Origin of the sequence: Balneicella halophila, assembly GCF_003096835.1 — a bacterium.
Taxonomy (GTDB): domain Bacteria; phylum Bacteroidota; class Bacteroidia; order Bacteroidales; family Balneicellaceae; genus Balneicella; species Balneicella halophila.
Genome location: NZ_QENZ01000003.1, coordinates 57,672 through 115,342 on the forward strand (window position 1 = coordinate 57,672; position 57,671 = coordinate 115,342).

Annotated in this window: 57 protein-coding genes and 2 tRNA genes (2 of these 59 cut by a window edge); 35 read left to right on the forward strand and 24 right to left on the reverse strand. The window is 35.5% G+C overall.

Going from position 1 to position 57,671, the window contains the following annotated elements; genetic code table 11:
• On the reverse strand, positions 1 to 1,893 hold the 5' portion of the coding sequence (locus C7377_RS00265; RefSeq protein WP_116495346.1) for a SusC/RagA family TonB-linked outer membrane protein. 1,104 nt of this gene lie to the left of the window's left edge; only the first 1,893 of its 2,997 coding nucleotides appear in the window; its start codon is at positions 1,891 to 1,893; the stop codon falls past the left edge of the window.
• Between the two features lie 203 nt (positions 1,894 to 2,096).
• Here C7377_RS00265 and C7377_RS00270 point away from each other — a divergent pair, with 203 nt between their 5' ends.
• Genes C7377_RS00270 through C7377_RS00285 form a run of 4 tightly spaced genes read left to right on the forward strand, consistent with a single transcriptional unit; the run spans position 2,097 to position 8,441 of the window.
• On the forward strand, positions 2,097 to 3,107 hold the full coding sequence (locus tag C7377_RS00270) for a LacI family DNA-binding transcriptional regulator (RefSeq protein ID WP_116495347.1): 1,011 nt from the start codon (positions 2,097 to 2,099) through the stop codon (positions 3,105 to 3,107).
• A 16-nt stretch (positions 3,108 to 3,123) separates the two neighbouring features.
• Positions 3,124 to 4,671: an MFS transporter gene (locus C7377_RS00275; protein WP_116495348.1), complete on the forward strand. Its 1,548-nt coding sequence runs from the start codon at positions 3,124 to 3,126 to the stop codon at positions 4,669 to 4,671.
• Positions 4,672 to 4,693: 22 nt separating this feature from the next.
• A complete protein-coding gene (locus tag C7377_RS00280) occupies positions 4,694 to 7,024 on the forward strand; it encodes an alpha-amylase family glycosyl hydrolase (RefSeq protein WP_165806815.1) in 2,331 nt (776 codons plus the stop codon).
• A gap of 19 nt (positions 7,025 to 7,043) precedes the next feature.
• Entirely contained in the window at positions 7,044 to 8,441 is a 1,398-nt protein-coding gene (locus C7377_RS00285) for an alpha-amylase family glycosyl hydrolase (protein ID WP_116495350.1), read from the forward strand.
• Between the two features lie 47 nt (positions 8,442 to 8,488).
• On the opposite strand, the gene C7377_RS00290 is transcribed toward C7377_RS00285, so the two are convergent.
• The 4 genes from C7377_RS00290 to aspS are packed head-to-tail and all read right to left on the reverse strand — an operon-like array spanning position 8,489 to position 12,506.
• Positions 8,489 to 9,202: a tRNA threonylcarbamoyladenosine dehydratase gene (locus C7377_RS00290; protein ID WP_116495351.1), complete on the reverse strand. Its 714-nt coding sequence runs from the start codon at positions 9,200 to 9,202 to the stop codon at positions 8,489 to 8,491.
• Entirely contained in the window at positions 9,203 to 9,832 is a 630-nt protein-coding gene (locus C7377_RS00295; protein ID WP_116495352.1) for a TatD family hydrolase, read from the reverse strand.
• 27 nt (positions 9,833 to 9,859) lie between these two features.
• The gene (gene era / locus C7377_RS00300) at positions 9,860 to 10,741 is read right to left on the reverse strand and encodes a GTPase Era (RefSeq protein ID WP_116495353.1); all 882 of its coding nucleotides are present in this window, start codon (positions 10,739 to 10,741) and stop codon (positions 9,860 to 9,862) included.
• A 13-nt stretch (positions 10,742 to 10,754) separates the two neighbouring features.
• On the reverse strand, positions 10,755 to 12,506 hold the full coding sequence (gene aspS / locus C7377_RS00305) for an aspartate--tRNA ligase (protein ID WP_116495354.1): 1,752 nt from the start codon (positions 12,504 to 12,506) through the stop codon (positions 10,755 to 10,757).
• Between the two features lie 777 nt (positions 12,507 to 13,283).
• On the opposite strand from aspS, the gene C7377_RS00310 reads away from it, so the two are divergent.
• Entirely contained in the window at positions 13,284 to 14,507 is a 1,224-nt protein-coding gene (locus tag C7377_RS00310; RefSeq protein ID WP_116495355.1) for an AAA family ATPase, read from the forward strand.
• Entirely contained in the window at positions 14,477 to 15,226 is a 750-nt protein-coding gene (locus C7377_RS00315; protein WP_165806816.1) for a DUF4435 domain-containing protein, read from the forward strand. The genes C7377_RS00310 and C7377_RS00315 overlap by 31 nt, the downstream gene beginning before the upstream one ends.
• 312 nt (positions 15,227 to 15,538) lie before the next feature.
• Here the strand turns inward: C7377_RS00315 and rlmD are convergent, their stop codons facing one another.
• Positions 15,539 to 16,948: a 23S rRNA (uracil(1939)-C(5))-methyltransferase RlmD gene (gene rlmD, locus C7377_RS00320; protein WP_116495357.1), complete on the reverse strand. Its 1,410-nt coding sequence runs from the start codon at positions 16,946 to 16,948 to the stop codon at positions 15,539 to 15,541.
• Between the two features lie 136 nt (positions 16,949 to 17,084).
• Here rlmD and C7377_RS00325 point away from each other — a divergent pair, with 136 nt between their 5' ends.
• The 5 genes from C7377_RS00325 (at position 17,085) to C7377_RS00345 (ending at position 21,660) form a co-directional block, all read left to right on the forward strand.
• Positions 17,085 to 17,432 carry a hypothetical protein gene (locus C7377_RS00325; protein WP_116495358.1) on the forward strand — a complete coding sequence of 116 codons (348 nt, stop codon included), beginning with the start codon at positions 17,085 to 17,087 and terminating at the stop codon, positions 17,430 to 17,432.
• Positions 17,433 to 17,550: 118 nt separating this feature from the next.
• The gene (locus tag C7377_RS00330; RefSeq protein ID WP_116495359.1) at positions 17,551 to 19,935 is read left to right on the forward strand and encodes a TonB-dependent receptor; all 2,385 of its coding nucleotides are present in this window, start codon (positions 17,551 to 17,553) and stop codon (positions 19,933 to 19,935) included.
• 61 nt (positions 19,936 to 19,996) lie between these two features.
• The gene (locus C7377_RS00335; protein WP_116495360.1) at positions 19,997 to 20,461 is read left to right on the forward strand and encodes a DUF4625 domain-containing protein; all 465 of its coding nucleotides are present in this window, start codon (positions 19,997 to 19,999) and stop codon (positions 20,459 to 20,461) included.
• Positions 20,462 to 20,479: 18 nt separating this feature from the next.
• Positions 20,480 to 21,004: a DUF4625 domain-containing protein gene (locus C7377_RS00340; RefSeq protein ID WP_116495361.1), complete on the forward strand. Its 525-nt coding sequence runs from the start codon at positions 20,480 to 20,482 to the stop codon at positions 21,002 to 21,004.
• Positions 21,005 to 21,321: 317 nt separating this feature from the next.
• The gene (locus C7377_RS00345) at positions 21,322 to 21,660 is read left to right on the forward strand and encodes a nucleotide pyrophosphohydrolase (protein ID WP_207778370.1); all 339 of its coding nucleotides are present in this window, start codon (positions 21,322 to 21,324) and stop codon (positions 21,658 to 21,660) included.
• An 83-nt stretch (positions 21,661 to 21,743) separates the two neighbouring features.
• On the opposite strand, the gene C7377_RS09745 is transcribed toward C7377_RS00345, so the two are convergent.
• On the reverse strand, positions 21,744 to 23,213 hold the full coding sequence (locus C7377_RS09745) for an OmpA family protein (RefSeq protein WP_116495362.1): 1,470 nt from the start codon (positions 23,211 to 23,213) through the stop codon (positions 21,744 to 21,746).
• Positions 23,214 to 23,464: 251 nt separating this feature from the next.
• A complete protein-coding gene (locus C7377_RS09750; RefSeq protein ID WP_116495363.1) occupies positions 23,465 to 24,970 on the reverse strand; it encodes an OmpA family protein in 1,506 nt (501 codons plus the stop codon).
• A 225-nt stretch (positions 24,971 to 25,195) separates the two neighbouring features.
• On the opposite strand from C7377_RS09750, the gene C7377_RS00360 reads away from it, so the two are divergent.
• The 11 genes from C7377_RS00360 to C7377_RS00410 all read left to right on the forward strand — a co-directional run bounded on the left by C7377_RS00360 (position 25,196) and on the right by C7377_RS00410 (position 32,771).
• Positions 25,196 to 25,573: a hypothetical protein gene (locus C7377_RS00360; protein ID WP_116495364.1), complete on the forward strand. Its 378-nt coding sequence runs from the start codon at positions 25,196 to 25,198 to the stop codon at positions 25,571 to 25,573.
• Positions 25,574 to 25,579: 6 nt separating this feature from the next.
• On the forward strand, positions 25,580 to 26,158 hold the full coding sequence (locus C7377_RS00365; protein ID WP_116495365.1) for a LemA family protein: 579 nt from the start codon (positions 25,580 to 25,582) through the stop codon (positions 26,156 to 26,158).
• A gap of 7 nt (positions 26,159 to 26,165) precedes the next feature.
• Complete coding sequence (locus C7377_RS00370) at positions 26,166 to 26,609, forward strand: TPM domain-containing protein (RefSeq protein ID WP_116495366.1); 444 nt, start codon at positions 26,166 to 26,168, stop codon at positions 26,607 to 26,609.
• 1 nt (position 26,610) lies between these two features.
• On the forward strand, positions 26,611 to 27,432 hold the full coding sequence (locus C7377_RS09650) for a TPM domain-containing protein (protein ID WP_116495367.1): 822 nt from the start codon (positions 26,611 to 26,613) through the stop codon (positions 27,430 to 27,432).
• A 19-nt stretch (positions 27,433 to 27,451) separates the two neighbouring features.
• On the forward strand, positions 27,452 to 28,462 hold the full coding sequence (mltG, locus tag C7377_RS09445; protein WP_243408295.1) for an endolytic transglycosylase MltG: 1,011 nt from the start codon (positions 27,452 to 27,454) through the stop codon (positions 28,460 to 28,462).
• Position 28,463: 1 nt separating this feature from the next.
• Positions 28,464 to 29,366 (forward strand): 1,4-dihydroxy-2-naphthoate octaprenyltransferase, encoded by a 903-nt coding sequence (gene menA / locus C7377_RS00385; RefSeq protein WP_116495369.1) that lies wholly within the window; start codon positions 28,464 to 28,466, stop codon positions 29,364 to 29,366.
• Between the two features lie 36 nt (positions 29,367 to 29,402).
• Positions 29,403 to 30,443 (forward strand): o-succinylbenzoate synthase, encoded by a 1,041-nt coding sequence (locus tag C7377_RS00390; RefSeq protein ID WP_116495370.1) that lies wholly within the window; start codon positions 29,403 to 29,405, stop codon positions 30,441 to 30,443.
• Positions 30,434 to 31,438 (forward strand): AMP-binding protein, encoded by a 1,005-nt coding sequence (locus C7377_RS00395; RefSeq protein ID WP_116495371.1) that lies wholly within the window; start codon positions 30,434 to 30,436, stop codon positions 31,436 to 31,438. The genes C7377_RS00390 and C7377_RS00395 overlap by 10 nt, the downstream gene beginning before the upstream one ends.
• A 131-nt stretch (positions 31,439 to 31,569) precedes the next feature.
• Complete coding sequence (locus C7377_RS00400; RefSeq protein WP_116495372.1) at positions 31,570 to 32,211, forward strand: peroxiredoxin; 642 nt, start codon at positions 31,570 to 31,572, stop codon at positions 32,209 to 32,211.
• 13 nt (positions 32,212 to 32,224) lie between these two features.
• Entirely contained in the window at positions 32,225 to 32,533 is a 309-nt protein-coding gene (locus tag C7377_RS00405) for a thioredoxin family protein (RefSeq protein ID WP_165806817.1), read from the forward strand.
• Positions 32,514 to 32,771 carry a DUF6952 family protein gene (locus C7377_RS00410; protein WP_116495374.1) on the forward strand — a complete coding sequence of 86 codons (258 nt, stop codon included), beginning with the start codon at positions 32,514 to 32,516 and terminating at the stop codon, positions 32,769 to 32,771. The genes C7377_RS00405 and C7377_RS00410 overlap by 20 nt, the downstream gene beginning before the upstream one ends.
• Before the next feature lie 51 nt (positions 32,772 to 32,822).
• Here C7377_RS00410 and C7377_RS00415 read toward each other — a convergent pair whose 3' ends face one another.
• A complete protein-coding gene (locus C7377_RS00415) occupies positions 32,823 to 33,449 on the reverse strand; it encodes a DNA-3-methyladenine glycosylase (RefSeq protein ID WP_116495375.1) in 627 nt (208 codons plus the stop codon).
• Between the two features lie 9 nt (positions 33,450 to 33,458).
• Positions 33,459 to 34,760 (reverse strand): DUF819 family protein, encoded by a 1,302-nt coding sequence (locus tag C7377_RS00420; protein WP_116495376.1) that lies wholly within the window; start codon positions 34,758 to 34,760, stop codon positions 33,459 to 33,461.
• Positions 34,761 to 34,879: 119 nt separating this feature from the next.
• Between C7377_RS00420 and clpP the strand changes: the two genes are divergently transcribed.
• The 3 genes from clpP to pyk all read left to right on the forward strand — a co-directional run bounded on the left by clpP (position 34,880) and on the right by pyk (position 38,749).
• Positions 34,880 to 35,563, forward strand: a complete 684-nt coding sequence (gene clpP, locus C7377_RS00425) for an ATP-dependent Clp endopeptidase proteolytic subunit ClpP (RefSeq protein ID WP_116495377.1) — start codon at positions 34,880 to 34,882, stop codon at positions 35,561 to 35,563.
• 5 nt (positions 35,564 to 35,568) lie between these two features.
• A complete protein-coding gene (gene clpX, locus C7377_RS00430; protein WP_116495378.1) occupies positions 35,569 to 36,777 on the forward strand; it encodes an ATP-dependent Clp protease ATP-binding subunit ClpX in 1,209 nt (402 codons plus the stop codon).
• A 217-nt stretch (positions 36,778 to 36,994) separates the two neighbouring features.
• Entirely contained in the window at positions 36,995 to 38,749 is a 1,755-nt protein-coding gene (gene pyk / locus C7377_RS00435; RefSeq protein ID WP_116495379.1) for a pyruvate kinase, read from the forward strand.
• An 81-nt stretch (positions 38,750 to 38,830) separates the two neighbouring features.
• Here the strand turns inward: pyk and gap are convergent, their stop codons facing one another.
• The 10 genes from gap to C7377_RS00480 form a co-directional block, all read right to left on the reverse strand.
• Positions 38,831 to 39,838, reverse strand: coding sequence for a type I glyceraldehyde-3-phosphate dehydrogenase (gap, locus tag C7377_RS00440; RefSeq protein WP_116495380.1), 1,008 nt, complete (start codon positions 39,836 to 39,838; stop codon positions 38,831 to 38,833).
• Positions 39,839 to 40,005: 167 nt separating this feature from the next.
• Complete coding sequence (locus C7377_RS09340) at positions 40,006 to 40,146, reverse strand: hypothetical protein (protein ID WP_165806818.1); 141 nt, start codon at positions 40,144 to 40,146, stop codon at positions 40,006 to 40,008.
• A gap of 10 nt (positions 40,147 to 40,156) precedes the next feature.
• Positions 40,157 to 41,236, reverse strand: a complete 1,080-nt coding sequence (locus C7377_RS00445) for an Ldh family oxidoreductase (protein ID WP_116495381.1) — start codon at positions 41,234 to 41,236, stop codon at positions 40,157 to 40,159.
• Positions 41,237 to 41,265: 29 nt separating this feature from the next.
• The gene (locus C7377_RS00450) at positions 41,266 to 41,637 is read right to left on the reverse strand and encodes a 6-phosphogluconate dehydrogenase (protein WP_116495382.1); all 372 of its coding nucleotides are present in this window, start codon (positions 41,635 to 41,637) and stop codon (positions 41,266 to 41,268) included.
• Between the two features lie 3 nt (positions 41,638 to 41,640).
• Complete coding sequence (locus C7377_RS00455) at positions 41,641 to 42,765, reverse strand: glycosyltransferase (RefSeq protein WP_116495383.1); 1,125 nt, start codon at positions 42,763 to 42,765, stop codon at positions 41,641 to 41,643.
• A gap of 6 nt (positions 42,766 to 42,771) precedes the next feature.
• Entirely contained in the window at positions 42,772 to 43,707 is a 936-nt protein-coding gene (miaA, locus tag C7377_RS00460; RefSeq protein WP_243408280.1) for a tRNA (adenosine(37)-N6)-dimethylallyltransferase MiaA, read from the reverse strand.
• Complete coding sequence (locus C7377_RS00465) at positions 43,688 to 44,245, reverse strand: IS1096 element passenger TnpR family protein (protein ID WP_116495385.1); 558 nt, start codon at positions 44,243 to 44,245, stop codon at positions 43,688 to 43,690. Before C7377_RS00465 ends, miaA begins: the two co-directional genes overlap by 20 nt.
• Before the next feature lie 9 nt (positions 44,246 to 44,254).
• On the reverse strand, positions 44,255 to 45,283 hold the full coding sequence (locus C7377_RS00470; protein ID WP_116495386.1) for an acyl-CoA reductase: 1,029 nt from the start codon (positions 45,281 to 45,283) through the stop codon (positions 44,255 to 44,257).
• A gap of 51 nt (positions 45,284 to 45,334) precedes the next feature.
• Positions 45,335 to 45,727 carry a CCC motif membrane protein gene (locus C7377_RS00475; RefSeq protein ID WP_116495387.1) on the reverse strand — a complete coding sequence of 131 codons (393 nt, stop codon included), beginning with the start codon at positions 45,725 to 45,727 and terminating at the stop codon, positions 45,335 to 45,337.
• A 22-nt stretch (positions 45,728 to 45,749) separates the two neighbouring features.
• Positions 45,750 to 46,052 (reverse strand): DUF2752 domain-containing protein, encoded by a 303-nt coding sequence (locus C7377_RS00480; protein ID WP_116495388.1) that lies wholly within the window; start codon positions 46,050 to 46,052, stop codon positions 45,750 to 45,752.
• Between the two features lie 104 nt (positions 46,053 to 46,156).
• Here C7377_RS00480 and C7377_RS00485 point away from each other — a divergent pair, with 104 nt between their 5' ends.
• Genes C7377_RS00485 through C7377_RS00500 form a run of 4 tightly spaced genes read left to right on the forward strand, consistent with a single transcriptional unit; the run spans position 46,157 to position 48,918 of the window.
• Entirely contained in the window at positions 46,157 to 47,281 is a 1,125-nt protein-coding gene (locus tag C7377_RS00485; protein ID WP_116495389.1) for a glycerate kinase, read from the forward strand.
• A gap of 60 nt (positions 47,282 to 47,341) precedes the next feature.
• A complete protein-coding gene (locus C7377_RS00490) occupies positions 47,342 to 47,647 on the forward strand; it encodes an ArsR/SmtB family transcription factor (protein WP_116495390.1) in 306 nt (101 codons plus the stop codon).
• A gap of 52 nt (positions 47,648 to 47,699) precedes the next feature.
• Positions 47,700 to 47,936 carry a thioredoxin family protein gene (locus C7377_RS00495; protein ID WP_116496183.1) on the forward strand — a complete coding sequence of 79 codons (237 nt, stop codon included), beginning with the start codon at positions 47,700 to 47,702 and terminating at the stop codon, positions 47,934 to 47,936.
• A gap of 7 nt (positions 47,937 to 47,943) precedes the next feature.
• On the forward strand, positions 47,944 to 48,918 hold the full coding sequence (locus tag C7377_RS00500; protein ID WP_116495391.1) for a permease: 975 nt from the start codon (positions 47,944 to 47,946) through the stop codon (positions 48,916 to 48,918).
• Between the two features lie 29 nt (positions 48,919 to 48,947).
• On the opposite strand, the gene C7377_RS00505 is transcribed toward C7377_RS00500, so the two are convergent.
• Positions 48,948 to 49,871 carry a phosphatase PAP2 family protein gene (locus C7377_RS00505; protein ID WP_116495392.1) on the reverse strand — a complete coding sequence of 308 codons (924 nt, stop codon included), beginning with the start codon at positions 49,869 to 49,871 and terminating at the stop codon, positions 48,948 to 48,950.
• Positions 49,872 to 50,288: 417 nt separating this feature from the next.
• Here C7377_RS00505 and C7377_RS00510 point away from each other — a divergent pair, with 417 nt between their 5' ends.
• From C7377_RS00510 to C7377_RS00530, 5 genes are all read left to right on the forward strand, one after another.
• The gene (locus C7377_RS00510; protein WP_116495393.1) at positions 50,289 to 51,641 is read left to right on the forward strand and encodes a DEAD/DEAH box helicase; all 1,353 of its coding nucleotides are present in this window, start codon (positions 50,289 to 50,291) and stop codon (positions 51,639 to 51,641) included.
• Positions 51,642 to 51,653: 12 nt separating this feature from the next.
• Positions 51,654 to 52,649 (forward strand): 23S rRNA (adenine(1618)-N(6))-methyltransferase RlmF, encoded by a 996-nt coding sequence (gene rlmF / locus C7377_RS00515; protein WP_243408281.1) that lies wholly within the window; start codon positions 51,654 to 51,656, stop codon positions 52,647 to 52,649.
• Between the two features lie 68 nt (positions 52,650 to 52,717).
• A complete protein-coding gene (locus C7377_RS00520) occupies positions 52,718 to 53,335 on the forward strand; it encodes a class I SAM-dependent methyltransferase (protein WP_116495395.1) in 618 nt (205 codons plus the stop codon).
• Between the two features lie 173 nt (positions 53,336 to 53,508).
• A complete protein-coding gene (locus tag C7377_RS00525) occupies positions 53,509 to 54,540 on the forward strand; it encodes an NADH:flavin oxidoreductase (RefSeq protein ID WP_207778371.1) in 1,032 nt (343 codons plus the stop codon).
• A gap of 35 nt (positions 54,541 to 54,575) precedes the next feature.
• On the forward strand, positions 54,576 to 55,157 hold the full coding sequence (locus tag C7377_RS00530) for a peptidylprolyl isomerase (protein ID WP_116495397.1): 582 nt from the start codon (positions 54,576 to 54,578) through the stop codon (positions 55,155 to 55,157).
• Positions 55,158 to 55,162: 5 nt separating this feature from the next.
• Here the strand turns inward: C7377_RS00530 and ggt are convergent, their stop codons facing one another.
• Positions 55,163 to 56,866 (reverse strand): gamma-glutamyltransferase, encoded by a 1,704-nt coding sequence (gene ggt / locus C7377_RS00535; protein WP_116495398.1) that lies wholly within the window; start codon positions 56,864 to 56,866, stop codon positions 55,163 to 55,165.
• 238 nt (positions 56,867 to 57,104) lie between these two features.
• Here ggt and hpf point away from each other — a divergent pair, with 238 nt between their 5' ends.
• Complete coding sequence (gene hpf / locus C7377_RS00540) at positions 57,105 to 57,410, forward strand: ribosome hibernation-promoting factor, HPF/YfiA family (protein ID WP_116495399.1); 306 nt, start codon at positions 57,105 to 57,107, stop codon at positions 57,408 to 57,410.
• 129 nt (positions 57,411 to 57,539) lie between these two features.
• Here hpf and C7377_RS00545 read toward each other — a convergent pair.
• Together C7377_RS00545 and C7377_RS00550 are read right to left on the reverse strand one after the other, a co-directional pair.
• Positions 57,540 to 57,624, reverse strand: a tRNA-Leu gene (locus C7377_RS00545).
• Between the two features lie 17 nt (positions 57,625 to 57,641).
• Positions 57,642 to 57,671 (reverse strand) — tRNA-Gly (locus tag C7377_RS00550); it runs 43 nt beyond the window's last position.

The following is a 57,671-nucleotide window of genomic DNA, read 5'->3' on the forward strand; positions in this document are numbered from 1 at the left end:
TAATTTTAAATTGGATAATGCTTTCTCTTCTTTACTTGATAGAAATCCTTCATCTATAATATTCCAAGCAAAAGCAGCCGATGGAAATAGTCCCCAGCGGTTATCTTCTGAGAAACGAGAAGAGCCATCACGACGGAGCGTGAAGGTTAAAAGATACTTGTCTTTCAAGCTATAATTTAAACGTCCGAAGTAAGATAACAGCACATTCTCTGTTGTAAAATCATCAAAAATGCTCCTTTTGTTACTTTCACCAATAGGTATTACAATACTTTCATCTAAGCTGTTCTCTGTTCTCCAGAACTTTTGATAAGAGTAACCTACCATGGCATCAATTCGACTATCAATATCCTCAATATCTTTTACGTAATTAAGGTAGAAATCTAATAACGTATTACGTTTACGTTGTTCGTAGTTTCTGTCTTGTCCTCCTGCAAAATATTGCCATGAAGCGTATTCAGGAACATATTTTTGTCCTTCACTTTCACTATAGTCGTATCCTAAATTAAGATTAGCGCGTAAGTCTGGTAAAAAGTGGAATTTATAGTCAAATTCGGCATTACCTAAACTTCTCTTTACAGTCGACTCATCATTTGTCAGCTCTAATAATGCTATTGGGTTGGCACTCGGTAAGGTTTGCGGATTACCATTCTGCTGTACCCAAGTGGTATAGCCACCATACTTACTGCCATTCATAATAGGTTTTGTAGGGTCAAAACCAACTGCTGCACCAATAGAACCGGTATCTGCAAATCGATTTTCAGCATAAACCCCTTTTACATTTAATTTCACTTTTAAATGATTGTCAAAGAAATTAGGTCTCAAGCTCACAGCTGCTGTTGTTCTTTCAAACTGAGAGGTTCTTAGTATTCCGTTATCATCTAAATAGCCTAAAGAAACACGAAATGGTAGTCGTTGCTTAATACTCCCTGAAAGACTTACGTTATGTTCATGCCCAACTGATGGGTTGAATATTTCTTTCTGCCAATCTGTTCCTTGGTAGTTTATATAATCTTTCATGTATTGGGAGTCAGTAGACTTTGGCTCGTATAAGAAAGTGTAGTCTCCATGCTTTGTCTGCATAACCTGCTTAAATTCCTCTGGACTTAGTACATCTACGTATTCTGAAGGTAAGTGAAATGAGACAGAACCGTTATAATTAACTTTTAAATCTCCTTTACCTGATTTTGTAGTGATAATAATAACACCGTTAGATGCACGTGAACCGTAAATAGCAGCGGCTGATGCATCTTTCAAAACAGTAAAACTCTCAATATCATTAGGGTTGATAGAAGAAAGAGCATTCCCCATACCATTGATACCATCATTATCCACAGGCACACCATCGATAACAATTAGTGGGTCATTAGAAGCTGAGAGTGAAGATCCTCCACGAATACGAATTCTACCGCCATCACCAGGAGCACCGCCACTTGCAGTAATTTGAACACCTGGCGTTTTTCCAGATAGCATCTGCTCTGGAGAAGCTGTCACTATTTTAGTATCTTCATCAATCTTTACACTAGTAACTGAACCTGTTGCGTCTTTCTTAGTCGTTGTACCATACCCGATAACGACAACTTCGTCTAAAACTTCAGTATCAGCAGACAAAACAATTCTTGAAAAATCAGCTTGTCCAACGATAAGCTCTCTAGTAGCAAATCCTACATAGGAAACCTCAATAATATCTCCATCGTTAACTTGAAGCGTAAAGTTACCATCGATGTCCGTTGTAGTTCCATTAGCTGTGCCTTTTACAAGGACAGATGCACCGGGCAAAGTCCCCATGTCATCGTAAACTTTCCCGGTAATTGTTTTTTGTGCAAACACCGTTGCAGGAATTGCAACAATGCACCACAAAAACAAAAATACCTTAATCAATAGATTTTGTTTCATATATTTTATCTTTTAAACTTTGAAAATTCAACCATCTTATTTTGAGATAGCACATTACTCAAAAATACATTAAATTTCAATACCCTCAACGAAAACGTATGCAAAATATTAAATTTCTTCTGCGAACGATTGCATAATTATTCAATAATATTTTTACCTTTGCTAACAGACTCTTCCATATTTTACTCTAAATTTACTGCATCATGAAAAGAGCTGTTACTATAAAAGATATAGCAAAAAAGCTGAATATAGCACCTTCGACTGTCTCTAGAGCATTAAAAGATCACAAGAACATCAGTGATGCTACAAAGAGAAAAGTTAAAGAGCTGGCAGAGCAATTGAATTACCAGCCTAATTTCATGGCAACTAGCCTAAAAAATAACACATCTAACGTTATTGGTGTAGTGATTCCTGAGTTCATCCATTATTTCTTCTCCACTGTCCTCAGTGGTATTGAAGATATTGCCTACGATCAAGGATATAGAGTTATTTTTACTCAATCGTCAGAGAATTATGACAGAGAAGTCAAAAATATTCATACTCTTTTGGCCAATCGGGTTGATGGAATCTTGATGTCTATATCAAAAAATACTGATAATTTTGAACATATAAAATGCATAAAAGCCAATGGTGTGCCATTAGTTTTATTTGACAGAATCACTAAAGAGGTAGAGGCTGATTATATCGTCATCAATGACTTTTTTGCTGCTAAAAATGCGGTTAGTCACTTGATAAAAACTGGTTGTAAGGAAATTGCATTTTTTGGAACATTAAACAATCTCCTTATCACTCAAAACCGTAAAAACGGCTATAAAGATGCGCTACGGGAAGCTAGAATCCCTATAAAGAAGGAACTCATGTTCAATGCTGACAGCTACGAAGAGGCCTATAGCACTGTTTTCCAAATACTCAACAGCCAGACACCAATAGATGCAATTTTCACCGTAAATGATAGCTCAGCAATTGGAGCACTCACTGCATTAAAGGAATTTGGCAAACGAGTTCCAGAAGATGTGTCTATTATAGGATTTACAGACAGTATGATATCTAGAGTTTGTGAACCACCACTCACAACAATATCTCAAAATGGTTATAAAATTGGACAAGAAGCTACAAAGATATTATTGGAAAGAATAAAAAATAACGATGACTATATAGAATACAGTACTACAGTTTTGAAAACTGAATTATTATTAAGAGGTACTACAAAATAATTAATGGGTTAGAAATATGGAAACAAAGCAACTAAGGGAAAAACCTCATTTAAGTTTTTGGCAAATTTGGAATATGAGTTTCGGATTTCTTGGAATCCAAATGGGTTTTGCATTACAAAATGCCAATGTAAGCAGGATCTTCCAAACACTGGGTGCTAGGATTGAAGACATCCCTATACTTTGGGTAGCAGCACCGCTTACAGGATTGATAATACAACCTATTATTGGGTATCTAAGTGATAAAACTTGGCATCCTCGCTGGGGAAGACGTCGCCCCTATTTCTTAGTTGGTGCTATTCTTGCCTCGGCAGCTTTGTTTGTTATGCCAAACTCTCCAGTATTATGGTTTGCCGCAGGAATGCTTTGGATTATGGATGCTTCTATCAATGTATCGATGGAACCTTTTCGCGCATTTGTGGGCGACAAATTGCCAGACGAGCAGAGAACTAAGGGTTTTGCTATGCAAAGTTTCTTTATTGGAATTGGCGCCTATATTGCATCATATTTACCGCAATTTCTTACTTGGCTTGGAGTTGCTAATACAGCGCCTGAGGGTGTCGTTCCTGATTCTGTAAAATATTCATTCTATATAGGAGGAGCCGTTTTCCTCATTACTGTATTGTGGACTGTTTTAACTTCAAAGGAATATTCCCCTGAGGAGTTAGAGCAATTTATAGATGAACATAAAGAAGAGTTTCAAAAAGAAGAACATTCTAAAGAATGGTATTTAAAGAATGGCACAAAACACCTCACAACTGGAATTGTAGTTCTAGCAATAGGACTTATATCAAGCTATTTTATTTATTCCTATAACTTGAAAAAAGATTTATTCGTCCTTACATTAGGATTAATTTCCAGTGGTGCTGTTGTTATGATTATCTCAGGTTGGTTACAAAAACAATTAAAATACAAAAGTAGTTTTGTAACTATTGTTAATGATTTCCAAACCATGCCAAAAATTATGATTCAGCTTGCTTGGGTTCAGTTTTTCTCTTGGTTTGCACTTTTCTCTATGTGGATTTATATGACACCCGCCGTTACAGAACATATCTATGGAACTACAGACACTACCTCCGAAGCATATAATATTGGGGCGAATCAAGTAGGTGAAATGTTTGCCAACTATAACATCATCGCTGCAGCGGTTGCATTCCTATTGCCTGTGGTGGCAAGATGGACCAGCCGTAAATTCACACACTTCTTAGCACTTACTATTGGTGGTTTTGGTTTGATGTCTGTTTACTTTATAAATGAACCTTCCACTTTCATGATGGAATGGTTACCTATGATTGGTGTCGGCGTAGCTTGGGCAAGTATATTATCTATTCCATATGCAATGCTATCAGGTGCATTGCCGTCATCTAAAATGGGATATTATATGGGAGTATTTAACTTCTTTATCGTAATTCCTCAATTGGTAGCAGCATCGATTTTAGGATTTTTAGTTTCCCAATTCTTTAACAACGAACCCGTTTATGCATTACTCGTAGGCGGTTGTTCCATGATTCTGGGAGGTATTTTATCCTTATTTGTAAATGATAGCCTTTCAAAACAATCTAATTGATAAGATAAAAAATCTTCAAAACATGAATAAGATAGCCTATAGTTTTATACTAATTATTAGTTTTTTAAGTTGTAACAACGCAGAGAAAATCATCTATCCTTTAGAACCTGCAACAACAACCTTGCTTTCTCCTATCGTTTTAGATCTGGACAGCACTGTGCTATATCTTGAAGACTATGTCTATGATGCAACTAAAATTGACAGCATTAGCGGTTTCGACAATATTAGTTGGAACAAAGACGAAAAGAAATGCATTATCTATAGCTCTGACACCATCCCAATGCTATCAACACTAAAGCTACACATCGATGGACAGAAATATGATTTAGCTATAAAAAAATCACTAAAACAGAAAGTTTATTTAAAATACAATGCTAAAAGTCCCGATGACAAAGTACTTTTAAAGGGAGAAATGACATCTTGGGCAACTTTAGAACCTGCTAATATCGAGGGAAAAACAAACATTTTTTCATTCACCATACCTCCGGGTAATTATCAATATATTTATTTGGTCAATGATAAAGAAAAATTAGCTCCACAAGTAACAAAAGTGGATAATAATAACGGCGGTTACAACTCATTGCTAACAGTTGAAGGTTCAAAAACTAAACCTACATTGTCCACTTATTCTTTTACTGACGAGAAAGTCACTTTAAAGGTAGAAAATGTAGAAAATATTATAGTTTTTTGGGAAAATATAGAAGTTCCGAACAGCATGGTAAAAAGACACAACGACAAGGTTGAAATTGTAATCCCAGAAAGAGCATCAGAAAACCAACGCTCTTACATAAGAGTGTGGGGTTCAAATGATAACAGTTTTTCTAATGATATACTTATTCCGCTACAGGATGGAAAAGTGCTATCTGATGCAAAAGATATAAGTCGTAAAGACAAACATGCACAAACGCTTTACAGTTTAATGATTGACCGTTTTAATAATGGGAAAAAGGAGAATGACCATCCGCTAAACCGTAAAGATGTATTGCCTCAGGTTGATTATCAAGGAGGTGATATTGCAGGAATCACAAAGAAAATAAATGATGGATATTTTACCAATCTCGGAATAAATACGATTTGGATATCACCCATAACGCAAAACCCTGAGGATCCGTACGGACAATGGACGAATCCGATGACTAAATTCTCAGGTTATCATGGCTACTGGCCGATTTCTTCCTCTGAGGTAGATTATCGTTTTGGAACGTCTGAAGAATTAAAAACATTGCTGAAAACAGCACATGACAACAATATAAATATCCTATTAGACTATGTGGCTAATCACGTGCATGAAGAGCATCCATTTTATAAAGAGCATCCTAATTGGGTGACTCCGCTCTATCTGCCTGATGGCACAAAAAACACTGAACAATGGGATAACCATAGGCTCACAACTTGGTTTGATGATTTTATGCCAACATTAGACCTCCAAAACGACACAGTAATGGAGATGATGACCGACTCCGCATTATATTGGGTGGAAAATTATGATTTTGATGGTTTCAGGCATGATGCCACCAAACATATTCCTATCAAATTTTGGAGAACTTTGACCAAAAAGATACGACACAGTAATAATCCTACTGTTTATCAGATTGGAGAAACTTATGGCAGCCGTGAGCTCATTGCGAGTTATGTTAGCTCTGGCTTGTTAGATGCTCAGTTTGACTTCAATTTGTATGATAATGCAGTAGCTTGCTTCGCAAAACCAAGCGAAAACAGTTTTGAAAAATTAAAGAATGCTTTAAATGAAAGCTTTAACTATTTTGGACATCATCATTTAATGGGTAACATTTCAGGTAATCATGACCGTAGTCGTTTTATATCTTACGCATCTGGTGATGTCAAGTTTGATGAAGACGCAAAACTTGCAGGATGGACTCGCGATATCACTCTTACAGATACTACAGCTTATGCTAAATTAGTGCAACTTAATGCATTCAATTTAACAATACCTGGTGTTCCAGTCATTTATCAAGGTGATGAATACGGTGTTCCTGGCGGAAATGACCCTGATAATCGTCGCATGATGCAGTTCACTAATCTTGAAAAAAATGAAATCAAAACACGTGAGCAAATTGCAAGCATTGCTAAATTAAGACGCGAAAATCTTCCTCTTATTTATGGTGATTTTACATTCTTAAAAACAAAAAAAAATATTTTAGCGTATCTCCGCAACTATTTTGATGAAGGAACAATAGTTATTTTCAATAAATCAACTGAAGAAAAATCGATGACGCTAAAATTACCTCAAAATGTACATGTAGAGAAGAGTTTATTCAAAACACCTTTCACAATTAAGAATAATACTGTTTCTTTGACTCTACCTGCAAATAGTACTGAAATAATATATTAAAATATAAAATCAATACATTATGAAAAAATTAAAATTAGTATGGCTTTTAGCACTCTCTGCTTTATTCTTATTTTCAGCATGTAAGAAAAAGCAAGAAGCTGTAATTCAAACTGATACTGGTGCTGATGAAAACTACATAGCAACACGTTCAACCAATCATGTTGATTGGGCAAAGGATGCGGTAATCTATGAAGTAAATGTAAGGCAATACACCAAAGAAGGTACTTTTAAGGCTTTCGAAGAGCATTTACCTCGCTTAAAAGAATTAGGTGTTGATATTTTATGGTTAATGCCTATAAGTCCTATTTCTGAAAAAAACAGAAAAGGCGAAATGGGAAGCTATTATTCTGTACAAGATTATAAAAAAGTAAATCCGGAATTTGGAACAGAAGAAGATTTTAAGGCTATTATTGAAAAAGCTCATGAGTTAGGCATGCACGTTATTTTGGACTGGGTTGCCAATCACACGGGCTGGGATAATCCATGGATTACGGAAAATCCTGAATGGTACACGAAAGATGAAAATGGAAAAATCATTCCTCCCAATCCAGACTGGACAGATGTTGCAGACTTAAATTACTATAACGTAGAAATGCGAGCTGCCATGATTGATGCACTCGAATATTGGGTTAAAGAGTTTAATGTAGATGGTTATCGTTGTGATGTAGCGGGAGAAGTCCCTGTGGATTTCTGGAATGACGCACGTAAAGCTTTAGATGAAATAAAACCTGTATTTATGCTTGCCGAAGCTTGGGAGCCACAATTATCTGAAGATGCTTTTGATATGGTATATGGATGGGAAAGCCATCATATTATGAACGAAGTTGCTAAAGGAAATAAGACGGCTGTAGCATTGCATGACATTATCGTAAAAGATGCTAATCGTTATCATGAGGATACTTACATTATGCAATTCATCACCAATCATGATGAGAATTCATGGAATGGGACTGAATTTGAACGCATGGGTGATGCCGTTAAAACATTTGCGACATTAACTTTCACTATGCCAGGTATGCCACTCATTTACAGTGGACAAGAAGCCGGCTTAGATAAAAGATTAGCCTTTTTTAAAAAAGATGAGATTTCATGGGAAGATATGAAACTTACTGATTTTTATAAAAAACTTACTGCATTGAAGCATGATAATGAAGCTCTTTGGAATGGTAATTCTGGAGGGAAATATATGGCTATTTCAGATTCACCCAAAGATGTATTAGCTTTTTCAAGAGAAAAAAACAACAACAAAGTTGTTTGCCTCTTTAACTTTTCTGACGAAGAGCAAACTTACAATGGTAATGATTTTAAACTAAATGGAATTTATACTGAGTATTTTTCTGATGAGAAGTTGAACTTCAAAGAGAATAGTAGTATCTTATTGAAACCTTGGGAATATAAAGTTTTTATCAAGAAATAAAAATCTAAGATTTAGGTTTGAAAAGGAGGACGAAAAGTCTTCCTTTTTTATTTCAGCAAATCTCTGATTACTGTTTCTGCCATGTGCAGACCAAACAAAGACGGCATATAACTTATCGTTCCATAAAACGATTTTTTGTAGCCAGAACCATCAGTCATTTCTAAGCTCTCAGCATTTGGCAACTCATTAGAAAAAACAACCTTTACTCCTTTTCGAATTCCAAAAAACTTCAACCTTTTTCTGATAGTTCTTGCCATCATACAGTTATAGCTTTTGCTGATATCTGTGACTTGTACTGAGCTCGCTAACATTTTTCCGCCTGCTCCCATACTACTGATTATGGGAATCTCTCTCGCTTTTGCTTCAGCAATAATATGCAATTTTGGCGTAATGCTGTCAATACAATCTACCACATAGTCAAATCCTTCAGAAAGTAATGATTCAACACGGTCTGGCTCAATAAATTCTTCGATTTCTGTCAATATCAACTTCGGATTGATATTTTTCAACTTTTGAGCTACGATGCTCACTTTGGATTTTCCAACAGTATTATGCAATGCTGGCAATTGCCGATTTATATTGCTAGTGTCTATAACATCTCCATCTACAATAATCATCTTACCAACTCCTGCGCGGACAATAAACTCAGTTGCAGCTGCACCAACTCCACCTAAACCAACAACCAAAACATTTGCACTTTGTAATTTTCTAATCCCTTCCTCCTTAACCAGAAGCTCTGTACGGACTAACCAATCTGTCATCTAAAAAATATCTTTGTAATTACTTTGAATCTGTTTTTGCAAATCTGCTAATTCGCAACCTAAAATTGTCTTTGCTTGTTCATAAATCTTTTGAATGGAGCATTCCATATCGTCTGTTTCGAGGAACAACTTTGAATGGTCTAATTGTAGAAATTCTTTTTCAAAACTTTCACGAAAAAGTGCCTTTCCTACAGACATATAGATGTTTTTTTCTTGCAGTTGTTTTCCAAGTGTTGCATTTTTTCCAAAGTCGTGCAGAACCATAGAAACATTTGTGTGTTTTTGGTACCTCAACAATTCATCATAGGCTATTACGCAATGAATTATTAGAGGTTTTTGTAAGTTCTCTGCTAATTGGATGTGATTTTCAAAAATTTCTTTTTGAACTTTTAGAGGGGTTTCACTATTTTTATCAAAACCACACTCCCCGATAGCTAAACATTGTTCAGAACTCGCTTTCTCTTTAACTTTTTCCATCTGTTTAGTCCATTCATCCTGAATATACCACGGATGAATACCCACAGAAAATGGCTCGTTTAGAACTTCATCTTCTGGAAATAAACTTCGTAGCTGAAAAATATTTGGGGTGTTAGACTTATTGTGCGTATGTATGTCAATAAAACGATGCATTGTATAAATTAGCTTAGTGATATCGTTCTATTGCTTGTATCCAAAGTTCTTGAGATGCCTGTCATTTTTACGCCAATCTTTAAGCACTTTTACAAACAGCTCTAAAAATACTTTTTTACCAAAAAACGCTTCAATATCCTTACGTGCATTAGTGCCAACGCGCTTTATAGCTGAACCTCCTTTTCCTATAATAATCGGCTTTTGAGATTCACGCTCTACGTGAATTACTGCTCTTATGTTGATGATTTTTTCAGTATCATGAAATTCTTCGACCAAAACTTCAACAGCATAAGGAATCTCTTTATCGAACTCCTCTAAAATCTTTTCGCGAATGATTTCTGTTACGAAAAAGCGTGCTGGTAAGTCTGTCAATTCATCTTTTGGGAAATAAGGAGGTCCTTCAGGCAGTAATTCTACGATTCTATCCATCAATCCTTCAACGTTAAACTTATGCAATGCTGAGGTAAAGAAAATTTCTGCTTGAGGAATCATCTTTTTCCACTGCTCTTGCAATTCCACAACTTTATCTTGTGAGCTTAAATCTATCTTATTGATAATCAACAAGACTGGAGCACTTTGTTTAGCTATCTTGTCTATAAAGTCCCTGTTTTTCCCTACTTTCTCAACAACATCTGTAACTAAAACGACCACATCAGCATCTTGCAAAGCAGACTCTGAAAAATTGCGCATAGATTCTTGCAATTTATAATTCGGTTGGATTACCCCTGGAGTATCAGAAAAAATAATTTGATAATCGTCTGTATTCACAATACCTTTTATACGATGACGTGTTGTCTGCGACTTCGAAGTTATAATAGAAATACGTTCTCCCACAAGTAAGTTCATGAGTGTTGATTTCCCAACATTCGGATTACCCAATATATTTACAAAACCTGCTTTGTGTGCCATTTTTAGGGTATTTTTATTTTTTCTCTACTTGCTTCAAATACAAATCATCCAATTGCTCTTTTGCTACTGGCGATGGTGAATCAATCATTACATCACGTCCCATATTATTTTTAGGGAAGGCAATTACATCGCGGATAGACTCCAAGCCAAGGAACATAGAAACCAAGCGGTCAAATCCGTAAGCAATACCGCCATGAGGAGGAGCACCATATTGAAAAGCATCCATTAAGAAGCCAAACTGCTCCTGAGCTTCTTCATCAGTAAAGCCTAATAATTGGAACATTTTCTTCTGTAACTCTTGGTCGTGAATACGCACAGAACCGCCACCAACTTCTACACCATTTATTACCAAGTCATAAGCATTCGCACGAACTTTTTCAGGCTCTGTCTCAATCATCGCTAAATCTTCTTCTTTCGGCGATGTAAATGGATGGTGCATAGCATGATAACGTTCTGTTTCTTCATCCCATTCTAAAAGAGGAAAATCTACCACCCAAAGTGGCTGAAACGCCGTTTTATCTCTCAATCCCAGTCTATTACCCATTTCTAAACGCAGTGTAGAAAGTTGAGTTTGTGTCTTCTCTCTTTTACCGGAAAGGAGTAATAATAAGTCTCCTTTCGCTGCACCACAAGCCTCAGCCCACTTTTGCAACTCCTCGGCATTGTAGAACTTATCTACTGAAGATTTAAAACTGCCATCTTCATTATATTTTACATAAACCAATCCTTGTGCTCCCACTTGCGGACGCTTCACAAAGTCTGTTAATTGGTCTAACTGCTTACGACTGTAATTTGCACAGCCTTTTGCACAGATAGCACCTACGTACGCTGCACTATCGAATATCTTAAATGCTCCTATTTGTACCAAAGAAGTAATATCATTCAATTCCATTCCAAAACGAATGTCTGGCTTATCACTCCCATAGCGTTCCATCGCCTCTGCATAAGGCATACGTGGAAAGTCAGGCAATTCCACATCTTGTATTACTTTAAATAGATGCTTGGTCATTCCCTCAAAAGTATTCAACACATCTTCTTGCTCAACGAATGCCATTTCGCAGTCTATCTGTGTAAACTCAGGTTGGCGGTCAGCACGTAAATCCTCATCACGGAAACACTTTACGATTTGAAAATAACGGTCGAATCCTGAAACCATCAGCAATTGTTTGAACACCTGTGGCGACTGTGGCAAGGCATAAAACTCACCTGGATTCATACGAGAAGGCACGATAAAGTCACGAGCTCCTTCCGGTGTCGATTTTATCAACATCGGAGTCTCTACGTCGATAAATCCTTGCTCGTCCAAATACTTGCGCACTTCAATATTTACCTTATGTCGCAATATCATATTTCGTTGCAAAGGCTTACGACGCAAGTCCAAATAACGATATTTCATACGCAATTCATCACCCCCGTCTGTTTCATCTTCAATCGTAAATGGTGGTGTTTTCGCAATATTCAAAATCTTAAATTGAGAAACTGCAATTTCAATATCACCGGTTGCAAGCTTGTCATTTTTGCTCGTTCTCTCCTCAACTTTACCAACCACCTGTACCACAAACTCACGGCCCAATTTACGCGCTCTACTACACAAAGTAGCGTCTGTCTCCATATTAAAAGCCAATTGCGTGAGACCATAGCGGTCACGAAGGTCGACAAATGTCATTCCTCCCATATTTCTTACACGTTGCACCCAGCCCGAGAGGGTCACTTCTTTACCGACATCCGAGATACGTAATTCTCCACAAGTATGTGTTCTGTACATAATTTTTTTGTTCTATGATATTATTCCTATGTTACTTTTCTCTGCTCATTGCAAGCGAATTTACAAAAATACAGTTTTTATGTTTTGTTTCCACTAACTCACTCGAATTCTTTTCTTTTGTAGCGATACGTCATCTCAATTTTTACAACGAAGTCCCGCTTTCCGTTCCTATCTTTTTTCCTCACGCACCAATTACCGCTACCCTTAAAAAAGGATAACCACTACAATCGGGGCTAATTATTTCTAGTTTATCTGTATTTATTTTGTCACTCTGAACTCCGTGAAGAGTCTCACGTGATTATTATCAAGTAGAAATAGAACAACAACGTGAGTTTCTTCATTGCATTCAGAAAGACAAAAAATTGTTAACGTACTAAAAGTTAGAGAAGCATCTCTTTGTCAGTCCGTATTCCCTCATAGAGAGGAGAAGAAAAATTTACTGCATTTTTTTCTTTCTATTCATTTTGGCTTGAGCCAAAACGAACCAAAAACTCAAGACTGTGAAAACATACGCTAAAACGAAGCAACGTAACCTAAAAACAGAAAAACTCGCTACACTCAAACAGTTTCTGTTTTTTTACGGCTACAACACTTCGTTTCTTAACGCGATGCTCTCAATGTCTCTCATGTAACGTTATAATAGCTATTAATTAAGGTGTCATTATCGTGCTATTTTGGCAGGATGAACAGGAATACTCAAAAAAGAAGAAGTTTTATTAACTATGATTTATATAAACGAGTTCCCACAAGAACAAAAAGTAAAATCATCAAAAAACTATGAATAAAGATATAATTTTAGAATTAATTGATAAGAAAATAAATCATCTAAGCTACATTGAAGAAAAGATAAAAGATTTCAATAATATAGATGAAAAAATATCCGAATATTTGAAAGAATTAGTCTTTTCTAAAAATTATCTGAAAGATGTATGTAATGAATTAAACAACAATATCATTCCTAATGATTTTTACAGCAAAATACACACTAGTGTTGAGATGATAAATACAAAAGAATTGTTCACTGCATTAAACATGCCTCATTTTCAAATAAACACAGATAGCTTGAAGAGTTATTGCCAAAACTATCCTTTAAATTCATTTAGTTCATTCGTCACCTATAAATTTTATAAAGATTTAGGATTTTTGACAGATAATATTGTTGTTGTTGGTGCAAATGGCTCAGGAAAATCAACTTTAGCAGACAACTTAAAAACTATAATTGACGGAAAATATGGTGTAGTTATTCCTGCCCAAAAATTATTAATTATTCCAACCTTTGAGAATATCCCAAATTATAATAGCTCAAGTAGAGAATATGATGAATATCAGAAAAATTACACCGATGGGAAAACGACCTATAACGCATCGCAAACAAATGATATTCCATATACAGATACACAAAAATACGGATCCGAATATAAATATGTATTAAAAACATTAATGGCTGAAAGATCTCATATTAGAAATATTTTTTGCACAAACTACTCTAATGATGTAAATGTAAATAAAACAGACTTACACAGTAAATTAGATACAGCTATTGAAATTTGGAATTCATTAATTGAGCATAGAGTAATGTATATTAATGAAAGTAATGAATTGAATATCAAAGATCCTTCAAAACAAGAAGAGTATCCTGCATATCGAATGAGTGATGGAGAAAAAAATATCCTTTATTTAATAGGAAGAGTTTTATTAGCAAAAGAGGACTCAGTAATTATAATTGATGAACCCGAAATGTACCTTCATAAATCAATTGTAAATAAACTTTGGGATAAACTAGAATTATTAAGACAAGACTGTATATTTATATATTTAACGCACGATTTAGATTTTGCATCATCAAGAAAAGCTAATAAATACTGGATTAGAGATTTTAAATATCCTATGATTTGGGATATAAACGCTATCCCTGAAAATGAAATTCCTGAAAATCTTCTAATGAAGCTTTTAGAAAGTAGAAAAAAATATTGTTCTGTGAGGGTAAAAATAACAGCTTAGATGTACAAATATTTGAAATATTATTCCCCAATTTTACAATAAATCCTCTATCAAGTTGTAAAGATGTAATCAATTATGTTCGTTCATTCAATAAAATTCCTAATAAGAACATAGAAGCTATTGGATTTATTGATAGAGATTTTAGGACTCCAGAGCAACTTGATAAACTAAAAACAGAAAACATATATTCTTATCAAGTTGCCGAAATTGAGAACCTATTTTTAATAAAAGATTTTATCAAAGAATATGCTTCGTATAAAAATGAAAACATTAATTTATATGATGTAGAAAATAAGGTATTAAAACTCCTTGAAAAAAATAAGATACAACAAAGCTCTTATTTTGTATCCTCACTTATAAATTATAAGTTTTCTGAGTCACACGTAAAAAAAGGTAATAATTTAGACAGCATAAAGGCTAATTTAAATAAGTTCACCAGCGACTTAAACATAGATAACATCTATAATGAGCGAATAAAATTACTCGAACAAATCATTCTTGATAAAGAATATGAAAAAGCTATAATGCATTACAACAATAAAGGATTGCTATGTGTTATTGAAGATTTAATTTCACTAAAACCCAATACATACAGAACTAAAGCTTTAGAATTTTTAAAGAATAATAATAATGCTCAGGATATATTGAGAGCAGCTTTACCTAATATTTTAAATCCTGTAACCAACACTGTGCATAAACAGAAGCGGTTTAACCACTAAAACGAAAAGTTCGTGAGTAGAAATCTGTAACTACTCATGCTCGCCATTGACGCTAATCTCATACGGTATGAAAAATACTCGAAAAGAGAGACTCTTCCTGCCGTCAGAGTGACAAAAAACAAGGATAAATAAATACAGACAACGCACGCAAAATAGCCCCGATTGTAGTGGTTATCCTTTTTGTAGGTTGGGAATTGGTGCGAAAGCGAAAAAAGATAGGAACGGAAAGCGGGACTTTGATTGATAAAATGGGTAAACCTACCGCTACAAAAGAAAAAATACATTTAACTTTATACAAAATATCAAAACCAACTACTTCAACTCCATTAATACTACATTTTCTATATGGTGCGTATGCGGAAACATATCTACCGCTTGGGATTTTACGACTTTATAGTTTTCCTGCATCATGTATAAATCACGTGCTTGTGTGGCTGAATTACAACTCACATACACAATGCGTTTCGGCAAAATACGCAACAACGTATCAACCACATCAGGGTGCATGCCTGCACGTGGCGGGTCGGTAATTACCACATCGGGCTGTCCGTGCTCTGCAATAAATTCATCGGTAAAAATATCTTTCATATCTCCGGCATAAAACAGCGTATTGTCAATGCCGTTTTGCTCGGAATTTAACTTTGCATCTTCGATAGCTTCTGGAACATACTCCACACCAACCACTTGCTGTGCTTGTCTCGCCACGAAATTGGCAATCGTTCCTGTTCCCGTGTATAGGTCATAGACATTTTCCTTGCTTGTAAGTCCTGCAAAATCACGTGTTACTTTATACAATTCGTAGGCTTGCTCGGAGTTCGTTTGGTAAAATGATTTGGGTCCAATACGAAATCGTAAGCCTTCCATTTCTTCTTCTATATACGCCCTCCCTTTGTAGCAAATAACTTCTTGGTCAGTTATCGTATCATTCTTCTTTTCATTTATCACATAATTCAATGAAGTAATTTCAGGGAATTTCTCTGCCAGAAAGTTCATCAATCCTTCACGAGATTCTTTATCTTCATAAAAAAACACTACAATAACCATTATTTCCCCCGTTGAAGCAGTTCGAATTGTCAAGGTTCGCAAAAATCCTTCATGCTTTCTCAAATGAAAGAAGCTCAATCCATTTTCAAAGGCATAGTCTCGTATGGAATTTCTTATAGCATTCGATGGGTCGGGTTGCAGATAGCATTTCTCAACATCTACTACTTTATCAAAAAAACGAGGAACATGAAACCCAAGTGCAGGGCGTTCCTTAAATTCAATATCGCTCGCTACCTCCTCTTTTGTCAACCAACGATCGGCGGAAAACGTAAACTCCAATTTATTTCTGTAATATTCTTGTTTTGCTGAACCTTTTATGGGCAAAACTTGCTCAATTTCCACCTTGCCAATACGTTGCAAATTATCCAAAACCTCTTGCTCCTTTGCCTCCAGCTGTTTTTCGTACGGAAGATGTTGCCATTTGCAACCGCCACACACACCAAAATGCTCGCAAAAAGGTTCTACTCTATCTTCAGAATATTTATGAAACGCCAACGGAAAAGCTTCATAATAATTTTTCCGCTTCTTAGAAACCTGTACATCTACAACATCTCCGGGTACTACGTTGGGCACAAACACAACTTTTTCATTATAGTAGCCCATAGCCTTACCTTCAGCCGCGTACTTGACAATCTCTAACTCTTCAATCTTAGGATTTCTGCTTTTCTTTCTCCCCATATACTCTATTTTGACTGCAAAGATAGTATCAATATATTTAACCAAGAGCGTCTTTATTTTTTCGTTAAAAAATCAAAACAAGATATTTTTATAAATTTATACTATTACTTTTGTTGTTGGTAAAAAGTGAAGAAGATTGATAAAAAGAAAGTATCATAGTACGATAGCAAGTTTACTGTTGGGTTGTATGCTCATCATGAGTGTACCTTTCCATAATTTTCTGCATCAACACATTCACGCTCACAAAGGTTCAATCACTGACGTATCCAAGCAGAAACAACTAGTAAATGTTGATAATTCAATAGACTTTCACAATTGTATTGCCTGTACTATTCATCAAGTTGCGCATTCATTTTTTGTAAAAGGACAAGATTTTTATCTTTTTACATTGTCCGCCGTTTCATCATTCATTGAGAAAGATGTAGTAACGGTTTGTCATTTTTTGCTACAATCACCAGGCAGAGCACCTCCTATTATTTCATAATTGCAATTCCACAATTTTAATTAAACTGATACGACTGTAGCAGAGTATTATGTACTTAATGTGTCGATTGGTTTCTATATTATTATTTTTTATCTAATCATTTAATAATTACTCAAATATGAGAACAATTTTAATTTGTTTCTCCTTATTATGTTGTTTGAATTTTACGTATGCAAAGAAAACACATAGTATCTCGGGAACAGTAAAAAGTCGCTATAAGGAAGCTATACCAGGCGTTTCAATATATATAACTAAATTACAAAAAGGGACAGCTACTGATAAATATGGGAAATTCAATTTAGATAATATTCCAAATGGCGAACATCTACTAGAGATTTCATTTATTGGCTATAAAACGCTGATTAAGAAGATTACTATTAATCATACTGACTTAGATGTATCGATACTTATGGATGAAGAAATTGAGAAGCTTGATGAGGTGGTCGTATCTGGCGATGCTGAAAGGAGCACCAAGTTAAAATCAGCCATTACTGTTGAAGTTGTCAATTCTGAATTTATAGATAAAAACAGAGGTGGCAGTTTAATGCAATCATTAAACAAAATAGGCGGAATCAGCAGTATTGAAATAGGATCAGGACAATCAAAGCCCGTAATCCGTGGCTTAGGTTTTAATCGGGTTTTAGTAGCTGAAAAAGGTTTGAAGCATGAAGGACAACAATGGGGAGCTGACCATGGTTTAGAAATAGACCAGTTTGATGTGCAAAATATCGAAGTATTAAAAGGTCCTAGTTCTTTGGGCTTTGGCTCTGATGCTATGGGAGGGGTTATTCACATAAAACGTAATTATTTCCCGGCAAAAAACAGCCTACACGGTGAAGCAAGCACCTCTTATATGACGAACAACCATTCACTTTCAGGCTCTGTTCAATTTGAAAAACGCACGAACCATTTTCTTGTGGGAGCTCGGGCAACAGGTATTAAATATGGAGACTATCGTGTCCCAACGGATCACGTAAATGTCTATGATTTTGTAGTTCCTCTTCATAAGAATCACTTGCGAAATACAGCAGGACAGGAATACAATTTCCATTTTCATACCGGCTATTTAGGAGAAAATTTCCACAGTGTATTTTACATAAGCAATTACAATGCTAAATCAGGATTTTTTGCCAATGCACATGGTTTGGAACCTCGAAAGGTAGATAATGAGGCTTATGATGCATCAAATTCTGATATCGACAAACCTTTACAAGAAGTCAATCATTTAAAGGTAACCAATGAAACCACCCTAAAATTAGGTGAGCATGAGTTACAACTTCTTTTAGGATATCAAAAAAATATTCGTAAGGAAAAGGGAGACTACGTAAATCATGGTTATATGCCTCCACAATATCCGAAAGAACTAGATATTCCATCAGATTTAGAGCGAAAATTTGACAAAGATTTTTATGCCATAAAATTATCAGATAAGTTTAAAGCAAAACATCATCAATTGGAATTCGGCTTGGATGCCAATCTGCAAAAAAACAATATCGGAGGATGGGGATTTATCATTCCTAATTTCACTCAATATAATATAGGTGCTTTTGCATTAGACAGTTATACTTTAAATAAAAATCTAAAACTGAAAGCAGGTCTTCGTTATGATTATGGACATATAGACATTGAAGAATATACGGATTGGTTTACTTCTCCAACAGAAGGAAATAACAGGGGAAATCTTACCCGAGTAGAATCTTTGAAAAAAGGTTATCATAATGTATCAGGCTCAGTAGGCTTAGTTTACACTAAAGATGCATGGACACTAAAAACGAATGTAGGAAACAGCTTTAGAATGCCAATCGCTAAAGAATTAGCAGCTAATGGTGTAAACTATCACTACTTCAGATACGAGCGAGGTAATCGTGATTTGTCGCCTGAGCGTTCTTTCCAATGGGATGTTACTGCAGAATGGGAAAATAATATTTGGTTGATTGAGTTTAGCCCTTTTGCCAATTATTTTCCTAATTACATTTATCTAAACCCGACCTCTGAATTTGATAATTTATATGGTGCAGGAAATCAAATTTTTAATTACACTCAGAGCAAAGTATTTCGCTACGGAGGAGAATTACATTTACATAAAACGTTGTTTGATCATTTAGATCTCACTTCCATTTCGGAATATGTAAAGTCTCGCCAGTTGAGTGGAGAAAAAAAAGACTACGGCTTACCGTTTTCTCCTCCTTTCAGCACCAACTTATCAGCCAAATATAATTTCAATTCTTTCAATTGTTTTAAAAAAAGTTATTTCAGTGTTGATTTTAGATATACTGCAAAACAAACAGACATTGTTCCACCGGAAAAAGTAACGGATAGTTACCAACTCATAAACTTAGGCATGGGAACAAACTTAAGATTTGGCAGATACAAAGCACAAGTAAACCTGCAAGTAAAAAATCTATTTGATACCAAATATTATAATCATACAAACTTTTACCGCTTGATTGATTTGCCCGAACAAGGTCGAAACTTTTTAGCGTCGGTAAAATTTACATTTTAGGACATTAAGGCAATAATTATCAAACAAAACAATTAAATAACATTTTAAAAAATTCAACATTATGAAAAATTTATTGAAATTCTTATTCGTGTTTTTAGCATTAAGTCTTGCTATCACTTCATGTGATGACGATGACGACGATAATAGAAACCCTGAAATTACAAACCTTGAACTTGGCAGTGGACATGATGGAGATAGTCGCAATAACGCAACGGCATATCCCGGTAGAGATATTCATGTAGCAGCTGATGTTTTTGCAAAGAACAAAATAGAAAAAGTTGTAATCACTATCCATGAGGAAGAACACCACCATGCCGGAACTAAAGCGGAAGGAACAGAAGAATGGGAAACAACTGTAGAATACAAAGATTATGAAGGACAGCTCAATGCAAAATTTCACAAACATATAGACATTCCTAAAAATGCAGAGCCGGGAGATTATCACTTCCATTTCAAAGTTGTTGATAAACAAGGCTTAACAACAGAAGTTAATAGAGAATTAAAAGTATTAGCCAAAAAGAAATAAAAATTAATTTTACAAAAAATGAAGAATATATTTTATATACTATTGCTCATCTCGTCAGCTTTATTAGCAATAAGCTGTAGTGATGATGACAATGACACAATAGATAAATCAGCCCCAACTATCGATATTAGCGGTAGCGACTTTCAAAACTGTACTGTAGTTACCAAAGGTATTCCTTTTACCTTTACGGCAAAGATTTCCGATAATGAGGCTTTGGGCAGTTATAATTTTAACATTCACCACAATTTCGACTTGCATACACACTCTACTGAAGCAGAAGTTGTAGAATGCGAAACCGGTGAAAAGAAAGAAGCAACAAATCCTTTTAAATTGGTAAAAGCATTTACTATTCCTGATAGTCCAAAAACATTCACAATAAAGGAAACATTTACAATCCCAGAAGAGTATGAAGCCGGCAATTACCACTTTATGATTACTGTGGTTGACAAAGCAGGTTGGTCTAAAGTAAAAGGATTAAGCTTCAAGGTCGTGGACAAGGAAGAAGAAAAAAAGAGGAACAAAGTTCGGAAAAGGTTGAAATAGCTAAGATTCACATTATGATGCATGAAGGACATCTACACGGAGCTAATTTCCATGCCAATCCTCAGGTAGAAGGTAGTCCATTAAAGAAAAGGCAAGACATGATATTGGTATAAGATGACGATGCTTGGAAACAGGAAGTTTCTGAACTCAAAGGAGAAGTTGGAGAAAATAAACCTTTTGTTTTAGCTAAAGGGATAAACCTTGAAAAGGAATTGACTAATGAGAATATTGGATGTAAAAAATGAAATGTGTTTGGTTTTAAAAAGGACCGTTACAGTTTTCTGTAGCGGTTTCTTTTTTTTGTATTTTAGTAAAAAATGACTGATATGAGCATACAAAAATTACAACAGCAAGTAGATGAATGGATAAAGCAACATGGAGTACGCTACTTTAGCGAGTTAACAAATATGGCTATTCTTAGCGAAGAAGTTGGCGAAGTAGCACGGATTATGGCTCGGAGATACGGTGAACAATCGGAAAAAGAAAGTGATAAAAACAAAGACTTGGGAGAAGAATTAGCAGATGTTTTATTTGTCGTTCTTTGCCTTGCTAACCAAACAAATACTGATTTGGAAACTGCTTTTTCAAGGAAAATGGAAATCCGCACTAAACGAGACCATGACAGGCATCAAAGGAATGAAAAGTTGCAGGAGTAAAAAATTAAGCTCAATCAAGTATAAAAAAAGAAAAGCTGCCTTTGCAGACAGCTTTCCAAATTGATATAATATTTATTATTTGATTATTCTACAACAATCTCAGTACGTCTATTTTGCGCTCTACCTTCTGCTGTATCATTAGTAGCAATCGGTTGTGTTTCACCATAACCTATACTACGAATTTTTGAAGCATCAATTCCTTTTTTAACCAAGTAATCTCTTACAGAAGCTGCGCGTCTTTCAGATAATTTTTGATTATAAGCATCGTTACCTTTACTGTCAGTATGACCTTTTACTATAATCTTGAAATCTTGATCTGAATGAGGCTTAATTAATTCAACTACTTTATCTAAAACAATAAATGATTCTGTTTTCAGTGTTGCTTTATCAAAGTTAAAATAAATTTGTTTTGCAAACTCATTTAATTGATCCTGTACTGGACAACCTTGAGTTTTAGCGGGTCCTGCCTCGTTAGGACATTTATCTAAATAGTCAGCAATACCGTCTCCATCAGTATCAATTGGACAACCATCCTTGTCAACTTCCACACCTACAGGTGTATTCGGACATTTATCTTGTAAGTTCAACACACCATCTTTATCATCATCAGAGTCAGGACAACCTTGTAATTCTTTCAAACCTGCCACTTTAGGACATTTGTCTTCGCTATCTATAATTCCATCACCATCTATATCAGGGCAACCATTAATTGTTCCTGGTTCTTTAGGACATTTATCCATATAATCAGGTACCCCATCACCATCAGTGTCAATTGGGCAACCATCTTCATCTACAGCAACACCTATTGGGGTGTTAGGACATTTATCTTTTCTATCAGCAACTCCATCACCGTCAGAGTCTTGTTTAGCACCTAAATTATAAGTGAAACCCACTGAGTATTGTAAAAATCTATCATCACTCTTATCAGCACCTTCCCAACCGGGAGCAGAACTAACATCCACGCCATCATAAACATCCGTTGTAGGATTGATAACATTAGCTTCTAAAACCATATTTAGACGCTCACCTAAGCGAATATTAAAACCACCTCCATAGTTCAACGCTAAGTTTGAATACTCTTTACTTTGACCATAAATACGTTGATGATCTACATCCATATAAGTCATTCCAACACCACCATTGATAAACGGTCCAACTATAGCATCTTCACTAAAGAACCATCCATTATTAAATTTTAACTTCAAGTTTAATGATGCATTCCAAAGATTTCCATCAAAGCCCCAGCTTCTTGGTGAATTTAATAAATCGGCATATCCACCATTACCTACACCATAAGTACCATTTTCATCAGTATAATCTACCTCTGCATAACCAAAACGAGCATTTAGATCAAATGTTGGAGATAAATAATAACCCACATTTAACATCACACCGGGATCAAAATCATCAAAATCAAAGAAACCGTTACCGAGATCGCCTCGATACTCAGTTTGAGTCATATGCAAACCAATGTTCCATTTGCTGTCTGCTGTTTGTGCAAACCCAATTGCAAAAAGTGCCATAAAGGCAACTGTTAAACTAATTCTTTTCATATTTTTCAATTTTTTAAGATACGTGAAATGTATTACAAATAATGTGCTAAACTAATTAGACAAACCAATTTTATCACATTAGGTTCAGCTTCCTTCTTATTATATCCTTTTTTAGCTCTAACCACCTTAGTTTAGAAAGAGAGTTTCTGTTTGGTAAAATATTAAAAATGTATCTCCCTGTACAAAACACAATAAAAAAATAAGGGGTTTCTTGTCGAAAACCCCTTATCTCTTCTCTTAAAGAACTATTGTTATTTCAATCTAATTCTTACTTCTGCACGTCTGTTATTAGCTCTACCTTCAGAAGTTTCGTTAGTATCAACTGGAGAATTTTCACCATAACCTACGGTTTTAATTCTATTTTCATCAATACCTTTCTTCACTAAGTACTTCTTCACTGCTTCAGCACGTCTTTCTGAAATTCTTTGATTGATAGGATCTGTACCAATCCAGTCTGTATGACCTGCAACATTAGCTGTAAGAGTTGTGTCTTCCATCATCTTAGTAGCAACTTCATTTAATGTTTCGATATCTACTCTTCTAATATTCCACTTGTTAAAATCAAAGTGTACAACTCTGTCATAATATACTGGTGTGTCGTCTACCTTTGGACATCCGTTATTCTCTTTAACACCTGCTTCGTTAGGACATTTGTCTAAATAATCAGGAATTCCGTCGCCGTCAGTATCTACTGGACATCCTTTGCTGTCAACTTTAACTCCTTTTGGAGTGTCAGGACATTCATCTTTCATATCAGGCACACCGTCACCGTCAGTATCTGGACAACCATTGAATTGAGCTAATCCTGCTACATCTGGACAATCATCATCCTTATCTGCTACACCGTCACCATCTCTATCTGGGCAACCATCAACAGTTCCTGGTTGGTTAGGACACTTATCTAAGTAATCAGGTACACCGTCACCATCGGTATCGATAGGACAACCATCTTCGTCAACTGCTACACCTGCTGGTGTGTTTGGACATTTATCATTTCTATCTGACACACCGTCGCCGTCTGCATCCTTTTTCTTACCTAAATTATATGTTACTCCTAATGAATATTGCATGAATAGATCATCACTTGCTCCTGCATCTCCTCCTTTATCATTCATATCAGCAGTCCATCCTGGTGCAGTATGAGGATCAATACCATCATAAACATCAGTCATAGGATTGTAAATACCTGCCTCCAAAACCATATTCCAACGTTCTGTAATGCGGAAATTAAAACCACCACCATAATAAAATGCTAAATTTGAATAGTTTTTAGAATTACGCCAAGTATTTCTAAATGATTCTGAATGTATTCTAGTAACACCTACACCACCTATAACAAACGGACCTACAACTGCATCCTCCTTGATTAACCAACCATTATTAAACTTGAACTTTAAGTTGGCAGTAGCTGTCCACATATCTCCATTGAATCTCCAATCTCCATAAGGTGCTCCTAGGTAATCTGCATACCCACCGTTTCCTTTACCATAGGTACCATCTACATCTCTATAGTCGAGATGGAAATAAGTAACTTTACCAGTTACATCAAAAGATGGAGATAAATAACGACCTACAGAAAGCCCTACACCTTGGTCTTCCCAAATCTCATCGAAATCAAAGAATCCATTTCCTAAGTCACCTTGATATGCATTTAAATTAAAATGCAAACCAACATTCCACCTATTGTCCTCTGTCTGGGCAAATGACATTGTAAATAATGTCAAAAAGGCAATTGCCAATAAACTAAATTTTTTCATCTGTCAGTATATTTATATAAGTTTTTAATTATTCGGTTAATAACAAAACAACGCAAAAACTGTGCCAATTTTCACAATCAGCTATAATTTAGTAAAAAACTTAAACTCTGTGTAAATTTTTGTAATTCTATTTACTTTTGTAATCTATTCATTATTTTCACAGGATATTTGAAATAATGAATTATATTTGAAGTAATAATACTATTATATCAATAAACACACATTATGCGATTACATTATATCTTTTTTTTGATTAGCTTCTTATTATTTTCTTGTTCATCGAAAGTAGAAGTCCAGATATCTTCGAGCGAGATTGATAGTATTTTATCCAAAGATGATAATAACGAGCTTCCCGTATTTAAAGATAGTTTGGCTAGTAGTTATGTGAAAGAATATCATAAATTCGTGAAAGATTATTTGACTGCATTAAAAAATATAGACCAAAAAGCAATAAAACAACTTCAGGAACAAAGTGCAGAACTCACAGAAAAAGCAAAATTAGTGTCTAAGAAATTTGAAACTGATGCTGAATTAAGTCGATATCAAGAATGGATGTCCAGACAACAAAGAAATATAAGATTATTGAATACTCCTAAAAAATAAATACTCATGAAATTATTAAGAAACTTACTCCTTATCGTATTAATCATTCCTTTCTTTAGTAGTTGTGGATATAACACTATGGTAAATAAGGAAGAAACTGTAGAATCACAATGGGCAAATGTTCAAGATGCTTATCAGCGTCGTGCCGATCTTATTCCAAACTTAGTAAATACCGTAAAAGGATATGCTGAGCATGAACAAGAAACATTTAAAGAAGTCATTGAAGCTCGTTCTAAGGCAACCTCAACGACTATAGATGCAGGAAATCTAGATGCTGACAAACTGGCACAGTTCCAACAGGCACAACAAGGTTTATCTGGAGCACTTTCTAAGCTAATGGTAGTGGTCGAGAAATACCCTGATTTGAAAGCGAATACCAACTTTCTAGCATTACAAGATCAACTTGAAGGAACAGAAAACAGAATATCCACAGAGCGACGCCGTTTCAATGAAGCTGCAAAAGAATATAATCAATATACACGTAACTTCCCTCAGAACATTGTTGCTATGATTTTTGGCTTTGATAAAAAACCATATTTCGAAGCTCAAGCAGGTTCTGACAGAGCACCTGAAGTAGAATTTTAGTCAGTAGATGGAGGAAAATACAGCAAAAAATTTCTTCTCTTTAGAAGAACAAAAAAAGATTGTGGACGCAATCAAAAAAGTAGAACTTAGAACTTCTAGCGAATTGCGGTTTCATATTGACACTCACACAGAATTAACGGCACTAGATCGTGCAGCCTATCTTTTTAAAAAGATGAAAATGCACAAGACAAAAGCACGTAATGGAGTCTTACTTTATATGTCGGTGCAAAATAAACTATTTGCTATTATTGGTGATGCAGGTATACACCAATATGTAAAGGATGAGTTTTGGAATGAACGCACTGAGGAAGTTCTAGCTGACTTCAAAGTCTCTAATTTTTGCCAAGGTGTGGTTAGCTGTATTTTGAAGGTCGGCGATGCTCTCCAAAAACATTTTCCTTACCAAGAAAATGACGTAAATGAACTACCTGACGAAATTACCTTTGAATAATATGCCAAGAAAAATATTCACTATATTACTGTGTTGCCTCTGGCTGGTTTCCTTTGCCCAAGAAGGAATTCCTGAAAAACCAAAGGTGGAGCGTTTGGTCAATGACCTAGCAGGCATACTGACCGAACAAGAAGAACAGCAATTGGAACAAAAACTGGTAAAATATGCACAAGAAAGTTCTACACAAGTTGCTGTTGTAACAGTGAAAAGTCTTAACGGATACGAAAGAGCAGATTTTGCCACCCGATTAGCTCACAAATGGGGTATTGGTAGTTCTAAGAATGACAATGGCATCCTGCTTCTAGTAAAACCAAAATATCGAGATAGTAAAGGGCAAATACAAATTGCTGTAGGCTACGGACTTGAAGGAGCAGCAACCGATCTGGCTTCAGGACAAATTAGAGACAATATTATTATTCCTCATTTTAAAAACAACGATTATTTTAGTGGCATTGATAAGGGAACCGATGCACTTATCGCTCTAACGAAAGGCGAATATAATGAGTCTGCGTATCCCGCTAATGAACACAGTGATTTTCCAATATTCCTTCTCCCTATACTCTTTATTCTCTTTGTCATCATCTTATCTACTCTCAGAAGAAAAGCTTCAAAACAATACCAAATGAGTAAAACAGGAGGCAGTATTCCTTCTTGGATGCTCATTGAAATGCTTACACGAAGAAGCGGTAAAGGTGATTTTGATGACTTCAACTCGGGAAGTGGCGGGTTCGGTGGTTTCGGCGGAGGATTTGGCAGTGGCGGTGGTTTCGGCGGTTTTGGTGGCGGAGGCTTCGGTGGCGGAGGTGCTGGTGGAAGCTGGTAGTAAACAACAAACATTTATGATGAAGAAATTGCTCCTGTTTTTAGCCATTTTAGGCTTTATACTTATAGGTATTATTGGCTTTGCCTATTATAAAATTAATGATTCATTATTCTTGCAAGATTATGGATTAGTTGTTAATAAACATACAACTCCGGAAGACATCTTTACTGAACTAAAAAATAAAGATATTATTAATTCCAAGTTACTACCCACATATTTAGCTAGAGCCAAACAAGTCAATCAATTCAAAGAAGGTTTTTATTATTTCCCAAAAGGGACTTCTACGAATGCCTTTATTAACACCCTACGAGCTGGCAGGCAAAGTCCTGTCAAATTAACTTTTAATAACACACGCACACTTTTTGAATTCGCGGGAAAAATCTCTAGACAAATAAAACCCGATTCGTTAGAATTACTAAATCATTTGACTAACGATTCTGTGGCTAATTCTTATGGATTTGATAAGAATAATTTCATTGGGATGTTTTTACCCAATACCTATGAAATGTATTATACAGCTACACCCAAAGAATTTACTGACAGGATGAATAAGGAGTATCTCAGGTTTTGGAATACACAGCGTAAGAAAAAGGCTGAGGAACTTGGCTATACACAGAAGCAAATAAGTATAGTAGCCTCTATAGTAGATGAAGAGACGAATAAGAGTGATGAGAAATCTCGAATTGCAGGAGTTTACCTTAATCGCTTAGAGAGAAATATTCCATTGCAAGCAGACCCTACTTTGAAATTTGCAGTAGGAGATTTTACAATCAAAAGATTGCTCAATAAACACATGGAGGTCGACTCTCCATACAACACCTATAAATACTCCGGACTTCCCCCAGGTCCTATTCGCCAGCCCTCGATAAGTGCAATAGATGCAGTTCTCAACGCTGAAAATCATAATTATATTTACTTTTGTGCCAAAGCCGACTTCTCAGGATACCATGTTTTTTCTAAAACACTTTCTGAGCACAATAGGAATGCCAGAGCATACCATAGAGCTTTAAATAAAAGGGGGATAAGATAAAATGACTAAAACACAAGCTTGGATACGTTCATTCCGTTTACGCACACTCCCACTGTCCTCAGCTGGAGCTATTTTAGGAGCAGGATTGGCTTTTCGTGATGGGAATTTCTCATGGTTTATTGCAATTCTATGCCTCGTGACAGTTCTCCTGCTACAGATATTAGCAAATATGGCTAATGATTTGGGCGATGCTGAAAAAGGTACAGATAATGAATACCGTGCTGGTCCTTTGCGCTCTGTACAAAGTGGCATTATTTCTCCTAAGGAAATGAGAATAGGAATTGTCATTTGTATCATTATGATACTTGCATCTGGATTATCATTGCTCTTCTATAGTTTTAATACAATTAATTATGCTTTTATAGGAATTCTTTTGCTTGGTTTAGCAGGTATTGGAGCAGCCATAAAATATACAGTCGGTCGGAAAGCATATGGATATTATGGACTGGGTGACCTATTTGTTTTCTTCTTTTTCGGATGGATACCTGTCTGCATTGCATATATAGTCCAAACGGTAGACTGGAATTGGGAAATACTTCTACCAGGTCTGACAGTTGGGCTATTAAGTGTAGCCGTTCTTAACCTCAATAATCTCCGTGATTTTAAAAATGACAAACTTTGTAATAAAAAAACGCTGGTTGTAAACATTGGTGTTTACAATAGTAAAATCTATCACACTATTTTATTGGGCATGGCTTTATTAAGTGCTGTTTTCTATACGATTTTAACTTATCAATGCACATATCAGCTACTCTATCTTCTTGTTTTTATTCCTCTGACAATACATTTAATTAGAGTTTGGAAAACGAAGCAAATAAAAGACTTAGATCCCGAATTAAAAAAAGTAGCATTAAGTACCGTTTTTCTAGTGGTATTATGGATTACTGGATTTGCTCTATGTTAATTCCTTTTTCATTAATTTTGAAGAAAATCAATTTAAATGCTGAAAGCAGACTACAAATATCATAAACTTGAATTCAAACAGCCAAGCGGAACTTCAAGAGGAGTTTTGAAGACAAAGGATTCATGGTTTATCAGTATCTGGGACGAATCCAACCCATCTGTAAAGGGCATTGGCGAGTGTTCCCTTATTCCTAAGTTATCATATGACGATAATGACACCATAGAAGCTAAAATAAAAGAGGTTTGCGAGAATATTGAAGACTATTTTTACTGGCTAAATGGGGGATTGACAGAATATCCTGCGTTGCAATTTGCTGTAGAAACCGCTTTATTAGACTTACAAAAAGGAGGCAAGCACCTATTATTTCCCTCCCCCTTTACAGAGGGCAACTATGGCATCAAAATCAATGGACTGCTTTGGATGGGGAGCTATGATTTTATGGAAGAGCAACTACACTCAAAAACAAACTCCGGGTTCAAATGTATTAAAATGAAAGTCGGAGCAATAAATGTAGAGAAAGAAAGAGAACTGCTCAAAAAGATTCGTCAAAACTTTCCTGAGCATACTATAAGAGTTGATGCCAATGGGGCTTTCACTCCCACAGATGTCATGGAACATTTAGATTTCTTTGCTGAGTTGGGTATTCATTCTATTGAGCAACCATTAAAACAAGGGCAATGGAAGGAAATGGCAAAACTTTGTAAAAATACCCCGCTTCCTATCGCCTTAGATGAAGAATTGATCGGTATTTTCCCAACCATAGAGAAAATAGCCTTGTTAGAAACTATAAAGCCTCAGTATATCATTTTGAAACCCAGCTTATTAGGTGGTTTTAAAGCATCTAAAGAGTGGATAGACTTAGCAGAAGAAAGAAATATTGGCTGGTGGGTAACCTCAGCACTTGAGAGTAATATTGGACTCAATACTATAGCCCAATGGACTGCTACTTTAAATACAGAGAATAGTTACCAAGGATTAGGCACTGGGAGTCTTTACACAAATAACATCAATTCACCATTAGAAATACGAGGAGAAGAACTTTGGTACAACCCTAAAAAAGAGTGGGAATGCTTTTAGATTTCAGTCAATATGCACATCCTGAAGATATAGTTAATTCTACAAATGAATTTGACGAAAAAGTTTTGTTATTTATCAGGAAATGGCATTCTCAAAAAAAATTTACAGTTCATACATCTGGATCAACTAGTACACCAAAATCGATCGTTCACACAAAGGAAGCCATGGTAAATAGTGCTAAACTTACTGGAGTTTTTTTTCAATTTCAAAAAGGAAATACCGCATTACTTTGCTTGCCAGTAACTAAAATTGCAGGAATGATGATGGTAGTAAGAGCTATCGTATGGAAGCTCAAGCTCTATACTTTACCTCCAAAATTCAAACTTGATTTAAACTCTCTACCCAAGATTACTTTTGGGGCATTAATTCCGCCTCAAGCAATTGAAAATTTTGAACACTTAGATAGAATAAAAACAATTCTTTTAGGTGGAGCTGGCGTTCCTGAGCATTTTCAAGAAAAAATAAAAAATCATCCTTCCAAATTTTATCTTTCTTATGGAATGACAGAAACAGTTAGTCATATTGCCTTACGAAAACTCAATGGATATGACGCCTCATCATCATTTAACGTAATGAAAAACATAACATTGAGTACTGATGAAGAATCAAGACTTTGTATTAGTGCACCTCATTTAGGAATAGATTTATTGAAAACCAATGATGTAATAAAATTGTATTCCAATAATACTTTTGAGTTTGTAGGACGTTATGATAACATCATCAACAGTGGAGGATTAAAGATAAATACTGAGGATATTGAAAAACAGCTTTATCCCTATATTTCAAAACCATTTTATATTAAAGGAGCTCCTGATTCAAAATTAGGAGAACGAGTAGTATTGTTCATTGAAGACAAAATTTGGAATAAGAAAAAGATTGAAAAGCTAAAAGAAAAGTTTAGGAACTTAAAACCAAAACAATCCGCACCGAGAGATATTGTGTTTAAAGAAAACTTCTCCTACACTTCTACTGGGAAAATAATTCGAAAAATATGATTTATAATAGAAGCTATTCTTATTTATTCTATCTATATTACTAAGCTATTAACAATATATTTTCTTTCTATAGATGGTATATTTAATGTATTTTTGTTAGTGTAATATTTAAAATTAAAAACTGAATAATCATGAGAACATTAGTAGGGAAAAAATTCCCAAACTTAACAGCGACAGCGATAGACGAAATGGGTGACAATTTTGAAATCAACATTTTAGAAGAGGCGACTAAAAATAATAAAAAAGTGTTATTATTTTGGTGGCCAAAAGACTTCACCTTTGTATGTCCTACAGAGCTTCACGCATTTCAAGCAGCTGCTGAGGAATTAAAAGAACGTAATACTATTCTTGTAGGTGCATCATGTGATACTGCAGAGGTACACTTTGCATGGTTAAATACTGAAAAAGATAATGGTGGAATCTCAGGAGTTAAATATCCATTAATTGCAGACTCTAATCGTAACTTGGCAGAGGCATTAGGAATTTTGGATTCAAGCGAAGAGGAGTTTAACGAAGAGACACAAACTTTCTTAAGAAATGGTGATAGCGTAACTTACCGTGCTACATTCCTAATCGATGAAGAAGGTAAAGTATTCCATGAAAGCATTAACGATATGCCATTGGGTAGAAATGTTTCTGAATACCTTCGTTTAATCGATGCTTATGCACACGTACAAACACACGGTGAAGTATGTCCTGCTAACTGGGAAAGAGGTCAAGAGGCAATGAAAGCTGACCGTGATGGAGTTGCTTCTTATTTAAGTAAACACTAAAAAAAACAAAATTATGGAAATTTTAGAGAAAGATAATTTAAAAGAAGTAGTTGAGAATAATGAGTTGGTTTTCGTACAGTATGCAGCAGGATGGTGTGGAAATTGCAGAATTATGAAACCTAAATTCAAAAAATTCTCAGAAGAGAATGATGCAACTTTTGTAGTTGTAGATGCAGAGAAATTTCCAGAATCAAGAAAGTTAGCTAATGTAGACAATCTACCTACGTTTGCAGCTTTTAAAGATGGGAAACTTGTTAATCAAACACAGACAAACAAAGCTGATGTTTTAAAAGATTTTATCAATGAAGTTACCGGTAATTAAAAAAATCACAGAGTTCATAGATAATCATGATGCTGACTATGTAACGGAAGCAATAGAGACTCTTGAAGCTATCTCGGAGGCTCCAAGTCTTAAAGATGAAGAGTTAGATGTAATAGGAGAGCTTATCTCTAATATGTATGGAGCATTAGAAGTACATAAAGAAATAGAAAAAGGAACTCCACAAAGAGAAGCTTTGAATGGTTTTATGAAAAGAGTTTTAGGTTCTATTGATAAGTAATTTAACAATTACAATTTTGGATATAAGTTGAGAAGCTCATGAAAATTGAAATCAATTTTCATGAGCTTCTATTTTTTTATGAATTTCACTAGCAGGAATCACGAATCGCCAAGGTCTATGTTTATCTTCTTCTGCGTAATCAATCCCAATGCGAGGAGTGGCTTCTATTAATTTATCATCTACAGAGATTCCCTCCTCAATCCATATGATTTCATGCTCTTTTTTCTCTCCAAGTAATAAGCCTGTATGTTGGGGTAAAATGCCTAAAGCCTGAGCAACTTTACCCGGTCCATTAGCAATATTTTTTAAATTTAAGATTCCTCTCCTATCACACATCGTATTTAATCCAAAATCTGGAACGATACTACGTATCAATATTGCATGAGGAATGTCTCTCCTATTGGTAACTATATTCAATAACGAATGGATTCCATAGCAAAGGTAAACATAAATATGACCACCTTGCTTGTACATAATTTCCGTGCGTTTAGTTCTACGATTGCCGTATGCATGAGAAGCTTTGTCTATTACTCCTGCATAAGCTTCTGTCTCATTAATAATACCAGAAACTCTTTCTCCGTCAATAACGGTAACGACACGTTTCCCTAACAATTCCTTAGCCAAGGCAACAACATTTTCTTTTAAGAAATAAGAGTGTGGAACAACATTTTGGCTCATATTTTTTTGTTAAGGTGCTACAATGCGCATCAGCTCAGCAGTAAGTAAAGCTCCATATGTGCCCACGACATATCCTAGTACTGCTAGCAGGACTCCAACCGTTGCAAGTGCCGGATGAAATGCCGTGGCTACAATAGGTGCTGAAGCTGCGCCTCCTACATTAGCAGTACTTCCCACTGCCATAAAAAAGAAAGGTGCTTTAATCAGTTTAGCAACAACTAATAATATGATAAAATGAATGCTTATCCAAATCAGTCCAACTATAAATAATCCAGGATTTTCGAAAATAGTACGCAAATCCATCTTCATTCCAATGGTCACCACTAATATATAAATAAAGAGACTTCCTATTTTACTGGCACCAGCACCTTCATACTCTCTGAATTTAGTAAATGATAATGCTACACCTAGAATAACAGACAATGATATCAACCAAAAAAACTCAGACCCAAAAGATGAAAATGCTGAAGTTTTGTTACTTACAATTTCGTAATTAGAGACTAAGAAATCCGTAATATGACCTCCGGCAAAGTGAGCAAAACCTACAGAACCGAAGGCAATCGCTAAAATAACCATATAATCAGTAAGTGAAGGAATTCTTTTTAGACTTTCGGCATAATCGGAAACTTTTTTTCTCAAATTCTCAATAGCTGACGTATCTGCCTTCAACCAACGATCTATCTTGTCCTTACGTCCAATTCCAAAAAGCAATACAGCCAATAAAATGTTTGCAACAATAATATCGACTAAAACGAAACCGCCGTATCGTTGTGGATTAAATTCATAAATTTCCAACATCGCAATTTGATTCGCTCCTCCACCTATCCAACTTCCTGCTATAGTAGCCAAACCTCTCCAAACCGCATCAAACCCGGCTCCACCTACAGTTTCAGGAGAAACTAATGAAACTAACAAAACAGCCAAAGGACCTCCTGCTACTATTCCTATCGTTCCAGCAAAAAACATCACTAAGGCTTTATACCCTAATTTAAATACCGCTTTCAAGTCAACACTTAATGTCATAAGAACTAAAGAGGCAGGAAGTAAATAGCGACTTGCCACAAAGTAGAGTTGTGAACTTCTTTCAATAATTTCTCCATCAGCAGTTACTTCTTTCCATTCCGGAGCAATCAGTCCCATTGAAGTCAGTACAGCAGGAAGCATATAAGCCACCAACAAAGAAGGAATAATCTTGTAAAACTTAGCCCAGAAACCTGTAGCCTTTGCAGAGGTGTAGAAAATACCCCCAAGCAGAATCATTAAAATGCCTAAGACAACGGCATCGTTTGTAATAAAAGGTATCGTATCCATAGCGAGCGAAGATAGTAAATAAACCTAAGTTTCAAAAGACAAAGAGGAAACCTTAGCTAATTAAGCCTATTTCCAAAAAGTTCGTATCTTTGCATGATATTTAAACGATAAAATACAAGATGTTTCCAAAAGACGAATTTAAAAAATATGCCACCAAACATAAAGGCATTAACAGTAATATATTTGACAAATATGCTGACATTACCAGCAGTTATATTTCTCCAACTATCATCGAGGAACGCCAGCTGAATATTGCATCTATGGATGTGTTTTCTCGACTAATGATGGATAGGATTATCTTCTTAGGTGTGCCAATTGATGACCACGTAGCCAATATCATTATGGCTCAATTATTATTTTTGGAATCTGTTGACCCTTCAAAAGATATCCAAATTTATTTCAACACTCCTGGTGGTTCTGTTTATGCAGGCTTAGGTATTTACGACACCATGCAGTACATTAAATGTGATGTAGCGACTATCTGTACAGGAATGTCTGCATCTATGGGGGCTGTTTTGCTTACTGCCGGTGCTCCAGGGAAAAGATCTGCACTGCAACATTCACGTGTGATGATTCACCAACCTATGGGCGGTACCCAAGGGCAAGCTTCTGACATAGAAATTACAGCAAGAGAAATTATCAAAATTAAGCAAGAACTCTATAGCATTATCTCACAACATTCTGGACAACCAATCGAAAAAGTAGCAAAGGATTCTGATCGTGATTATTGGATGACAGCTCAAGAAGCAAAAGATTATGGAATGATAGATGAGGTACTTTCACGTAAAACAAAAGAGGACTAAACTATATGGATAAATGCTCCTTTTGCGGTAGAGAACGCAAAGACGTTGAACTGCTAATATCTGGTGTAGATGCTTTTATCTGTGAGAATTGTGCAGAACAGGCACACGTCATCGTCAAAGAAGAACTAAAAGCACAAAGAAAAAGTGAAGCTCCTGACTTTAAACTTCTAAAGCCACACGAAATAAAATCTTTTTTAGATTCCTATGTTATTGATCAAGATGTTGCTAAAAAACAACTATCAGTAGCCGTTTACAATCATTACAAACGATTACAACAAGAAGTCAAAGATGATGTGGAGATTGAAAAGTCAAACATCATTATGGTCGGTCGCACAGGAACTGGAAAAACTTTAATAGCAAAAAGTATTGCTAAGATGCTCCAAGTGCCTTTTGCTATCGTAGATGCAACAGTACTTACAGAAGCTGGATATGTAGGTGAAGATATTGAATCACTTTTGACTCGATTGCTTCAAGCTGCCGATTATGATGTTGAAGCTGCAGAAAGAGGGATAGTATTCATTGATGAAATCGATAAAATTGCTCGCAAAGGTGATAATCCATCGATAACACGTGATGTGAGTGGTGAAGGAGTACAACAAGGTTTGCTAAAGTTACTAGAAGGCTCTATAGTAAATGTACCACCACAAGGCGGAAGAAAACATCCTGACCAGAAAATGATCGCTGTAGACACAAAAAATATACTATTTATTTGTGGTGGTGCTTTCGATGGCATTGAGAAAAAAATTGCGCAAAGACTAAACACTCAAGTTGTTGGATTTAATGCGAGCAAAGCTGTAGAAAACCTCGACCGTGAGAATTTCTTGCAGTATGTTGCTCCACAGGATTTAAAGGCTTTTGGTCTGATTCCAGAAATTATTGGTCGTTTACCTATTCTTACATATCTAGAACCGTTGAATAGAGATGCGCTCCTTCGTATTCTTACGGAACCTAAAAATGCTATTATCAAACAATACAAGAAGTTGTTTGAAATGGATGGTATTACGTTGAAAATAGAAAAAGAAGCACTTGATTATATTGTAGATAAAGCGATTGAATTTAAACTTGGCGCCCGAGGTTTACGTGGTATTTGTGAAACCATTATGACCGATGCAATGTTTGAAATGCCAGCTACTGGCAAAAAAACTTTTACGCTCACTCGCAAGTATGCAGAGAAAAAACTCGATAATACGAATGCACAGCGATTGAGAGCTTAAAAATATCTTGATATATGAAGATAAAATGGAACAAAAAAATAACCTTACTCGTTTTCTTGGCGATTATGCTAACGAGTTGTGGATTATTTAATAATGGTTGTGGTTGCCCATAAAATACATTGCACATCGCATTATTTTATTGCTAAGCTTGCACACTATGCAAGCTTTTTTTTATTGTTTTCATTATCTTTACCTTATTAGCTAAAGCAAATATATTATGAGAAAGACAAAAATCGTATGCACAATAGGACCTGCTAGTAACGACAAAAATACATTTAAACAACTCGTGGAAGCAGGATTGGATGTCGCCAGACTTAACTTTTCCCATGGAGATCATGATACTCACAAAGAGTTAATGGATATGATTAAGGAAGTGAGAAGTGAATTGAATAAACCTATTGGAATTCTTTTAGATACCAAAGGTCCAGAAATCCGTTTAGGAGAGGTAGAACCAGACACCATATTGATCAAAGGTGAGCCTTTCATTCTAACTCCAGAAGAGGTGTTGGGAAATCATAAAAAAGTGCAAATTAATTATGATGGATTGCACGAAACAATCAAACCTGGAAATAGAATCTTGATTGATGACGGACTAGTCGGACTCCGAGTTAATGATATTCATGATAATGAAATACATACTGTAGTTGAATTTGGAGGTAAAATTAGCACTAAAAAAGGTGTAAATACGCCTGGTGTAAAACTCAATCTACCCGCAATGACTGCTAAAGACAAAAGTGATATTTTATTCGGACTTTCTCAAGATATAGACTTTATCGCAGCTTCCTTTATTCGTAAAGCCGACGATGTCTTAGCTATACGTAAATTATTAGAAGAAAATAATCATACCGATGTGCAAATTATCTCCAAGATAGAGAATGAAGAAGGCTATGCAAATATTGATGAGATATTAGACGTATCTGATGGAATTATGGTGGCGCGTGGTGATTTAGGTGTCGAAATACCTTTTGAAGAAGTGCCAATTGCTCAAAAATCAATGATTAAAAAATGTAATATGTTGGGCAAACCCGTGATTACTGCAACCCAAATGCTAGATTCTATGATGCGTAATCCGTCACCTACACGCGCAGAAGCTGCAGACGTTGCCAATGCTATATATGATGGCACTGATGCCATAATGCTCAGTGGGGAGACTGCGGCAGGTTCTTATCCTGTAAAATCTGTGGAGACAATGGCAATTATTGCCGAACGAACAGAACGAAGTTTAAGTCAGGTTGGATTCCTTTCAAATTTAGACCGACACCCTTTTCATGATAGTGTTACCTTTACGGTGTCGCAAGCCACAGTTAATTCTGCTTATCATTTAGGTGCCAAGTGTATTCTGCTTATTACAACTTCAGGCTTTACAGCCAGACGGATTGCGATGCACCGTCCATCATGCATGATTATAGCTGTGACACCTTATCCTGAGGTCAGAAGACAGTTAGCATTGGTTTGGGGAGTCACCACTTTATTATTAGACGAATTAGGAAACGATAATACTATCTACGAGAAAATTGAAAATTGTGCATTAAAATCAAAACTCGTTGAATTTGGTGATCTTGCAGTTATTGCATCTGGTGTCCCCATAGGAATCTCTGGTGCAACCAACACCATGAGAGTTAGAGCCTTAGGAGCTTTTTATATGAAAGGTTTAGGTATTGGCAAAGGCAAACATACCGCACCAGTTCGTATAATCAACTCTTTAAACGATGCAAAGACAAAAATTCAGGAAGGTGATATTATTTATTCAGATATACTCAATGAATCCTATGCGCCATATATAAAATTAGCTGGAGCTATTATTACGAAAGAAAGTCGCTACACGTCCTATGCCGCATTTGCAGGGCGTACCTTAAAAATACCTGTGGTTGTCGGTTTGAAAAATATCCTCGATTTTTTAGTTGATGGTAATGTAATTTGTGTGAACGCCTCATCAGGCATGGTACATAACAGTAGTAAAGAATTGAGCTAAAGAATATAACTTACTTCTAGATAGAAAAAAAACGCATCGTATTTAATGATGCGTTTTTTCTATTTTCAAAATTTATTCTTCTTATTGAAACAATTTCTCAGCTAAATCTACAACTCTTGTTGAATATCCCCATTCGTTATCGTACCAAGAAATAACTTTTACTGTTTTTCCATCAACCATTGTGCATAGTGAATCAAATATCGAAGAGTAAGAACTATGAATAATATCCACAGATACAATCGGATCTTCACAATATTCTAGAATTCCCTTCATTTCTCCTTCAGCAGCCTCTTTCATTGCAGCATTCACTTCTTCTACTGTCACCTCCTTTTTTAAGTTAGCAACCAAATCTACCATGGAGCCTGTTGGAGTCGGTACACGCACAGCCATTCCGTGCATTTTTCCATCTAACTCCGGTAGTACTTTCCCTACTGCTATTGCTGCCCCAGTAGTTGTTGGTATCTGCGAAACAGCACATGAACGAGCTCTTCTAAGGTCTTTATGTGGACCATCTAAAATACTCTGATCATTCGTATATGAGTGAACTGTTGTCATAAATCCTGTTTCAATGCCAAATTTATCATTTAACACTTTTGCAACTGGTGCTAAGCAGTTTGTAGTACATGATGCATTTGAAACACATTCATCTTCTGGTGTCAACTTATCATCATTCACGCCAATCACAATCATGTTGTCAATCTTGTCTTTAGCAGGAACAGTTAATATTACTTTTTTCGCTCCATTTTTTAAGTGATCGCCATATCCGCCTCTTTCACCGTCACGTGTTCTAAAAACACCTGTTGATTCTATCACTACATCTGGTTCTCCGCCCCAGTCAATATCTTTTGGACTACGTTGAGCATCTATTTTAATGAATTTACCATTAACAGTAATTCCCTCATCACTAGCCTCTACAGTTCCATTAAATTTACCTTGAGTAGAGTCATACTTCAATAAATGTGCGAGCGTCTTATTATCTGTAAGGTCATTAATTCCAATAACCTCAATATCGTCTCTTTCCATTGCGATTTTGAATACATTTCTTCCAATGCGGCCAAAACCATTGATAGCCATTTTTACTTTAGACATATTCTATGATTTTTTTAATTGTTTTTTATTCCTTTTTGAGCTGTACAAATATATCAATTATGAAGTACATGTACAAATGTTTTTTTCCTGACCCGCAAAAACACAATTGACATAATCTTCTATATTTCAGAAACTTCCAACAAACCTAAAACGTTTGCTATGAATTTCTATCCTACTTCAGATTCTACCGTTTTTTGTGAAATTTGAGTATATGCCGGACATGGTTTTCGCTCTCCAAAAAGTGCACAAGAGCTAAGTCCTAGTCCGACAACTAAACATATTGCTATAGCTTTTAATTTCTTTTTCATAATAATGGTGTTATTGTTTCTCTATTGAGAATGTTATATCTAGTTTATTTGCCAGTTGTTTTAAGTCGTCAATGACTTGTGGCTGAACGGGGACGCCTTCTTTAAGCCTTTTCGCTGTTAGCAAGCGTTCAGGATCACCGGGAATAAGTACTTTTTCATCGCCTGTTGGTTTCGCATTTCTAAAGGTTTCAATCCACTGATCCATATGCTTCTTGAATTCATCTACAGGACGGAAAGCATCTACCCTCCATACTCCTACAAAATGTCCTAAGCCTTCACCCACCAAGTTTTCTAAAGGATCTAAGAATGCCACAAACGGTGGTACCCATGGTCCATAATTAGCACCAGAAAGTATTCCTGAGAAAATATCAACCCATGAGCCTAGGCAGTACCCTTTATGACTTCCATGTTGACGGTCGCTACCCAATGGAAGCATAGCTCCCCCTTTCTTTAAAATTGAAGCATCTATTGATGGATTGCCCTCAGCATCCTGCGCCCAACCCTTTGGAGCATTTTCTCCAGCACGTTGTAATACTTCGAGCTTCCCATTGGCAGCAGGTGTTGTTGCCAAATCAATAACCAAAGGAGGTTGTTTAGCAGTAGGTATGGCAACAGATATTGGATTTGTTCCTAGTAATTTACTCTTGGAGAACGTTGGCGCGACCAAAGGACTGGCATTCGTCATAGCAAAACCTATCATATTCTCCTCCAAAGCAACCATACTATGTGCTGCTGCAATCCCAAAATGATTGGAATTTTTTATTGCTACCCAGCCTGAACCTACAGTCTTAGCTTTTTCAATCGCTACCTGCATCCCTTTTTGAGCAGAAACGAGACCCATTGCGAGGTCAGCATCTAAAACTGCAGTCGATGGAGTTTCATGTACCACTTTCATTTTTGGCTGAGCATGCAATCGCTTCTTCTCCCATAAACGTACATAACCACTCAATCTCGCAACTCCATGAGAATCTACCCCTCTTAAGTCAGCCTGTGACAATACTTCTGAAGCGATACACGCATCGACAGAAGAGCATCCAATAGCTCGAAACACTGAATAGGTAAATTCTTTAAGAGATTTGCTTGAATACATAGACACAAAGATACGTTTTCTGTCTGAACTTATGGATTGATGAGTTCTACACTATCTACAAAATACTTTGTTTCACCCCAAAAAGGAATCGGGATATACTTCTCTTCGTAATACAATTTTACACGCTTGCCTTTATCAACGGCCTCTTCAATTTTTTCAATTGTTCTTTTTTCTGATTGTCTTACAGAAAAATTCCAAATCATGGAAGTCATGTCACCACCTGTCACATCTCCCGAGAAACCTCCGGTATTCAGCTGTCCTTCATAGGTTTTGATAACGTAACCTTTACGACTCATTTTCATGATAATGCCAGAACGATACCCTTTGCTATAGTTAGCAAATACAGCTAAAGTCAGTACCAGTACTAGTATTAAAGCTAATAAGATTAATATGCGTTTCATTTTCTATTTTTTTAAGTTGGATATAAATTCTAGTAATTCTTCACAAAAAGCTTTCCAAGATAATTCTTTTTTTAATTCTCGAATTCCTTTTTGAAAAGTTTCTCTTTTATTTTCATTAAAATAATATACAATAGCATCAACAATAGCTGTTGCATTAATCTCTTCAACAATCAAACCTGTCTTTTCATGTCTCACATCTTCTTTTAAGCCTCCAACATTCGTGACTATCATAGGAACATCAAAATGATAAGAAACAGCAGTAATCCCACTTTGCGTAGCTGAGCGGTAGGGTTGCACACAAACATCAGCACAGGAGAATAAGCTTGCCACTTCTTCATCAGCAATATAACGATTGAGCAACACTATTCTTTCTTTATTAGGATTTTTATTAATTAAATATTGATATTTTGAAAAGTCAGTATAGCTCTCCCCTGCAATTATCAACTGATAGTTATCATTTAGTTTTGCAAAAGCTTCAATCAAGATATCCAAACCTTTGTATTCTCTAATAAATCCAAAGAAAAGCAATGTTTTTTTATTAGTTGCTAAACTGTATTTTTTTAGCATTTTTATCTTGTCTTTTTTTTCTCCAAAATGATTATACAGCGGATGCTGTTTCAGCAGACAAGGAACTTTAGGAGCTAACCTTCGTAAATCATTCTCCACAATTTTACTCATCGCTACAAAACCGTCTGATTGCTTGGTAAAATAATGAGTGAAAGGTTTATAAATTGCTTTATCTTCATGAGGTACAGCATTATCTACAAGTGTAATCACTTTCACATCCTTTTTAAGCATTTTAGCAACTGTACCGAGAGAAGGAGCAAAAAAAGGATGCCAATATCTGAGAAAAAGAACATCAGGATTCCACGTTTTAATGGTTTTGCCAGTTTTCCAGTAGGAAAAAGGATTTACACTGTCTAAGATACGAACAGCATTTACTTTTTCAGCATCTTTAGCATCTACGACATATTGGGTTTTTCCCGGAAAAAGCAAGGAAGGGTATTGTCGACTAAAAGTGTAAGCTCTTACATCATGTGATTTACTCAATTCATTATACAAACGTGCATTGAACTGGGCAATTCCTCCGCGATAAGGATAAAATGTAGAGAGCATTGCAATTTTCATAAGTGATTATTTTGTTAATAATGCTACTTTCTTCTCTTCAATAAACTTTATAATCTGTTCTATGTCCTTCGGATGAAACCACTGAATATCTTCATCTCGGCGAAACCATGATAGCTGTCGTTTTGCATAATATCTTGTATTTCTTTTAATCAATCGAATAGCTTCATTCTTATCATACTCACCTTCAAAGTAACCGAAGAGTTCTTTATAGCCTACCGTTTTCAACGCATTCAGTCCCTTTTTAGGATGCAAATTCTTCGCCTCTTCTTCTAACCCCTCCTCTATCATTATATCAACACGTCTGTTAATTCGATCATATAATTCTTCTCTCTCTCTATTTAATCCAATCTTCACAATCGTAAATGGACGGTTTGCTGGCTCACCTTTACGCAAGTTTGAGTAAGGCTCACCTGCTTCTAAGCAAACTTCCACGGCATGCATCACTCTTTTAGGATTTAACAAATCAACCTCCTCATAAAACTTAGGATCTAGTTCCTTGAGTTGCAGTTGTAATGATGTTAGTCCATTTTCCTCATAGTCCTGTTCCACTTTTTCTCTTATTTCCTTGCTTATGGTAGGAATCTCGTCAATTCCCTCGCATATTGCATCAATATAGAGCATGGATCCTCCCGTAAGTACGACTATATCTTTCTTCTGAAAAAGATTCTCCAACAATGCTAATGTATCTTGTTCAAAATCATAGCTACTGTATTTGTCATCAATAGATAGGTTTTGTATAAAATGATGCTTAACTTCTTCAAGTTGCCGAGAGTCGGGCACAGCAGTTCCAATAGACATTTCTTTAAAAAATTGCCGAGAATCCGCAGAGATAATTTCAGTATTATAGTGCCTAGCAATTGCGATGCTCGTATCTGTCTTTCCCACTGCCGTAGGTCCAATGAGAACCACTAAGATTTTATCATTAGTATAAGTCGTCATCATCCAAATCATCTAAAGATTGGAAATCAATATCATCTCCCTTACAATCATCAAAAGAGGAAAGGTAGCTTTCGTAATCTTTCTCATCGCTATTTTGATTTTCAGCAGCTAAGTCAAGTCCTTCAAAACCGTCTAAAGAAATCTGTGGAGGCGGTGTCCCGTTCTTATTTACAAGGGCTATTGCATCTTGTGAACCTTTTTGTATTTCTACAACTTTTAACGTAAAGTATCGATCACCAAAGAAATCATATTGATATTCTACCGTTTTGATTTTCTCCCCAATAAATTCACCTAAAGTTGAGACATCCATCACAGCCTCATTGAGTTCAGCATCTTCTGATGAAAGTTCCATCAAACTTATTTCCTGCAAACGTTGCCCATTTTCAGCAATTGTAAAAAAAGAAGCCATCTGTGTAGGATCGTACTGACAAACCTCTATTAAAAAATCGTGTAACTCTAAAAAGGTAGCTTCAGCATCTATTTGTAGCAGGATACCGAAAGATTTCTCTTCTTCTGATTTGACTTGAATTAAATATCGCATTTTCAACTATTATAAAGTACTTAAAAAGGCTAACGTATCGATATTATCTGCATAATCATCTGCTTCCGGATACTGCGCCTTGCCCAAAGGTACAAAATCATTTGATTTAATATTGCTTACTATGCACTGCAATTGTTCGTTATTAGCATATAGAAACAATAACAAATCCGATAATGACTCATATTCTTCATAGTAAACAACTGCAATTGGAGAAATCAAAGAGGAACTCTCCTGAAACAGTGCAAATTCTGTCTCGTAAAAATGTTGTTGGTTTACCAGATTAATAGACCGATTATAATTGTAGTTATTTATCCACTTATGATGATGTTGATAATTAGAATATTTAGTAAAATGAGAAAAAATACCTCGAATATCAAAGCCTTTTGGAATGTATATTTTAGAGACATTTCGACAACCTAATCCGAAATACATAAAAATATCATCTCCCAATCCTTCCAGCGCCTCCTTTGTCTCATTTCCTGATAAAATAGCCACTGATGAACGCCCCTTACGAATAATATGTGGTAAATGTCCAAAGTATTGTTGAAAATAACGTGCTGTATTATTACTTCCTGTAGCTATCACCGCATCATACTTAATATCTTTCAAGTCTGAAACAAACGTGATTCTCTCTTCAAACCTTTTATCAGCCTGTATAATTATTTCAGCTAAGACAGGTAAAAGCTGTTTGTCTTTGCTTGATGTTTTGCCAATAAAATGATGCCCGGATAATAAAACACAAAGCATATCATGAAAGCCCACCATTGGTATATTCCCAGCCAAAATACAGGCTACAGTCTTGCTGTCTTCTGATAACGAATAATTTGACACCCAATTTTCTAACTTTTTGTTATCTAAAAGCGTGATAATTCCTCGTATAGCGTTTGCTACTGATTCATCAGTAAACCAAGGATTATCTACTTTTGCTTTTTCTATAGCATTATCTAAAAAGGTATTGTAAGTGCCTTTATTTGCTAAAAACGCTTGCAGTTCTTGTCCTAAAATAGAAAAAGCCACTAACCTATCTTCAAGTCTCATAGCGACAAAGATAGAGAATTAGTAGCTTTTAAGATTTAAATATGCGAACTTTTATTGATATTGTTCTAGCGCCTGTTGATATTGTTCCATATAAGCATCCCAACCTACAGTTGATACAGAATATATAGTATAAATAATAGATAAAGCAATAAGAACTAAACCTACTATTGATGCAATTCTACCTGCATTCAAATTGGTATATGAAGAGCGAGTGTAGCCTGTAGGGTTTGCATTATACATAGCTACTCCTTTATTTCCTTTAATCAATCCTATAATTCCTGGAATAAGTGCAAAAGGACCACAGCAACAAGAAAGTACGATAGACAAAATACCCATAGTCAGCACCAATTCTGAATTAGGCAATTTCTCCTGAAAAGGAGGTTCTACTCTCTGTTCCTGCATAGCGGGTTCTACTCTTTCTTCAAAAAACTTTTTCTCTTCCATAGTTTATATTTTAGTGTTAGTTTTATAATGCTAATATTCTGTAAATATAATTGAAAATCATAAAAAAACCGGTAGCTAAACCTAAATATTTTAAGCAAATACCCCCATTTTTAAAACGAAATATCAAATGCAATAGTAAATATATTAGGGTTAAAACTATAAGAACCAGGGGCGGATACATTTTAAAAGATCCTGCCACATCACCTTCCATCAATAATAAAATAGCTCTCTGTGTACCGCAACCAGGACACTCTACGCCAAAGTTGCTTTTGTAAAAGCATGATTGCATATTATTATTAAAAAGTTCTTTTATAGCTTCCCACATGCTACAAATTTAAATATTTGTGGTATTAATCTCTATTCTTAGCAAAAATTTCACATCTTTTTAATATTTTAAATTAATTTAGTACCGAAATAAAGTGAATTAGTTTGTATAAAATTGTCATTGCTCCAGATAAATTTAAAGGCTCTTTAAAGGGCATAGAGTTCTGTAAAATTGTAGCAGAAGAACTTCATCGGGGGCTGCCTTCTGCTCAAATAATACAACTACCTCTGGCTGATGGTGGTGATGGTACTGCATCTATATTAGCACACTATTCAGACACACAGGCAATTAAAATAGAAGCCCACAATCCGCTATTTCTTAAAGTAGAGTCCTCTTATTATTATTCTCAAGCAAAGAATACAGCGTATATAGATATGGCTTCGGTGTCTGGACTTTCTTTGCTAAATAAAGATGAGTATAATCCAATGCTTACCACTACATACGGTACAGGAGAGTTAATTGCCGATGCTATAGAACGAGGTGCAAAACATATTGTTTTAGGCATCGGTGGCAGTGCCACTAATGATGCGGGTATCGGAGTGGCGAGAGCATTAGGCTACCAATTCTTAGACAAAGATGGAAATCCACTAAAAGGCATTGGTGCAGATTTAAATAAAATCCAAAAAATCAGCTCAAAAAATGTGCATCCCAAACTATTTAGTACAAAGATTACAGTCGCTTGCGATGTTACAGCTCCTCTATTTGGAAAAAATGGAGCTTCTTATGTTTACGCTCCACAAAAGGGTGCTGACAGTGCAATGGTAGCAACATTAGATGAAGGCTTACGCCATTTTAATAAAATAGTAAAACAACATTTTAATATTGACGTTTCACAAATGAAAGGAGCAGGTGCTGCTGGCGGATTGGGTGCAGGTGCAATGCTATTTCTAAATGCAAAATTAAAATCTGGAATAGCAATAGTTAAAAGAGAAGCTAAATTTAGCGAACAGATAAAAAATGCTGATTGGATTATTAGTGGAGAGGGCAGTATGGATGCACAGACTTTTCAAGGCAAAGTTATAAAAGGAGTCCTTGATGAAATATCCACCCAAAAAGTAGCACTTTTTTGTGGGCAAAACCAATTGACAAAGCAAGAAGTAGCCAACTATACAAAAATTTGCTACATAGATGAAATCTTAGCCTATTCACAATCGCAAGACGATGCTATCATTAATGCAAAAAAATATTTAAAAGAGATGACTAAAAGGTTTTTGGAGTACCAACTTTAAAGCAGAAATACTAATATTTTTTTGTTTCACAAAAAATCTATCGTATATTTGCGATAAACAATGAAAAGAAGTTTAGAACATATCCAATACACGGATGATACTGAAACTTTGGCTAGATTTGCCAAAGCCTTAGGACATCCTACGCGTATCACTATTCTGCAATATCTTGAAAAGCAATCTTGTTGTTTTACTGGAGATTTGGTTGATGTATTACCTTTTTCGCAATCTACCATTTCACAACATTTAAAAGAACTGAAGAACGCAGGGTTAATTCAAGGGGAAGTCAATCCTCCAAAAATAAAGTATTGTATCCATCAGGAAAATTGGAAAATAGCAAAACGTTTGTTTAAAAGCTTCTTTGAGTAAATATTTTTTAATAACCGTATCGTTTATTGGCGATAAACTAAGAACAAAAATTATGAGTAAATCTATCAAAGTATTAGGAACTGGATGTGCAAAATGCCAATCAGTAACGAAAGTCGTTAAAGACGCAATTTCCGAAAACAATATCGATGCTACAGTGGAAAAAGTAGAAGATATGATGGAAATCATGAAATACAATGTCATGGTTACGCCTGCATTAGTTATAGACGGCGAAGTTAAAATAAAAGGCAGAGTTCCATCAAAAGATGAAGTGCTGAAATTTTTGAAGTAATATCCACATGTTTGATTGGTTACAAAATTTTGCTGACTGGCTTATCTACTCAGTCTTTGAAATTAGTGAAACAACTCGTTTGGGGACAGCACTCAATTTTTTCGTCTATGACACCATAAAGATTCTCATCCTGTTGTTTGTTATTATTTTCTTTATGGGTATTGTAAATGCTTACTTCCCAATTGAGCGGTTGAAGGATTATTTGCATCGAAAAAAACTATATGGCTTAGAATATTTTTTTGCTTCTCTATTTGGTGCAGTCACGCCGTTCTGTTCTTGCTCCTCCGTTCCATTGTTTATAGGATTTGTTCAAGGAGGGATTCCTTTGGGAGTAACCCTTGCTTTTTTGATTACTTCACCCCTGGTCAATGAAGTTGCAGTAGCTATGTTCTTAGGACTATTTGGAGTAAAAGTAACCTTAGTTTATGCCATTTCAGGAATATTGTTGGGAACGTTAAGCGGGTGGATATTAAGCAAATTCAAGTTAGAGCCCCATCTTTCTGACTGGACAAAAGAGATTCTAGCAAAAAAAATGGAGCAAGTTAACTACCAAATTGATAAAAGAAGTTTTCTCCAAAGATTACCAGATATCACACGATCAGCTTGGGATATTGTAAAAAATGTTCTCTTATATATCATTATCGGTATTGCCATTGGTGCAGCCATGCATGGTTATGTACCTGAAAATTTCTTTGATCAATATTTGGGTGGTGATGAATGGTGGACGGTTCCGCTGGCAGTTATTTTTGCAGTACCTATGTACGCCAATGCTGTTGCAATTGTTCCAGTTATTGAAGTTTTTGTGGCAAAGGGAGTACCTCTCGGTACTGCTATTGCCTTCATGATGGCAACAGTTGGTTTATCTATCCCTGAAGCAACCTTGCTGAAAAAAGTTATGACTTTTAAACTAATAGCAATCTTTTTTAGTGTAGTGACTCTCGCAATTATAATCTCTGGATATTTGTTTAATGCTATTCTTTAGTAACAACTTTTAGAAATTAGAGTTTAAACTTATCTGAAAGACAAAACTCGTCTTTTAAAGAAAGATGGCCTTGTCTGCAATGTTTTCTGTAGATAAAATTTTGAAATTAGGAAAAGTGAGAGTGTAAGACCAATCATTGCAATATAAAAAATGGTCAAGTTGGTATCTACAATTTTTTGTACAATGACACTTGTCCATATCATTAAAATTAATATCGAAATCGGATAAAACTGCTTTCTTCTCACACAATTTATTTTGGTGCTTAACTTAATACCTATCACTGTTAGAGAAAATCCAAGCGCACTTCCAATAAGCACGTCTTGTGGGTAGTGAGCACCAACTGCTACTCTTGATAATGCTATAAATAATCCTAAAAGCGTCATGAAAAGAATCCAAATCACTCGGTTTATTTTCTTTCTAGACATAAACGCAAACAAGACTATCGTAATAACTAAAAAAACTGATGATGAATGCCCTGATGGTAAAGAAGTTGCACCCGTCAGCTTTTTACCTACGATAACAAAACTATCTAGTTCTAAGATTCTTGCTGTTCCCAGACCAGCAAGAATCTTTTTCAAGCCTCCGACTACAATTAAAGAGAATAAAGAAGAGACTCTTAAAGCTTCCCACATCTTAGGTGCATACAGAATAAAAACACTAATCAAAGGAAAGAATATAAGCACGTCACCCAACTGAGTGATATTATATTGAGAATGGGGAAATTTTGAAAGATGTGAATTCAGGTAAATAAAAAGTTGCTTCTGCATATTAATATAACCTTCTACAAAACTATCTTCAGTATTAAAAAAAACAAAATACAGACAGAAAAGCACCATTATAAACAGAGGAATCATCAATATCCTAAAACTAACTCGATCGAAATTATCAATCACTTTATCATTCAATTTACAGTTGCAAAGAAAACCTCCTGTTTGTTGTTGAAATGTACCCATATCGGTTTACATATTTATAGTTCTAGTAGAGTGAGTTTGTGATTAAATAGCGATTAAAATTCGCTATTTTTTAAGTAAAAACAAATGCTTAGGGTCAATAAAACAGGAAACAAATAAGCACACAAACAGCTAAATATCAGAAAGTTAACTATATATTGAAACCATTTAATAACCATATAATAAACTTAGAACATTGAGATTACACATTACCTTCAAAATCACTTCATTTTAAGAAAACATTTAAGTAAAACAGTTGTCAAACTCTCGAAGTGAAACACAAAATCGTGTCTATATTATATTTCGTATCTTTGCACATAATATTGCGAATATCTTTTAAAGTATTTCTTTCATGGGAAATTACACCTTATTTTTTCATGCGAAATATCAGAATCACCAATCTAATAAGCCTGTATCCAAATGCCAAAGATTCCCAAAAATCAACTAAGAACATCAAACAAAACTCTAATATCAAACATATTAGAAAAATTTGAGATAACTACTTTAAATCCAATGCAGCGTGAGACTCATAAAGCTATACGTTCAGAAAATGACATCGTGTTACTTTCACCTACAGGAACTGGTAAAACTTTAGCTTTCATATTGCCCTTATTGGAAAGATTAGATCCAAACCTTAATGAGATTCAAATACTTATTTTAGTGCCTTCTCGTGAACTGGCTCAACAAATAGAACAAGTTACACGGAAAATGGGTTCTGGTTACAAAGTAAATGCAGTTTATGGTGGACGTTCCGGACAACAAGATAAACTGGATTTAAAACAAAGACCAGCTGTTTTGATAGGAAGTCCTGGGCGTATTGCAGATAGATTGAGGCGTGATGATTTCACATTACAACATATTAATACACTTATCATTGATGAATATGACAAATCTTTGGAAATTGGCTTCGATAATGAAATGGAAGAAATCATTCAAGCTCTACCTAAAGTCCAGCAAAGAATTTTAACCTCAGCTACCAGTGATGTAGGAATTCCTGAGTTTTTAGGTTTAGACAATCCTATTTTCATCAATTATATCAAAGAAAATCATTCTAAATTAGTCGTTAAAACCATTTCTTCTACTGATAAAGATAAACTGGAAACGCTGAAGAAAACACTGACTTTCATTGGACCTCATCCCGGTATTGTTTTCTGTAATTTTAAAGATTCTCTTGAAAGAATCAGTGAATTCTTAAATCAAAACGACTTTACCCATGAGTGCTACCATGGTAGCATGGAGCAGATTGACCGTGAACGTGCTTTAGTGAAGTTTAGAAATGGAACCACTCAATTACTCTTAGCAACCGACTTAGCCGCTCTAGGACTGGATATTCCTGATTTAAAATTTATCGTTCACTATCATCTTCCGATGCGTGAGAAGGAATTTACTCATCGAAATGGACGTACTGCACGTATGAATAATGACGGTATGGCATATGTTTTGCACTGGGAAGGCGAAGAATTACCAGAGTTTATTCAAGAAGTAGACCCTGAAATTCTCAAAGCAGAAGAATTACCACAACCTAAGTACCCTAAAGGAGTAAAAAGGAGAACACTTTATATTACAGGAGGTAGACGAGATAAAATTTCAAAAGGAGATATTGCAGGACTATTTATAAAAAAAGGAGGCATCCAGCCCGAACAGTTAGGAGTGATAGAAGTAAAACAAAATTGTGCTTATGTTGGAATAGATGCTAAAGTTGTTAACAGGGTGATTGAAAAGTTAAACAACACCAAATTAAAGACAAAAAAAGTACGAATTAGTCTCATCTAAATCTAATATCCATTGAAGAAATACGAATCGATATTGAAGTCAAAAGTCCAAACTAAAGATAGTAAATCGAAGCTACATCCTCGAAATAGGAACAGAAAACGCTACGATTTGAAAGCTCTAATAGAAGTTACTCCCGAGCTTGAAAATTATCTTAAACCTAATAAATTAGGAGAAGATTCTGTGGATTTCTCTAATCCAACAGCAGTAAAACTTCTCAATAAAGCATTATTGAAACACTACTATAACATCAAATACTGGGAATTTCCTGACAATCATCTTACACCTCCGATTCCCGGACGTGCAGACTATATACACCGAATGGCAGATTTGTTAGCGGAAAAAAACTTTGGGAAGATTCCTACTGGCGATAAGGTTATTTGTTTTGACATTGGTGTAGGAGCAAGTTGCATCTATCCTATTTTAGGCATTACAGAATATGATTGGAATTTTATCGGCTCTGACATTGATAAAGAATCCATAGGTTCGGCAAATCAGATTATTTATAACAACGACACTCTTAAAGAGAAGATTGACCTACGCTTACAAAAAAATTCAAAAGATGTCATTTTTGGGATAATTAAAGAAGATGAAAAGTTTGATCTAACTATTTGCAACCCTCCGTTTCATTCCTCTACAGAAGAGGCTACAAAAGGAACCCGAAGAAAAATCAGAAATCTGACAGGGAAAACCAGTAAAAATCCAATGTTGAATTTTGCTGGAGTGAGCAATGAATTGGTATGCGATGGAGGTGAGAATAAATTTATTCAAAACCTTGTAAGAGAAAGCAAAAAACACAGTAAAAATTGCTTTTGGTATTCTACTTTGGTTTCTAAACAATCTAATCTTAAAGGAATTTACAAAGTTTTAGACAAAGTTGAGGCGGAAGTTGTGAGGACTATACCTATGGGAACAGGAAATAAATCTACACGTATTGTCGCTTGGACGTTTTTGACCAGTGCCGAGCAAAAAGAGTGGGTTAAAGAACGATGGAAAAAACAATGCGACTAAAAACATATATTTGGAACGCAAAAAGAATAAAATAGAATATCATTAATTACTTAACAGTAAAAAAATAAATGTCAGAATTTTGGAATAAAAGATACGCACAAGAGGAGTATATTTATGGCAAAGAGCCAAATAATTTCTTTAAAAGAACTATTGATAGACTTAATCTAAAAGGAAAAATATTATTCCCAGGTGAAGGTGAAGGTCGGAATGCTGTGTATGCAGCTAAAAAGGGATTGGAGGTTGTTGCCTATGACATTAGCAGTGAAGGAAAAAAGAAAGCCCTGCAATTAGCAAAATCAGAGAATGTAGAAATAGACTATAAAGTGGGTAGTATAGAGCAGTTGGACTTTGAAGAAAATAGTTTCGATGCCATTGTGCTGATTTATGCTCACTTTCCTCCTGAGAAAGAAAACGATATTCATAAAAATTTGACTAAATTATTGAAGCGAAATGGTTACGTAATCTTAGAAGGTTTCAGTTTAGATCATATCAAAAATCAAGAAAAAAATCCAAAGGCAGGTGGTCCTAGTAACCCAAACATGCTTTTCTCCATCGAAAAAATAGACGATTTTTTTCATAATTTTGAAAAGATACAGCTTCATGAAACTGAAATTGTACTAGAAGAAGGAGACCACCATAAAGGTAAAGCTAATGTTATCCAGTTTATCGGAAAGAAGCTTATGTAAATATCAAGAATGATTTACACCCATAAATATTTTAAGGAATTGTCCTAAAAACCTTATAAAATAACTAAGTTAGTAAAATATTCAAATTGTTATAGAATCTTTATAAATAATCTCAAACATACCAAAATATGATACAAACTAATTCAAAAATCACTTTCCCTTGTGGTAAAACTATGCCCAATAGATTTATGCTAGCACCACTAACAAATAGACAAAGTCTCGAAAATGGACAGGCCACAGATACTGAAATTAAATGGTTAACGATGCGTGCTGAGGGAGGTTTTGGCATTGTAATGACCTGTGCGGCACACGTACAAAAAGCAGGCAAAGGTTTCCCCGGACAGTTAGGCATATTTAGTGATGATTTAATTGAAGGACACAAAAAAATAACTAAAAATATCAAACAACATGGAAGTTTAGCAATCATACAGTTGCATCATGCGGGAATGCGTTCACCAATTGAGCTCCTCGAAGATAGACCTGTGTCAGCCTCTGATGATAAGGAAACCAATTCGAGAGGACTCTCTTTAAAAGAAGTAGAGCAATTAAGAGATGATTTTATCAGTGCAGCCGTACGGTCAAAGAAGTGTGGCTATGATGGCGTACAAATACACGGAGCACACGGCTACATTATCACCCAATTTTTAAGCGCTGAAATAAATAAGCGAACTGATAAATATGGAGGCATATTAGAAAATAGAGCTTGTTTATTGTTTGAAATTGTCGATGGGATTAGGCAAGAATGCGGTAAAGACTTCTTGATATGTATCCGCTTATCTCCTGAAAGATTTGGGATGGATATTGATGAAATAAAGACGATTGCCCAACGATTGATAGATGGAGGAAACATTGATTGTTTGGATTTTTCACTTTGGGATTGTTTCAAATATCCTGAAGAAGAAAAATACCAAGAAAAAACCTTGCTTGAGCATTTTAAGGAATTAAATTTTAAAAAGGTAAAATGGACTGTCGCTGGTAAAATATATACTGCTGAAGATGTACATAAAGTGCTAAAAGCTGGCGTTGATTTCGTCACCATTGGAAAATCTGCTATTTTGCACCATGACTTTCCTAAGTTAGTAATGAACAATCCAAATTTTACTCCTATTCAGCTACCAGTTTCAAAAGAACACCTTCAAAAAGAAGGTTTGGGCAATACATTTATTCAGTACTTAAACAACAGATGGGAAGGCTTTGTAAAGTAGTTTGGTAAGATTATATAATAAAAAAAGATAATTCAATGAAAAAATTAATAACTTTATTAAGCCTAGCTCTCCTTATCGCATGCACGAAAAACAATAACAATGTGGTAAATATAGAGATAGAAACAGATTTGGGAATTATAAAAGCAGAGCTTTACCCTGATAAAGCACCAATAGCTAGCCAGAATTTCATACGTTACATTAAAAACAATAAGTTTGAGGAAGCTCATTTTTATCGCGTTGTTCGTAAAAATAACCAACCAAATAATGATGTAAAAATCGAGGTGATACAAGGGGGACTTGGTTTTGATGTGGAAGAAGCTCCATACCCAGCAATAAAACACGAAACCACACAAGAAACTGGGATTTTACACGTAAATGGTGCGATTTCGATGGCTCGTAATGAACCCGGAACTGCGAGTTCGGAATTTTTCATATGTATCGGTGATCAACCGGAATTAGACTTTGGCGGCAAAAGAAATCCGGATGGACAGGGTTTTACTGCCTTTGGAAAAGTCATTGAAGGAATGAATGTAGTTAGAGAAATCCAATCGATGGAAGCTGATGGACAGATGCTAAAACAGGTTGTAAATATTAAGAGTATCTCTATAGTGGAGTAAGATATCTAAAAACCTACTGCCTTATCATCACCTCGTCGGTCAGCACCACCTTCTAATCTGCCGTCGGGTAAAACTAAGATGCCTTCAACTTTACCGAGTATTAAGGTTTCTTGCTCTTTTACGTTATAGCCTTTACCTTTTAGCGTATCCAGAATTTTAGAACTAAATCCATTGGGTTCAAAAATTACTTCATCGGGCAACCACTGGTGATGAAATCGTGGTTGATTTATCGCTTCTTGCATTGGCATACCATACTCATGTACGTTCAAAATTGTTTGTAGCACAGAAGTTATGATTGTAGAACCTCCTGGTGTCCCGACTACCATAAACAACTTTCCATCTTTCTCCACAATCGTTGGACTCATCGAACTCAACATACGCTTTTCAGGTTGTATTTCATTGGCTTTTGCACCTATGAGCCCAAACATATTAGGAACTCCGGGTTTACTCGAGAAGTCGTCCATCTCATTGTTTAGAAAGAAACCTAGCTCGTTACTATACAGTTTTGAACCATAATTACCATTGAGCGTAGTGGTTACAGCCACTGCATTACCATATTGATCTACTATTGAATAATGTGTCGTTTCAGTACTTTCGATGATTTCTATCACTCCATGTGCTACTTCAGATGATGGCGTTGCCTTTTTAAAACTGAAATTTTGCATGCGATTTTTAGCGTAGTCTTTACTCATCATCTGTTTTGTAGGAATAGATACAAAGTCTGGGTCTCCTAAGAAAAAGTTCCTATCAGCATAGGCTCTGCGTTCTGCCTCTGTAATGACTTGTATCGCTTTTACAGAATTATGTCCATACTTTTGCAAATCGTAAGGCTCTATTGTGTTAAATATTTGAGCTAAAGTTATTCCTCCACTTGACGGAGGTGACATAGAAATGATACGTAAATTATCATAATTAAAAGAAACCGGTTTTCTCCAAACTGGTTTGTAACTTGATAAATCTTCATGGTTGATAATACCACCATTATCTTGAATGAATTTCGTCAAAATCTTGGCAGTCTCTCCTTTATAGAATTCATCTTCACCATTTTTCTGAATTCTAACCAAAGTTTTAGCTAAAGCCTTATACTTAATAGTATCACCAGCTTTCCAATTATTCTGAAGCAAAATAGAGTCTTTATTAATCTTTCCGAAAATCTCTTGATATTTTGCAATACGCTCAGCTTCCTTTTCAGTAACTACCACTCCCCGGTTAGCCAAATCAATTACAGGTTGGATAATTTCTTTCACGGAGAGTTTCCCAAATTTCCGATGTGCTTCAAAAATACCTGCTATTGTACCGGGAACTCCAACTGCCATAGCACCGTTAATACTTTTATTTGGAATCACATTGCCTGAAGAATCCAAATACATATCTCTATACGCTTTTTTAGGTGCTTTTTCTCGATAATCTAATGCTCCTATTTCTCCTTCATTTGTTCGATATACCATAAAACCTCCTCCTCCTATGTTTCCTGCATTCGGATAAGATACAGCAAGGGCAAGTTCTGTAGCCATCATAGCATCCCAAGCATTTCCCCCATTTTTTAATATCTCAATTCCAATGTTAGAAGCTTCCTCTCTTGCAGTTACCACCATTGCATTTTCGACAATCACGCCTATAGCTTTATCTTTTGTAGGTGCACATGATGATAAAAGACCTATAATTAAAATGGCAAAAGAAAAGTTGATATACTTTAATAATGGACACATAATCTTTAAATTTAAAATAGTTTCTGATTACGAATTAATAATTGAGTAAACTATTTATAGTTTGTACGAAAGTAGCTAAAATAAAACATACTTTTTTATAAAAAATTGAAGTTGTCTCTACAATATATCAATATTGATTCTTTTTTTTAGTATATTTACTTTTAAAATGTAGAGTACATGAGTGTGCATAATCCACACTTGGAGAGTCATAAATATAAACCTTTAAAAACGTAAAGATATGAAGTACACAGAAGGTAATACAGGAATTAACATCAACATCCAGGCTGTGGATATAAGTATTGGAGATGATGTGAAGGAAAGAATTAACAAGTGCGTTAATCGTCTTAGTCGATTTTATGACAGAATAGAATGGGTAGATGTCTATCTAGAAGATAAAAAAGAAAAAGCCACAGAACAAAAGCAAGTCGGCATCCGTTTAGGAATACCAGGGAAAGATCCATTTGCTTCTGAATACGGAGACAACTTCCATAAATTAATTGCTAACGTAGAAGATAAGTTGCGCATGCAATTAGAGAAATTATAATAATCTTTGATTGAAGAGAGAGTAATGAGGAATTTAGGAATAAGTTCCTCTTTTTTATTGCAGGAAATAAAAAATTGAAGTAAACGAAAAAGTCGCTGAATAGTCAGCGACTTTGTCTTTTTACTAGAGTACCCAGGGCGGGACTTGAACCCGCACGGGCGCAATGCCCACTGGATTTTAAGTCCAGCGTGTCTACCAATTCCACCACCTGGGCTACTACTAATAAAAAAGAGCGAGAAACGGGACTCGAACCCGCGACCC

Coding starts and splice junctions, on each gene's coding strand:
- C7377_RS00420 (WP_116495376.1), bottom strand. CDS start 34,760: ATGGATACGATACCTTTTATTACAAACGATGCCGTTGTCTTAGGCATT.
- C7377_RS00405 (WP_165806817.1), top strand. CDS start 32,225: ATGGAAATTTTAGAGAAAGATAATTTAAAAGAAGTAGTTGAGAATAAT.
- ggt (WP_116495398.1), bottom strand. CDS start 56,866: ATGTGTCCATTATTAAAGTATATCAACTTTTCTTTTGCCATTTTAATT.
- miaA (WP_243408280.1), bottom strand. CDS start 43,707: ATGATGACGACTTATACTAATGATAAAATCTTAGTGGTTCTCATTGGA.
- C7377_RS00470 (WP_116495386.1), bottom strand. CDS start 45,283: ATGAGACTTGAAGATAGGTTAGTGGCTTTTTCTATTTTAGGACAAGAA.
- C7377_RS00275 (WP_116495348.1), top strand. CDS start 3,124: ATGGAAACAAAGCAACTAAGGGAAAAACCTCATTTAAGTTTTTGGCAA.
- C7377_RS00510 (WP_116495393.1), top strand. CDS start 50,289: ATGCCAAAGATTCCCAAAAATCAACTAAGAACATCAAACAAAACTCTA.
- C7377_RS00490 (WP_116495390.1), top strand. CDS start 47,342: ATGAAAAGAAGTTTAGAACATATCCAATACACGGATGATACTGAAACT.
- pyk (WP_116495379.1), top strand. CDS start 36,995: ATGAGAAAGACAAAAATCGTATGCACAATAGGACCTGCTAGTAACGAC.
- C7377_RS09750 (WP_116495363.1), bottom strand. CDS start 24,970: ATGAAAAAATTTAGTTTATTGGCAATTGCCTTTTTGACATTATTTACA.
- C7377_RS00340 (WP_116495361.1), top strand. CDS start 20,480: ATGAAGAATATATTTTATATACTATTGCTCATCTCGTCAGCTTTATTA.
- C7377_RS00290 (WP_116495351.1), bottom strand. CDS start 9,202: ATGACAGATTGGTTAGTCCGTACAGAGCTTCTGGTTAAGGAGGAAGGG.
- C7377_RS00455 (WP_116495383.1), bottom strand. CDS start 42,765: ATGAAAATTGCAATGCTCTCTACATTTTATCCTTATCGCGGAGGAATT.
- hpf (WP_116495399.1), top strand. CDS start 57,105: ATGAAGTACACAGAAGGTAATACAGGAATTAACATCAACATCCAGGCT.
- rlmD (WP_116495357.1), bottom strand. CDS start 16,948: ATGGGGAGAAAGAAAAGCAGAAATCCTAAGATTGAAGAGTTAGAGATT.
- C7377_RS00480 (WP_116495388.1), bottom strand. CDS start 46,052: ATGTGGGAAGCTATAAAAGAACTTTTTAATAATAATATGCAATCATGC.
- C7377_RS00360 (WP_116495364.1), top strand. CDS start 25,196: ATGCGATTACATTATATCTTTTTTTTGATTAGCTTCTTATTATTTTCT.
- C7377_RS00365 (WP_116495365.1), top strand. CDS start 25,580: ATGAAATTATTAAGAAACTTACTCCTTATCGTATTAATCATTCCTTTC.
- C7377_RS00505 (WP_116495392.1), bottom strand. CDS start 49,871: ATGGGTACATTTCAACAACAAACAGGAGGTTTTCTTTGCAACTGTAAA.
- C7377_RS00345 (WP_207778370.1), top strand. CDS start 21,322: ATGACTGATATGAGCATACAAAAATTACAACAGCAAGTAGATGAATGG.
- C7377_RS00370 (WP_116495366.1), top strand. CDS start 26,166: ATGGAGGAAAATACAGCAAAAAATTTCTTCTCTTTAGAAGAACAAAAA.
- C7377_RS00495 (WP_116496183.1), top strand. CDS start 47,700: ATGAGTAAATCTATCAAAGTATTAGGAACTGGATGTGCAAAATGCCAA.
- C7377_RS00450 (WP_116495382.1), bottom strand. CDS start 41,637: ATGAAACGCATATTAATCTTATTAGCTTTAATACTAGTACTGGTACTG.
- gap (WP_116495380.1), bottom strand. CDS start 39,838: ATGTCTAAAGTAAAAATGGCTATCAATGGTTTTGGCCGCATTGGAAGA.
- C7377_RS09650 (WP_116495367.1), top strand. CDS start 26,611: ATGCCAAGAAAAATATTCACTATATTACTGTGTTGCCTCTGGCTGGTT.
- C7377_RS00445 (WP_116495381.1), bottom strand. CDS start 41,236: ATGTATTCAAGCAAATCTCTTAAAGAATTTACCTATTCAGTGTTTCGA.
- C7377_RS09340 (WP_165806818.1), bottom strand. CDS start 40,146: ATGAAAAAGAAATTAAAAGCTATAGCAATATGTTTAGTTGTCGGACTA.
- C7377_RS00500 (WP_116495391.1), top strand. CDS start 47,944: ATGTTTGATTGGTTACAAAATTTTGCTGACTGGCTTATCTACTCAGTC.
- clpP (WP_116495377.1), top strand. CDS start 34,880: ATGTTTCCAAAAGACGAATTTAAAAAATATGCCACCAAACATAAAGGC.
- C7377_RS00280 (WP_165806815.1), top strand. CDS start 4,694: ATGAATAAGATAGCCTATAGTTTTATACTAATTATTAGTTTTTTAAGT.
- C7377_RS00310 (WP_116495355.1), top strand. CDS start 13,284: ATGAATAAAGATATAATTTTAGAATTAATTGATAAGAAAATAAATCAT.
- C7377_RS00465 (WP_116495385.1), bottom strand. CDS start 44,245: ATGCGATATTTAATTCAAGTCAAATCAGAAGAAGAGAAATCTTTCGGT.
- mltG (WP_243408295.1), top strand. CDS start 27,452: ATGAAGAAATTGCTCCTGTTTTTAGCCATTTTAGGCTTTATACTTATA.
- C7377_RS00395 (WP_116495371.1), top strand. CDS start 30,434: ATGCTTTTAGATTTCAGTCAATATGCACATCCTGAAGATATAGTTAAT.
- clpX (WP_116495378.1), top strand. CDS start 35,569: ATGGATAAATGCTCCTTTTGCGGTAGAGAACGCAAAGACGTTGAACTG.
- C7377_RS00330 (WP_116495359.1), top strand. CDS start 17,551: ATGAGAACAATTTTAATTTGTTTCTCCTTATTATGTTGTTTGAATTTT.
- C7377_RS00285 (WP_116495350.1), top strand. CDS start 7,044: ATGAAAAAATTAAAATTAGTATGGCTTTTAGCACTCTCTGCTTTATTC.
- C7377_RS00475 (WP_116495387.1), bottom strand. CDS start 45,727: ATGGAAGAGAAAAAGTTTTTTGAAGAAAGAGTAGAACCCGCTATGCAG.
- C7377_RS00415 (WP_116495375.1), bottom strand. CDS start 33,449: ATGAGCCAAAATGTTGTTCCACACTCTTATTTCTTAAAAGAAAATGTT.
- menA (WP_116495369.1), top strand. CDS start 28,464: ATGACTAAAACACAAGCTTGGATACGTTCATTCCGTTTACGCACACTC.
- C7377_RS00530 (WP_116495397.1), top strand. CDS start 54,576: ATGAAAAAATTAATAACTTTATTAAGCCTAGCTCTCCTTATCGCATGC.
- C7377_RS00390 (WP_116495370.1), top strand. CDS start 29,403: ATGCTGAAAGCAGACTACAAATATCATAAACTTGAATTCAAACAGCCA.
- era (WP_116495353.1), bottom strand. CDS start 10,741: ATGGCACACAAAGCAGGTTTTGTAAATATATTGGGTAATCCGAATGTT.
- C7377_RS00410 (WP_116495374.1), top strand. CDS start 32,514: ATGAAGTTACCGGTAATTAAAAAAATCACAGAGTTCATAGATAATCAT.
- C7377_RS00525 (WP_207778371.1), top strand. CDS start 53,509: ATGCCCAATAGATTTATGCTAGCACCACTAACAAATAGACAAAGTCTC.
- C7377_RS09745 (WP_116495362.1), bottom strand. CDS start 23,213: ATGAAAAGAATTAGTTTAACAGTTGCCTTTATGGCACTTTTTGCAATT.
- C7377_RS00520 (WP_116495395.1), top strand. CDS start 52,718: ATGTCAGAATTTTGGAATAAAAGATACGCACAAGAGGAGTATATTTAT.
- C7377_RS00270 (WP_116495347.1), top strand. CDS start 2,097: ATGAAAAGAGCTGTTACTATAAAAGATATAGCAAAAAAGCTGAATATA.
- C7377_RS00335 (WP_116495360.1), top strand. CDS start 19,997: ATGAAAAATTTATTGAAATTCTTATTCGTGTTTTTAGCATTAAGTCTT.
- C7377_RS00295 (WP_116495352.1), bottom strand. CDS start 9,832: ATGCATCGTTTTATTGACATACATACGCACAATAAGTCTAACACCCCA.
- aspS (WP_116495354.1), bottom strand. CDS start 12,506: ATGTACAGAACACATACTTGTGGAGAATTACGTATCTCGGATGTCGGT.
- C7377_RS00400 (WP_116495372.1), top strand. CDS start 31,570: ATGAGAACATTAGTAGGGAAAAAATTCCCAAACTTAACAGCGACAGCG.